40 protein-coding genes are annotated in these 45054 nt (G+C 63.1%); 23 read left to right on the top strand and 17 right to left on the bottom strand.

Annotated features, from left to right (window positions below):
• On the bottom strand, window positions 1–1121 hold a 1121-nt coding region (locus J4E58_RS02395; RefSeq protein ID WP_207255305.1), incomplete at its 3' end, for a diguanylate cyclase.
• A 264-nt stretch (window positions 1122–1385) separates the two neighbouring features.
• On the opposite strand from J4E58_RS02395, the gene J4E58_RS02390 reads away from it, so the two are divergent.
• The 3 genes from J4E58_RS02390 to J4E58_RS02380 all read left to right on the top strand — a co-directional run bounded on the left by J4E58_RS02390 (window position 1386) and on the right by J4E58_RS02380 (window position 3602).
• Entirely contained in the window at window positions 1386–2780 is a 1395-nt protein-coding gene (locus J4E58_RS02390) for a VOC family protein (protein WP_087088373.1), read from the top strand.
• A gap of 236 nt (window positions 2781–3016) precedes the next feature.
• Window positions 3017–3310: a type II toxin-antitoxin system RelE/ParE family toxin gene (locus tag J4E58_RS02385; protein WP_087088376.1), complete on the top strand. Its 294-nt coding sequence runs from the start codon at window positions 3017–3019 to the stop codon at window positions 3308–3310.
• Between the two features lies 1 nt (window position 3311).
• Complete coding sequence (locus tag J4E58_RS02380; protein WP_087088378.1) at window positions 3312–3602, top strand: addiction module antidote protein; 291 nt, start codon at window positions 3312–3314, stop codon at window positions 3600–3602.
• A gap of 396 nt (window positions 3603–3998) precedes the next feature.
• Here J4E58_RS02380 and J4E58_RS02375 read toward each other — a convergent pair whose 3' ends face one another.
• The 10 genes from J4E58_RS02375 to J4E58_RS02330 form a co-directional block, all read right to left on the bottom strand.
• Window positions 3999–4586: a hypothetical protein gene (locus J4E58_RS02375; RefSeq protein ID WP_007923530.1), complete on the bottom strand. Its 588-nt coding sequence runs from the start codon at window positions 4584–4586 to the stop codon at window positions 3999–4001.
• A gap of 118 nt (window positions 4587–4704) precedes the next feature.
• Window positions 4705–6087 (bottom strand): efflux transporter outer membrane subunit, encoded by a 1383-nt coding sequence (locus tag J4E58_RS02370; protein ID WP_087088380.1) that lies wholly within the window; start codon window positions 6085–6087, stop codon window positions 4705–4707.
• Entirely contained in the window at window positions 6080–9262 is a 3183-nt protein-coding gene (locus J4E58_RS02365) for an efflux RND transporter permease subunit (RefSeq protein ID WP_087088382.1), read from the bottom strand. The genes J4E58_RS02370 and J4E58_RS02365 overlap by 8 nt, the downstream gene beginning before the upstream one ends.
• The gene (locus tag J4E58_RS02360) at window positions 9259–10449 is read right to left on the bottom strand and encodes an efflux RND transporter periplasmic adaptor subunit (protein WP_087088384.1); all 1191 of its coding nucleotides are present in this window, start codon (window positions 10447–10449) and stop codon (window positions 9259–9261) included. The genes J4E58_RS02365 and J4E58_RS02360 overlap by 4 nt, the downstream gene beginning before the upstream one ends.
• Before the next feature lie 101 nt (window positions 10450–10550).
• Window positions 10551–10688, bottom strand: a complete 138-nt coding sequence (locus tag J4E58_RS02355) for a hypothetical protein (RefSeq protein WP_164485835.1) — start codon at window positions 10686–10688, stop codon at window positions 10551–10553.
• Window positions 10689–10891: 203 nt separating this feature from the next.
• Window positions 10892–11968 (bottom strand): lipocalin-like domain-containing protein, encoded by a 1077-nt coding sequence (locus tag J4E58_RS02350; RefSeq protein WP_087088386.1) that lies wholly within the window; start codon window positions 11966–11968, stop codon window positions 10892–10894.
• A complete protein-coding gene (locus J4E58_RS02345) occupies window positions 11958–14474 on the bottom strand; it encodes an FtsX-like permease family protein (RefSeq protein ID WP_219735334.1) in 2517 nt (838 codons plus the stop codon). Before J4E58_RS02345 ends, J4E58_RS02350 begins: the two co-directional genes overlap by 11 nt.
• Window positions 14440–15108, bottom strand: coding sequence for an ABC transporter ATP-binding protein (locus J4E58_RS02340; protein ID WP_087088388.1), 669 nt, complete (start codon window positions 15106–15108; stop codon window positions 14440–14442). Before J4E58_RS02340 ends, J4E58_RS02345 begins: the two co-directional genes overlap by 35 nt.
• Before the next feature lie 269 nt (window positions 15109–15377).
• Window positions 15378–16031: a peroxiredoxin gene (locus J4E58_RS02335; protein ID WP_007923518.1), complete on the bottom strand. Its 654-nt coding sequence runs from the start codon at window positions 16029–16031 to the stop codon at window positions 15378–15380.
• Between the two features lie 184 nt (window positions 16032–16215).
• Window positions 16216–16365: a hypothetical protein gene (locus J4E58_RS02330; RefSeq protein WP_307669563.1), complete on the bottom strand. Its 150-nt coding sequence runs from the start codon at window positions 16363–16365 to the stop codon at window positions 16216–16218.
• A gap of 147 nt (window positions 16366–16512) precedes the next feature.
• On the opposite strand from J4E58_RS02330, the gene J4E58_RS02325 reads away from it, so the two are divergent.
• The 5 genes from J4E58_RS02325 to J4E58_RS02305 all read left to right on the top strand — a co-directional run bounded on the left by J4E58_RS02325 (window position 16513) and on the right by J4E58_RS02305 (window position 20223).
• Complete coding sequence (locus tag J4E58_RS02325) at window positions 16513–17061, top strand: YniB family protein (protein WP_087088390.1); 549 nt, start codon at window positions 16513–16515, stop codon at window positions 17059–17061.
• Between the two features lie 155 nt (window positions 17062–17216).
• Window positions 17217–17573, top strand: a complete 357-nt coding sequence (locus J4E58_RS02320) for a hypothetical protein (protein WP_087088392.1) — start codon at window positions 17217–17219, stop codon at window positions 17571–17573.
• A gap of 394 nt (window positions 17574–17967) precedes the next feature.
• On the top strand, window positions 17968–18249 hold the full coding sequence (locus tag J4E58_RS02315) for a hypothetical protein (RefSeq protein ID WP_087088394.1): 282 nt from the start codon (window positions 17968–17970) through the stop codon (window positions 18247–18249).
• A gap of 234 nt (window positions 18250–18483) precedes the next feature.
• Entirely contained in the window at window positions 18484–18885 is a 402-nt protein-coding gene (locus J4E58_RS02310) for a type II toxin-antitoxin system HicB family antitoxin (RefSeq protein ID WP_087088396.1), read from the top strand.
• Between the two features lie 300 nt (window positions 18886–19185).
• Window positions 19186–20223 carry a DUF4062 domain-containing protein gene (locus J4E58_RS02305; RefSeq protein WP_053260454.1) on the top strand — a complete coding sequence of 346 codons (1038 nt, stop codon included), beginning with the start codon at window positions 19186–19188 and terminating at the stop codon, window positions 20221–20223.
• Window positions 20224–20445: 222 nt separating this feature from the next.
• Here the strand turns inward: J4E58_RS02305 and J4E58_RS02300 are convergent, their stop codons facing one another.
• From J4E58_RS02300 to J4E58_RS02290, 3 genes are all read right to left on the bottom strand, one after another.
• Entirely contained in the window at window positions 20446–21216 is a 771-nt protein-coding gene (locus J4E58_RS02300; RefSeq protein ID WP_087088398.1) for a hypothetical protein, read from the bottom strand.
• Between the two features lie 84 nt (window positions 21217–21300).
• Window positions 21301–21936 carry a response regulator transcription factor gene (locus J4E58_RS02295; protein WP_053260452.1) on the bottom strand — a complete coding sequence of 212 codons (636 nt, stop codon included), beginning with the start codon at window positions 21934–21936 and terminating at the stop codon, window positions 21301–21303.
• Window positions 21933–23822, bottom strand: a complete 1890-nt coding sequence (locus J4E58_RS02290) for a PAS domain S-box protein (RefSeq protein WP_087088400.1) — start codon at window positions 23820–23822, stop codon at window positions 21933–21935. The genes J4E58_RS02295 and J4E58_RS02290 overlap by 4 nt, the downstream gene beginning before the upstream one ends.
• A gap of 181 nt (window positions 23823–24003) precedes the next feature.
• Here J4E58_RS02290 and J4E58_RS02285 point away from each other — a divergent pair, with 181 nt between their 5' ends.
• From J4E58_RS02285 to J4E58_RS02260, 6 genes are all read left to right on the top strand, one after another.
• On the top strand, window positions 24004–25626 hold the full coding sequence (locus J4E58_RS02285; RefSeq protein WP_053260450.1) for an acyl-CoA synthetase: 1623 nt from the start codon (window positions 24004–24006) through the stop codon (window positions 25624–25626).
• Window positions 25627–25750: 124 nt separating this feature from the next.
• Entirely contained in the window at window positions 25751–27523 is a 1773-nt protein-coding gene (locus tag J4E58_RS02280) for an acyl-CoA dehydrogenase C-terminal domain-containing protein (protein ID WP_087088402.1), read from the top strand.
• A gap of 106 nt (window positions 27524–27629) precedes the next feature.
• Window positions 27630–28280 (top strand): hypothetical protein, encoded by a 651-nt coding sequence (locus J4E58_RS02275; protein ID WP_087088404.1) that lies wholly within the window; start codon window positions 27630–27632, stop codon window positions 28278–28280.
• A gap of 133 nt (window positions 28281–28413) precedes the next feature.
• The gene (locus tag J4E58_RS02270; RefSeq protein WP_087088406.1) at window positions 28414–32226 is read left to right on the top strand and encodes an SIR2 family protein; all 3813 of its coding nucleotides are present in this window, start codon (window positions 28414–28416) and stop codon (window positions 32224–32226) included.
• 734 nt (window positions 32227–32960) lie between these two features.
• Window positions 32961–33242, top strand: coding sequence for a hypothetical protein (locus J4E58_RS02265; RefSeq protein WP_087088408.1), 282 nt, complete (start codon window positions 32961–32963; stop codon window positions 33240–33242).
• A gap of 738 nt (window positions 33243–33980) precedes the next feature.
• Window positions 33981–34604 carry an HAD family phosphatase gene (locus tag J4E58_RS02260; protein WP_087088410.1) on the top strand — a complete coding sequence of 208 codons (624 nt, stop codon included), beginning with the start codon at window positions 33981–33983 and terminating at the stop codon, window positions 34602–34604.
• Between the two features lie 23 nt (window positions 34605–34627).
• On the opposite strand, the gene J4E58_RS02255 is transcribed toward J4E58_RS02260, so the two are convergent.
• Window positions 34628–35641 carry an AraC family transcriptional regulator gene (locus J4E58_RS02255; RefSeq protein ID WP_087088413.1) on the bottom strand — a complete coding sequence of 338 codons (1014 nt, stop codon included), beginning with the start codon at window positions 35639–35641 and terminating at the stop codon, window positions 34628–34630.
• A gap of 171 nt (window positions 35642–35812) precedes the next feature.
• Here J4E58_RS02255 and J4E58_RS02250 point away from each other — a divergent pair, with 171 nt between their 5' ends.
• The 7 genes from J4E58_RS02250 to J4E58_RS02220 all read left to right on the top strand — a co-directional run bounded on the left by J4E58_RS02250 (window position 35813) and on the right by J4E58_RS02220 (window position 41485).
• Window positions 35813–36664 (top strand): 3-hydroxybutyryl-CoA dehydrogenase, encoded by an 852-nt coding sequence (locus J4E58_RS02250; RefSeq protein WP_087088415.1) that lies wholly within the window; start codon window positions 35813–35815, stop codon window positions 36662–36664.
• On the top strand, window positions 36657–37253 hold the full coding sequence (locus J4E58_RS02245; RefSeq protein WP_062822931.1) for a TetR/AcrR family transcriptional regulator: 597 nt from the start codon (window positions 36657–36659) through the stop codon (window positions 37251–37253). Before J4E58_RS02250 ends, J4E58_RS02245 begins: the two co-directional genes overlap by 8 nt.
• Before the next feature lie 488 nt (window positions 37254–37741).
• A complete protein-coding gene (locus J4E58_RS02240) occupies window positions 37742–37930 on the top strand; it encodes a DUF1843 domain-containing protein (protein ID WP_007932306.1) in 189 nt (62 codons plus the stop codon).
• Window positions 37931–37964: 34 nt separating this feature from the next.
• A complete protein-coding gene (locus tag J4E58_RS02235) occupies window positions 37965–38609 on the top strand; it encodes a DUF1842 domain-containing protein (protein WP_053260436.1) in 645 nt (214 codons plus the stop codon).
• 53 nt (window positions 38610–38662) lie between these two features.
• Window positions 38663–39244: a DUF1842 domain-containing protein gene (locus tag J4E58_RS02230; protein ID WP_087088417.1), complete on the top strand. Its 582-nt coding sequence runs from the start codon at window positions 38663–38665 to the stop codon at window positions 39242–39244.
• A 148-nt stretch (window positions 39245–39392) separates the two neighbouring features.
• A complete protein-coding gene (locus J4E58_RS02225; RefSeq protein ID WP_007932309.1) occupies window positions 39393–40856 on the top strand; it encodes a GDL motif peptide-associated radical SAM/SPASM maturase in 1464 nt (487 codons plus the stop codon).
• Window positions 40857–41071: 215 nt separating this feature from the next.
• Window positions 41072–41485 (top strand): VOC family protein, encoded by a 414-nt coding sequence (locus tag J4E58_RS02220; RefSeq protein ID WP_087088419.1) that lies wholly within the window; start codon window positions 41072–41074, stop codon window positions 41483–41485.
• Between the two features lie 47 nt (window positions 41486–41532).
• Here J4E58_RS02220 and J4E58_RS02215 read toward each other — a convergent pair whose 3' ends face one another.
• A complete protein-coding gene (locus J4E58_RS02215; protein ID WP_087088421.1) occupies window positions 41533–42039 on the bottom strand; it encodes a helix-turn-helix domain-containing protein in 507 nt (168 codons plus the stop codon).
• A gap of 115 nt (window positions 42040–42154) precedes the next feature.
• Between J4E58_RS02215 and fabF the strand changes: the two genes are divergently transcribed.
• A complete protein-coding gene (gene fabF / locus J4E58_RS02210) occupies window positions 42155–43423 on the top strand; it encodes a beta-ketoacyl-ACP synthase II (RefSeq protein ID WP_087088423.1) in 1269 nt (422 codons plus the stop codon).
• A gap of 102 nt (window positions 43424–43525) precedes the next feature.
• Here the strand turns inward: fabF and J4E58_RS02205 are convergent, their stop codons facing one another.
• Window positions 43526–43981, bottom strand: coding sequence for a MarR family winged helix-turn-helix transcriptional regulator (locus J4E58_RS02205; protein WP_207255304.1), 456 nt, complete (start codon window positions 43979–43981; stop codon window positions 43526–43528).
• Window positions 43982–44290: 309 nt separating this feature from the next.
• Here J4E58_RS02205 and J4E58_RS02200 point away from each other — a divergent pair, with 309 nt between their 5' ends.
• Window positions 44291–44839: a cytochrome b gene (locus J4E58_RS02200; protein WP_087088425.1), complete on the top strand. Its 549-nt coding sequence runs from the start codon at window positions 44291–44293 to the stop codon at window positions 44837–44839.
• Window positions 44840–45054 lie beyond the last annotated feature (215 nt).

Genomic DNA, 45054 nt, shown 5'->3' with positions numbered 1-45054 from the left:
AAGGAGTTCAGCAGGACCTTCGACGAGCAGCCGCCGCGGCGGCAGCTGACCTTGTTGCGGCCGGTGGTCTTGGCCTCGTACAAGGCCTGGTCGGCATCGTTCAACCAGTCCAGGGCATCGCTATGGTCCGGGGAATAGGCGGCCAGGCCGATGCTCAGGCTGACCTCCAGGGCCGGGCTCTGCTCATAGCCCAATCCGCCGAAACGGCAACGCAAGGCCTCCATCAGTTCGGCGGCATGCTCCAGCGGCACGTCCGGCAGGATCACGCAAAACTCGTCGCCGCCATAACGCCCGGCCAGGTCGCTGATCCGCAGGTTCTGCTTGAGCAGCTTGCTCAGCTGGCGCAACACGATGTCGCCGGCGACATGGCCGTAGGTGTCGTTGATGGCCTTGAAATGGTCGATGTCGATCAGCGCGATGGCGCCGCCCTGGTTCGGGTTCGTCCCCTGGCGCCGGCAGCGCTGGAACTCGATTTCCAGCTGGTCCTTCCAGGCCCCGTGGTTGAGCAGGCCCGACAGGCTGTCGGTGCGGCTCAGGGCCAGCAATTCGCGCTTGTGCCGAGACAGGACATTGGCCTGCTGGTAGCAGATAAACCCCAGGGCCAGCGGATACAGGGTCAGCATCGGCAAGCAGGCATAGAGCTGCAGCGCACTGGTCTGGGCCTCGAACCCGATGCCGAACAGCAGCAGCCCGAGCGCGACTCCCAGCATCTGCGCCAGACAACCGGCCAGGAAAAAGGGCACGCCACCCAGGGCGATATTGTTCATCGCCATCAACGACAGGGTGGTGGTGGTCGGCAGCGGATTGAAATGCATGGCCGCCACCCAGAACCCGCCGAGGAAGGCATCCACCAGCAGGTTGCGATGCTCGCCACGAAACGGCACTGGCGAGCAGCGCGCCCACTGGTACGCCAGGTGCGGCCAGATGAACGCGTTGAACGACATGAACGCCCAGACCCAGGGCGATGGATGCAGCGGGTATATGCCCGCGGCCACGCAGAAGAACCCCAGGGCCAGCCCTAGAATTCGCGTTTTGTACAGCCTCCTGGCCAGTGAAAGTCCCTTTCCTCCATTGTGCGGCGTCAAGGCCAAGTCGCCTCCGTTGAACGGTACGCAAGCCATGGGATGCGGTGGTGTTCAGAAGTCTATCAGCGCAACGGCAAATCGCCATCACCGCTCGGCCGCCGAAAAGCGCTGCGGGTTGCCTGAGTGAAACCAGCGGATGCCATCGGTCCAGCTGCACGTAGCCACCCTGCCCGCCTGCATTCATTTGCAGAATGAAGTCCGGAAGAAACTTCGTTTGTCAGCACACCCCCGCGCCAACCAGAATCAGGCCCAGCCAACACCGCTACCCTCTTTGTCTCACTACGCCGGGAATCCTTGTTTATGAGCCTGCAGAGCTTCGTCAGCCCAGACCTGATCCGCCAACGTTTTTCACGGGCGATGTCGGACATGTACCGCGAGGAAGTGCCGCTGTACGGTGCCCTGATGGAGCTGGTGGCCCAGGTCAACGCCGGGGTCCTGGACAGCGACGAGAGGATCGCCCGGCAGCTGCGCAGCACCGGCGAAATCCAGCGCCTGGACCTGGAGCGCCACGGCGCCATTCGCGTCGGCACCGCCACCGAACTGGCGACCCTGGGCCGCCTGTTCGCGGTAATGGGCATGCAGCCGGTGGGTTACTACGACCTCACCCCGGCCGGGGTGCCGGTGCATTCCACGGCCTTTCGCGCGGTGCACGAAAGCGCCCTGCAGGTCAGCCCGTTCCGGGTCTTCACCTCGCTGTTGCGCCTGGAGCTGATCGACAACCCGCAATTGCGTAGCTTCGCCGAATCGGTGCTGGCGCGCCGGAGCATTTTCACCCCGCGCGCCCTGGCCCTGATCGAACAGGCCGAAACCCAGGGCGGCCTCGACGACAACGCCGCCGGGGAATTCGTCGAGCAGGCCCTGGAAACCTTCCGCTGGCACCACAGCGCCACGGTCACGGCCGGGCAGTACCAGCAACTGAGCGCCCAGCACCGGCTGATCGCCGACGTGGTGGCGTTCAAGGGGCCGCACATCAACCACCTGACGCCGCGCACCCTGGACATCGACCAAGTGCAAGCGCTAATGCCGGCCCACGGCATCACGCCCAAGGCGGTGATCGAAGGCCCGCCGCGCCGGGAATGCCCGATCCTCTTGCGCCAGACCAGCTTCAAGGCGCTGGAGGAAGCCGTGGCCTTCACCGACCAGCCCGACAGCCGCGGCAGCCACAGCGCGCGCTTCGGCGAGATCGAACAGCGCGGCGCCGCCCTCACCCCCAAGGGCCGGGCGCTGTACGACCAGCTGTTGAACGCCGCCCGCGACGCCCTGGGGGACTTTCCCAACGAAGCCAATGCCCAGCGCTACAACACCCTGATGGCCGAACACTTCCGCGCCTTTCCCGATGACCACGAGGCCATGCGCGAACAGGGCCTGGCGTACTTCCGCTACTTCGCCAGCGAACAAGGCCTGGCCGCGCGCCAACAGGCGGATCGACCGATGGACCTGGAGGCGCTGATCCATGCCGGGCATGTGCGGGCCGAGCCGCTGGTGTACGAGGACTTCCTGCCGGTCAGCGCCGCCGGGATCTTCCAGTCCAACCTGGGCGACGATGCGCAAAGCCATTACGCCGGCCACTCCAACCGGCAGGCTTTCGAGCGGGCCCTGGGGCGCCCGACCATCGATGAACTGCAGCTGTACGCCGACACCCAACAGCGCTCGCTCCAGGCATGCGCCACGGCGCTGGGCCTGCCCACTCTCTGATTTTGCGTCCCACAGCATCAGCCAGAACGGCTGATGCTGGCCCTTTCCCTCCCCCCGCCGCAGGGCAATGGCTACAGGGTGTTTCGGCAGCCCTGATCGACAACATGCCGATACGAAACAGCCCGCCTCGCCCACTCCCCTCCTGCTTACCTTTTCATGACCCCTTCAAGCGCACCGTCAGTCGCCTGAGGGTCATCACTCCTTTCAATCTTGTCTCCACATGGATACAGTCACTCATGGATTACGAGATCCTGCAGACGACCGCCTTTGCCCAATGGCACACCACGCTACGGGACCTGCGCGCCAGGATAGCCATCGCTCGGCGTATCGAGCGAGCTTCGGCGGGCAACCTTGGGGATGTGAAAAACCTTGGCGGCGGCCTCTCGGAAATACGCGTGAATATGGGCGCCGGCTACCGCCTCTATTTCACGCTTCGCGGCAATACGCTGATCGTCCTGCTGCTGGGCGGCGACAAGTCCACCCAGCCTGCCGATATCTGCCAGGCCCGTTCCCTGGCCAAGGAGTTCTGATATGTCCGACACACTGCTTACCTTCGACATCGCCACCCTGCTCGACAGCGACCAGGCGATCAGCGAATACCTGTCCCAGGTCCTGGCCGATGGCGATACCGATGAACTGATCCGCGCCCTGGGCCATGTCGCCAGGGCGCGGGGCATGACGCAGATTGCCAAGGCCACCGGCCAGGGCCGGGCCAGCCTCTACAAGGCTTTTGCCCCGGGCGCCAAGCCGCGCTTCGATACCGTAGTCAAGGTCATGCGCGCGCTGGGCCTGCAGCTGTGCACCACCGTGCCCCGAGGCTGAAGCCGACCCAGGCGGCAGGCAATGAAACAACAGGCTGTGTCGGTAAAGAGTCTTGCTGGAGAGAGCCAAGAGTGCTTGGCAACCGCTGGCAACAGGCGTCGAACCTGCGCGGGTCGCATGAACGCAATGGCGGAAATGGTGGGGCGGAAACCCCGAAGAGGGTGTTCGCCCAGTGCTCTGGCCTGGCAATCCATGCACCGGTAAAGAGCCCTTGCACCGGGCGAACGAGAACTATTTTAATCGAACGACAAAAGAAAGTCCGTGCACATATTCTGAAGAATTCTGAACACAAAGCTGGCGGAATTTTTTTTATTTCGCTCACCTTCGTTCAACTCCCCGCACGGACCTCCCGAGATCCGCGCGCCGGCCGCCACAACGACCAGCGCCCGGTCTCAATCAACCTTCGTGCTGGGTCGTAACTTGCAACACGTCGGTATAGGTCACCACCACGCTCTGGCCGACCTTGAGGTCTTTCAGCCGGGCCTGGACTTCCGGTTTTTCCACGGCCAGGACCTTCTTGTTACCCGCCGGCCCCTGGAAGGTCAGCTGGTTATTCTTCAGGTCGATGTCGGTGATCTTCAGTTGCACCTGCACCTGGCGATAGGCTTCGCCGCCCGGGTTGGGGTTGTCCTTGGTGGCGCGAATCACCCCGGTGCGCTCGGCGGAATCCGGCAGGCCTTTTTCCACATTGGTGTCCAGCACCGCCACCACCGCGTGAGTGACCCGCACATTGACCTGGTCGCCCACCTTCAAATGCCCCAGGTCCTTGGCCTGATCGCTGAGTTGCACATGCACCGGTTGGCCCTGCGCGCCTTCCAGCACCACGCGATGCTTGGCGGCATCCACGGAGAGCACCTTGGTCACCAGTTCATCGGCCTCCACGGTACCGGCCAACGGAATGTCGGCGGCGTAGGCATGCAGGCTGGCAGCAGACAACAGAGTGGCCAAGGCAACGGCTTTGGCCAGAGAGTGAAGCGGCTTCATAGACATTCATCCCTGTAATTGAAAACAAGACCCGCGCCGTTCTGGTGCGCGGTGCCGCTTGAGCATAGACGCTGTAAATGCCCACGCCGCCGCGAACCACAGATTCGTTGCTCCCCGTTCAACCACCGAGCGCCCGCACCAGCACAGCCTGGTTCTGCAATTGCGCGGTCTTGATCCGCGACAGCGCGTTCTGTGCCGTGAGTTCGACGCGCTGGGCCTGCAGCACATCGAGAAACGGCGCCTCACCGGCGGCCCAGGAACGCTGGATCTGCTGCGCCGCCGAACTGGCCTGCGCCGCGGCACTGGCCAGATGCTGCTGGCTCTCGGCATTGCGCCGGGCTGCGGCGAGGGCCGACTCGACTTCCGCCACCGCGCCGAGCACGGTACGGCGATAGCCGAGCAAGGCCTGGCGCCCCTCGGCATCGCGCAGCTCCACCACCGCGCGCCGGCGTCCGCCGTCCAGCAGCGGCATGCTGGCATTGATACCGGCCAGCCAGAAAGTCGAGCTGGCCAGGTTCGCGGCGCTGACACCGTCGACCAGCGAGCCCAGGGCCGCCGACAGGCTCAGGTGCGGCAGCAGGTCGGCCTTGGCCACCCCGACCCGCGCGTAGGCAGCGATCAGCCGGGCCTCGGCGGCGCGGATGTCGGGGCGCCGACGCAGCAAGTCGGCCGGGGTGCCGGCATCCACCAGATCCACTTCGCTCAGTTGCGCTGGGCTGGCGGCGAACTGTTGGTACAGCGCCTCGCTCGGCTGCGCCAGCAGCACTGCCAGGCGGTGCAACGAGCGCTGCCACTCCAGTTGCAGGGCCGGCACCTGGGCCGCGGTGGATTCCGACTGGGAACGCGCCCGCAGCAGATCGGCCTGCGGGCTGCTGCCTGCCGCATACAGCTGCTCGGTCAGTTGCAGGGTGCGGCTCTGGCTCTCGGCGTTCTGCCGCACGATGCCCAGGCGCTCTTCCAGCCCCCGCGCCTGGGCATAGGCCTGCACCACCTCGGTGACCAGCGCCACCTTGACCCCGCGCGCCTCTTCCGCGCTGGCCTGCAGGTCGGCATCGGCGGCCCGCACACCTTCGCGAATCCGCCCGAACAGGTCGATCTCCCAGGAGGCGTCGAGCCCCAGGCTCAGCGGCTCGGTAATCAAGGGTTCGCTGAACCCGGCCTGGTCCGCCGAGATCCGTTGCCGGGCGGCGCTGGCCCCCAGGTTCAGCTCGGGGCTCGCGCCGGCGGCCGCGACGCCGCGCAAGGCACGACTGGCATCGATCCGCGCCAAGGCAATCTGCAGGTCGAGGTTTTCCTCCAGCGCCCGCGCCACCAGGCGGTCGAGCAAGGGGTCGCGGTACAGCGTCCACCATTGCTCGGCAATGCCCGCCGCCGGTACTTGCGGCGCATTGACGAAACGCCCGGCGGGCGCCTCGACAGCCGGTGGCAAGGTCGGCGCGGCGCAGGCCGCAAGCAGCGCCGCGGTAAAGGCCAGGGCGGGAAAACGCAGCAGGTTATTCATGGACCACTCCCGAAGCAGAGACGCTGGATGAGGCCTGCAACCGCCGCTCGCCCCCGGCGAGACGGCGGATCAGGACATAGAAGATCGGGGTGAACAGCAGGCCGAACAGGGTCACGCCGAGCATGCCGAAGAACACCGCCGAACCGACCGCCTGGCGCATTTCCGAACCGGCGCCCTCGGACAACACCAGCGGCAGCACACCGAGGATGAAGGCCAGGGAGGTCATCAGGATCGGTCGCAGGCGCAGGCGACAAGCCTGCACCACAGCATCGACGATGCCCTGCCCGTCCTGTTCCTGCTGCCGCGCCACCTCGACGATCAGGATGGCGTTTTTCGCCGCCAGCCCCACCAGCACGATGAAACCGATCTGGGTCAGGATGTTGATGTCCAGGCCCATCAGGCGCACGCCACCGGCGGCGGCCAGCAGACACATGGGCACGATCAGCAGGATCGCCAGCGGCAGGCTCCAACTGCCGTACTGCGCCGCCAGCACCAGGTAGACGAAGATCACACAGAGCGGGAATACCAGCAGGCCCATGTTGCCAGCGGTGGTCTGCTGGTAGCTCAGGTCGGTCCACTGGTAGGTGATGCCCGCTGGCAGGGTCTGCTCGGCCAGGCGCTCCATGGTTTGCAGGGCGAAGTCGGAGCCCAGTCCGGGCAAGGTGTCGCCGTTGATTTCCGCGGTCGGGAACAGGTTGTAGCGTGGGAAACGCTCGACCCCCAGCGACTCGTGCAACCGCGTGACGCTGGCGATCGGCACCATGTCGCCGGCCTCGTTGCGCACCTTGACCCGCGCCAGGTCCTCTGGCGTGACCCGATACGGCAAGTCCGCCTGGGCCGTCACCCGATAGGTGCGCCCCACCAGGTTGAAGTCGTTGATGTAGGTCGAGCCGAAATAGGTCTCGATGGCCTGGTTGATCTGGCTGCTGGGCACCCCGAGCATCTCGGCGCGCTCACGGTCCAGCTCGACGAACACCTGCGGCGTACGGGCCGAGAACGGCGAGTAGACACCGGTCATGCCCTGGGTCGCATTGGCCGCGGCGATCAGTTGCTCGGTGGCCTTGGCCAGGGCCTGGCTGCCCAGGCCGGCACGGTCCTGCAGGCGCATGGAGAAGCCGCCGGTGCTGCCCAGGCCCTGGACCGGAGGCGGCGTGGCGACAATCACCGACGCGCCGCTGACCACTTTCAGGCGCTCACGCAGGTCGGCGGCGATCTTGTCCGAGGTCAGGCCGCGCAGCTTTCTCTTGGACCAGGGCTCAAACACCGGCGCCAGGCCGGACGAGTTGGAAGAACTGGTGCCGGTGACCATGGAGAACCCGGAGAACGTCGGCACCCGGTCGACACCCGGCACTTGCAGGGCGATGGCTTCGATCTGCCGGGAAATCTCATTGGTGCGCTCCAGCGCAGCGCCTTCCGGCAGTTGCACGATCACCACCAGATAACCGCGGTCCTGGGCCGGAATGAAGCCCTTGGGCGTGGACACCAGCAGATATGCCGTGGCCGCGATCAATACCGCGTAGATCGCCAGCATCAATGGAGTCCGCGCCACCAGGCCACGCACGCTGCCGGCATAGCCCACCGAAAGCTTGAGGAAACCGCGGTTGAAGCCCTCCGCCGCGCGCTTGAGCAAGCCAGACACGCCACGCCGTGGCGCCTGATGCGCCTTGAGGTCGTGGCGTCGCAGAATCATTGCCGCCAGCGCTGGCGACAGGGTCACCGAGTTGAACAGCGAGATCGCCGTGGCCACCGCGATGGTGATGCCGAACTGGCGGAAGAACTCACCGGAGATCCCCGGAATGAACGCCGTGGGAATGAACACCGCACAGAGCACCAGGGTGATCGCCACCAGCGCGCCGCCAATTTCCTGCATGGTGATCAGCGTGGCCTGCAACGGGCTCTTGCCTTCGGCCAGATGGCGCTCGACGTTTTCCACCACGACGATGGCGTTGTCGACCACGATGCCCACCGCCAGCACCAGGCCGAACAGGGTCAGGTTGTTGATCGAGTAACCGAGCATGGCCATGACCGCGAAGGTGCCCACCAGCGACACCGGAATCGCCAGAATCGGGATGATCGATGGACGCCAGCCTTGCAGGAATACCAGGATCACCAGCACCACCAGGATCACCGCCTCGTAGATGGTCTTGCCCAGCTCGCCGATGCTGTCGGCGATGAACGCGGTGGGGTTGTAGCCAATGCTGTACTCGATGCCTTCGGGGAATTCCTTGCTCAGGTCCTGCATGGTCTGCTCGACCACCTTCATGGTGGCCAGGGCATTGGCGCCGGGACGTTGCAACACCTGCAAGCCGATGGCCGGGTGGCGCAGGTAATAGGTGTTGTTGACGTAGGCCAGGCCGGCGATTTCGGTGCGCGCCACATCCTTCAGGCGCACCAGGCGCCCGGCGCTGCCGGACTTGATGACGATGTTGTCGAAATCCGCCGGCTCTTTCAGGCGGCCTTCGAAAATCAGGTTCGGCTGGAAGGCCTGGGACGCCACCGGCGGTTGCGCGATCACCCCGCCCGCCACCTGGGTGTTCTGCGCACGCACCGCGGCGATGATGTCCGCCGGTGTGAGGTTGAAGGACGCCACGCGCTCCGGGTCGAGCCAGATGCGCATGGAGTATTCACGGGCGCCCAGCGGATTGATGTCGCCCACACCGTCGATGCGCTTGAGGGTATCGGCGACGGTCCGGATGGCGAAGTTGGAAACGTAGAGCTGGTCGTAGGTGCCCTTGGGCGAGGAAATGAAGATGGTCGACAGCTGGGTCGGCGACGATTTGCGCACCGACACGCCGCTGCGCTGTACCGGCTCCGGCAGGCGTGGCGTGGCCAGGGCCACGCGGTTCTGCACCAGCACCTGGGCCTTGTCGACATCGGTGCCGCTCTTGAACGTCACGGTCAGGTTGAGGCTGCCATCGGAGGTCGCCTGGCTGTACATGTAGAGCATGTCCTCGACGCCGTTGACCTCCTGTTCAAGGGGGATCGCCAGGGTCTCGGCCACGGTCTGCGCCGACGCGCCCGGGTAGGTTGCCTGCACCACCACGGTGGGCGGCGCGATGTCCGGGTACTCGGATGTCGGCAGGATCAGGTAGGCCAGGCCGCCGACGATCATCAGCACGATGGACAGCACGATCGCCAGCACCGGCTGTTCGACGGAGATTTTCCCCAGGTTCATAGCGGCGCTCCTTCGCTGGCCGAGGCCTTAGGCGCCAGCGCCAGGGCCTGCTCGCTGGCGGTCGCGGTCTCGCCGACGCGCACCCGCTGGATGCCGTCGACTATTACCCGGTCCTCGGGCAGCAGGCCGCTGGCGACTTCGCGCAGGCCGTCATGCAGCTTGCCCAGTTGCACCGGACGCAGTTCCACCTGGTTCTGCGCATTGAGCACATAGACCACCTTGCGCGTGGCATCGACGCTGATCGCCGTGTCCGGCAGCAACAGCGCCTGATAGCTCGGGCGCCCGGAAAACTGCACACGCCCGAACTGCCCCGGGCTCAGGCGCAGGTCAGGGTTGGCCACCCGGGCGCGCTGGCGCAGGGTACCGGTGGACGGGTCGAGGCGGTTGTCGATGAAGTCCATGCGCCCGCTCAGGGTCGGCTCGCTCTGCCCCGGCAAGGCAATGCGCACCAGGTTCTGGCCCGCGGTGCCCTGCTCCTGGCGGCGGTACTTGAGGTAGCTCTGCTCATCGATATCGAAGTAGATGTCGATAGGGTCCAGGGACACGATGGTGGTCAGCAGGGTCGCATTATTGTTGCCGCCGTTGACCAGGTTGCCTTCGCTGATCAGCTTGCGGCTGATCCGACCGCTCATGGGCGCGGTGATGCGCGTGAACTCCAGGTCGAGCCGGGCATTGCTCAAGGCGCCTTCGGCGCTCAGGACTTCGGCCTGGGCCGCCTGCTGCGCCTGCAAACGCTGGTCATACAGGCTGCGGGCAATGGTCTTCGATTCGATCAGCACCTTGGCCCGGGCATACTCCTGCTCGGCCAGGGCCAGCTGCGAACGTACCTGGGCCAGCTTGCCCTGGGCCTGGACCACCGCGGCCTGGAAGGAGCGCGAATCGATGACGAACAGCAGGTCGCCCTTCTTGACGATGGCGCCGTCGGTGAAGGCGACCTTTTCCAGGTAGCCGCTGACCCGCGAACGCACTTCCACCGAATCGGTAGCCTCGAAACGTCCGGTGAAACTGTCCCAATCGATGATCTGCCGGTTCACCGGCTGGCTCACCGAAACCGTCGGCGGCACGGGCGGGGCCAGTACCTGATCCGGACCGCAGCCGGACAACACCGACAGCAGCGCCAGGCCGATGGCCGACAACGCGGCAAACTTCAAGGGTCTGGACTTTATCGCGGATAATCCTGGTTTCATAACTTTCTCCGGGGTTGGCGAACAACTTTGCAACCCAGTTTTCAGCCACACAAAAGAGTCGGCCGCCTACTTTCCAGCAGCGGCCACTTGAACTTTAAACTTCAGTTTTGTGCCGAGCCCGCGCTCAGTGCGCGGTTTCTTTCGACAAAGGCACCGGACTCCTCGGCCTGCACGCTGACCACGGAAGACAAGGCCAGCAAGGCAAGGAACAGGGCTGCTGATTTTTTCAGGCTGAACATGACGGAGAACCTCAGTGATATTTAAGTTGAGCGAATTCTCCGTCTTTGCGAAAAAAGATAAATGCTGTGCTGGGGAAAAGAATATTGAGTCGAAATCATGAATCGACACTTTATTAGTTCAACAGAAAACCACTCACAGTTTGACGCGACAGATAAATGAATATTGAGCAAATAACTAATGACCGGCACTCACGAATACCTCGTTAATAACCGGTCATCTCCAGATAACCGCTGCCCGCATGGCTACCGCTCAATTGCACCGGCCCTTCCCAATAAGGAATGCGCAGGTTCATCCAGGCCTTGGGGTTAAGCGCCTCGGCATTGATATCCAGGCCGCGGCCGAGAATGCGCAGACGCCAGCGGGTGGGCAGTGTGCGCCCCGCCACCTTGGAGTCCTCCAGCGGGGTGAGCTGGATATCGTCCTTGTGCAGGGTCTGGATGCGGCCGTCGGGCTCGATCCAGGTGCCAGTGATGTAGGGCGGTTTGTGGTTTTCCCGCACGCGGAACAGCATCAGCCGTTCGCCGCTGTCCAGGTGCAGGGAGAACCAGTCCCACCCGCTCTGCCCGGCCGCCAGGGGCTGGCTGCTCCATTCGCGGTCGAGCCAGGCCGGACCGCTGACCTGATAGGTCTGGCCGTCGATCTGCAGGCTGCCCTCGGCCTGGAAAAACGGCTGGCTGTAGTAATAGGACGCCTGGCCCTGCTCGGACTTGCGGCTGTAGCCCGCCTCGCCCTGGAGTACCAGGGGCCGGTCGCTGCGCAGCTGTAAGCGGTAGGCGAAACCCGCGCCGCTGGCTTGCAGTTGCATGTGCGCCAGCGGGTCGGCGTCGGCGGACTGGCTGCTGAAACTCCAGTCGTCGATCCAGGCCTTGAACGGCTGCGCGGTCACCCCGGCCTGCCCCACCCCGCCGCGGGCATAACGTTCGGCGGCGTGATGGGTGTTGGCCGAGGTCGCCGCGGCGTGGCCCAGCCAGACGTTGGGCGCCTGCCAGCCGGGCTGGTCGGGTTCGGCGCGCAAGGCGCTGCGAAACAGCGTCCACTGCACGCCGAAGCGCTGGCCGTCGCTGGCCCTGAGGTCGGCGGTGAGGTACCACCACTCGATGCGAAAACCGTCATGCACGCCATGGTCGGCAGGGAAACTGAACACCCGCCCCGGCACCACCTGGGTGAACGCCGCGGCGTCCTCGCCCAGGCCGGCGAAACCTTGCGCCGGCTCGTCGCCTTTATCGCAACCGCACAGGGCCAGCACCAGCAACAGGCCAGGCAGCTGTTCAATCTTCATGGGCAAAGGTCCTGAGCAGATCCGCCGGCTGGCTGCGATACAAGCGCAGCAACGGCCAGGCCGAGGCAAGCAAGGTGGCCAATACCGCCAGGGCCAGCAACTGCACCAGTTGCAACGGAAACACCCGCAACGGCAGGCGCCAGCCGAAGGCCTGGACATTGATCACCGTGTCCAGGCACCAGGCCAGGGCGATGCCCAGGGGCAGCGCCAGGAGCAAGGTCAGCAGCGCCAGCAACCAGGTCTGCCCGAGGTTGAGCAGCATCAGCTGGCGCCGGCTCACCCCCAGCGCCCACAGCGGCGCGAGCTGGCCCAGGCGGCTCTGGCTCTGGGTCAGCAGGCTGATAAACAGCGCCACGCCGGCCACCCCCAGGGTCAGGCTGTTGAGCGCGGCGGTGGCGGTGAAGGTGCGTTCGAATACCTGGCTTGACCAGCCCTTGAGCTGCGCCTGCTCGACCATGCGGCTGTCGTCGAGACCGAAGCGCTGCCGCAAGGCACTGACCAGCGGCGCTACGGCGGCTGGCTCGATGCGCAGATTAAAGCGGTTGGGCGTCAGCTGCGGCCAGTGCGCCAGCAGGTGCTCGGCATTCACCAGCAGATGGCCCCTGGGGTTGCCGTAGTCGGCATAGATCGCCACCACTTGCGGCGCCCACTGCCCCGCGGGCACAGGGATATCCAGCCGATCGCCCAGCCGCACCTTGAGCCGGCGCGCCGTCTGCTCGCTGAGCATCAAGGTGTCGGCGCTGGCCAGCTGGGTCCAGGGCTGCTCGCCCAGGGCTTCGAGCAAGGGCCAGTGCTGGCGGTAGCTGGCATGCTCGATCACCCCGTACAAGTCCGCCGGCCAGCCTTGCAGTTGCAGCGGCACCTGCCAGACCGGCAGCACCGCGGCAACGGCAGGTTGCTCGGGCAGCCAGCGTTGCAGCTCCCGCGCCTGCGCCGGGGTCTGCGGGTTGATGTACAGCTCGGCGCTCAGGCGTTGCTCGAGCCAGTCGGCGAAGGTCTGGCGAAAACCAGCGGTCATGCTGCCGGCGCCGATATTGGCGGCCAGGGCCAGCAGCAGCGCCATCAACGCCAGGCTCAGGGCCGGCAACTGCTGCCGGCAATCGGCGAGGAACCACTGCCCGAGCACCGAACGGCTGCGCCCGAGCAGCGCGCTGAGCAACCCATTGAGCAACACCGGCAGGCCCAGGGCCGCGCCCATCAGCAAGCCGGCCATCAGCACGAAACCGCTGCCCAGGCTGTCGCCCCAGGTCCAGGCCGCGCCCGCCAGTACGATCAGGGCCGTGGCGACCCAGGCCTGACGCCGCAGCCAGCGGGCGTGCGCCTGGTGCCAGGCCTGGGGATCGGCCAGCGCCAGCAGCGGCAGGCGCGCCGCCCGCAGCAAACTGCTGGCCCCCGCCAGCAAGGCGCCGAGCAGGCTCAGGCCTATCCCGCCCAACCACCACCCGGGGCTCAGGCTCAACTGCCCTGCCACCTCGGCGCCATACAGGCCGCGCAGGCTGGCGGCGACATCCGGCAGCAGCACGCTGGCCAGCAGGTACCCGCTAAGCACCCCGGCCAGCCCACCGAGCAAGGCCAGGCCTCCGAGTTCGACACACAGGCAGGCGATCAGCATCCGCGCGCTGACCCCGCAGGCGCGCAGGGTGCGCAGCAGGCCGCGCCGCTGCTCCAGGGCCAGGCCAATGGCCGCGTGGACGATAAACAGGCCCACCAGGAACGACAGGAAACCCAGGGCATCCAGGTTCAGGTGAAAGCTTTCGGTCAGGCGCGCCAGATCGTTTTCCTCACTGCCGCGCTTGAGCACCAGCAGGCCCTTGAACGCATCGGGCAAGGCCGGCGCGCTGGCGGCGAAATCCGCCGGCAACAGCAGGCGCGAGATCTGCTGCGGCAAGCCCAGCAGCGGCTGGGCAAAACCGATATCCACCAGCAGCAACCCCGGCGCCATGTCCGCCTGGCTGTGCAGCGGCGGCAGTGGCTGGCCGCTCGCGGTCACCGGCCGATCGCCTTCGCGATAGCCGAGGGCTTGCAGGGTTTGCGGGGCGATCCAGGTGCTGCCCGGTGGGCTGACGAATTCGACCATGCGCGCGGAGTCCAGCACCTGGCCGGCGACCGCCGCACCGGCCGGCAACGACAGCGGCTCGATCCCGAGCAATTGCAGGCGCTGCTGTGCATGGCCCTTGAGCGTCAGCCGGCCTTGCACCACCGGCGACACCGGCCAGCCGGCCCGGCGCAGACCGACGAACAGGTCCTGGGAAAACGGCGCACCATTGGCCGTGGCCAGGCTGGCCTGGGGCGCGCCGCCGATCAACTGGCTGGCCTTGGCGTAACTGTCCCGCGCCTGGCTGTTGAGCGCCTGCACCCCGGTCAACAGGCTAGTGGCCAGCCACAGCCCGGTCAGCACACTGAAGAACTGCACCGGGTGCCGCCGCCAATGGCTGAGCAGCGCCCGCAGGCTGTGCCAGAACACCCGCACCTCAGCACTCGCCCGCGCCGGCCAGACGCCCGCCATGCAGCAGCGCGATCCGCCCCAGGCGACTGGCGACGCGCTGGCTGTGGGTGACCATCAACAGGCTGGTGGGGGTCTCGGCCAATAGCTCCAGCAACAGCTGCAGCACGTCGTCGCTGGTGGCTTCGTCGAGGCTGCCGGTGGGTTCGTCGGCCAGCAACAGCCGCGGTTTGCCGGCCAGGGCCCGGCCCAGGGCCACCCGCTGTTGCTGGCCGCCGGACAGTTGTTCCGGGTAACGCCGCAGCAGATCGCCCAGGCCCAGGCGCTCCACCAACTGCGCCTGCCAACGCCCATCGAAACGCCCGGCCAGCCGCGCCTGGAACCCCAGGTTGTCCTCCACCCGCAGGCTGCCGATCAGGTTGAACTGCTGGAACACCAGCCCGACTTCGGTGCGCCGCCAGTTGGCCAACTGGTGTTCGTTCATCCGCTCCAACTGCTGCCCGCCGATGCGGATGCTGCCGCCATCGACCTTGTCCAGGCCGGCGATCAGATGCAGCAAGGTGCTCTTGCCACTGCCCGACTCGCCCATCAGCGCCAGGCTGCCGCCCTGCTCCAGATGCAGGTCGACCCCCTGCAACACCGGCAACGGGCCCTGGGGCGTGGCGTAGCTTTTGCGGACGGCGTGTACATCGAGCATGGGTGGGCTCTGGCAACGGAAGGAAGGCTCAAGGATAGCGCTTGTCAGAGCACGAGGGTTTGCGCGCGCAACTCCGCCCAGGGGTCGACCTGCGCTCAGCGGTATTAAAACGGACCGTTCGAACCGCGGATGGGCAGTGGCTGCCCATCCTGGCTAAAAGCGCCCCATGGAAGTGACTGCGACGCCGCGGCGGCCTGCTGGGTGAACCCTGTCCGGCGCAGCGTCGTTCCCGCAGGCCTGCTCCGCGAGCAAGCCTTAGTCGGTGGTCGTTACTTGGGTTGCTCCACGGTGCGCAGATAGGGCTTCAACGTCTTGAAGCCTTGCGGGTATTTCTTCCGGGCGTCCTCGTCGGATACCGAGGTAGGAATGATCACATCCTCGCCCGGGCGCCAGTTCACCGGGGTGGCGACGGTGTGCTTGGCATTCAGTTGCAGGGCATCGAGCAGGCGCAGCACTTCATCGAAATTGCGCCCGGCGCTCATCGGGTACACCAGCATGGCCTTGACCTTCTTGTCCGGGCCGATGATGAACACCGAACGCACGGTGGCGTTGTCCACGGCGGTGCGCGCGCCGCCACTGGCATTGGGGTGGATCATGTCGTAGAGCTTGGCCACCACCAGGTTTTCGTCACCGATCATCGGGTAGTTGACCGCATGCCCCTGGGTCTCCTGGATGTCGCCGACCCAGGCTTTATGGTCGCTGACCGGGTCGATGCTGAGCCCGACAATCCTAGTGTTGCGTTTGTCGAACTCCGGCTTGAGCCTGGCCATATAACCGAGCTCGGTGGTGCACACCGGGGTGAAGTCCTTGGGGTGGGAGAACAGGATCGCCCACTTATCGCCGATCCACTCGTGGAAATGCAGCGGACCTTCGGTCGTGTCGGCAGTGAAATCGGGTGCTTCGTCGCCAATGCGGATTGCCATGTTTGGTCTCCTTGCAGTGACTGGGAGGGGTAGTTGTCAGGGAACTGACGGCTGTTGCGGCGGCGTTCGGGTACGGCTGAACCTGTCGGCGCGAATGAGTATAGGAGACCCATCAGGCAAGGCGAGCGCAGACAAAAAAGCCCGGCAGTGTCGCACTGCCGGGCTTTGGTCTCAGGGTAGGCCTTCAAAACCGGTAGTTGGCGCTCAGTTCCAGGGTGCGTGGCGCGCCCGGCGTGATCAGGTCCACCGAGCCATGCGCCGAGGCGTAATAGTCCTTGTCGAAGACGTTACGCAGGCGCAGGGCCATGTCCCATTTCGGCAGGTTGTACAGCAAGGCCGAGCCGCCGATAGCGTTCGTCGCAGCCCTGCCGGCTGAAACCCTCGAGGCCCAAAGGCAACCCATAAGCCAGCGCCGCCCCTATCGGCCAGGGGCGACGAACTATTAGTATTGCGGCCCTTTTCTTCATCGCAGGACGCACAGATGAATTACACCCAGGCCCAACTGAAATACCGGCTGGCCATCGCCGCAGGCGCATTGCTGTTTACCGGCGCCTTGATCTCCACCGTGTTTTCCACCCTGAAAATGCTCCACTGGCGCCTGGACAGCTACACCACCGCCGCGGCGACCATCAACCGCCCGATCAAGAACTTCATGTTCACCGTCTACGAAAACACCCGCCCCCTGGACTGGTTCTGGGACAACAGCCCAACCCCCGACTTCATCCGCCTGAGCAACCCGCCCCACTGGAAATTCCTGGTGATCTACCTGCTGATCTTCATCAGCGCAGCCCTGTTCACCTGGGGCCGAACCCTGATGCGCAAAGTCGAGGAAGTCGAACCGCTGATCCAGGCCCGGCTCAATGCCCCATCGGAGGAAGGTGTCGCGGTCATGACGTTGCAGCAACTGGAAGACTCGACTCCGGTGGAAGCTGTGCCTTCGTTTTTTTCGCAGGTTCGACTGCTTTGTGTGCTGCCGGTGGGGATAGGGGTGGTTTATTTGGGAGTGTTGTGGATGTTGGGCATTCTGTGATGCCCGATGGTGGGGGGTTGAGTTCTCTGGGCTCGGTGATAGATGTCCGTGGGTTTCGCCAAATCACGGAAATCTTTCAGAGCACTTCTAATGTATGAAGTCGCAGGCGGCGTGGTCGAGGACTCGCTTGATGAGGAACTGGAGGAGTTTTTGCATTGGGACATTTTCTGACCGAGCCACAACTGACAGAAGTCAGAACTGCACTGTCTGAGCCATTCAACTATTTTCCGACCGATTACGACTACATCGCGCGACAGGTCAAAGGTGTCGATCCTGACGTACTCTACGAAATCTTTTATTCAGAAGTGGCGCCCGTGTGCTTCTCCAACCTTGCAGCAGTCTTGCCCTCTGTCTGGACAGGCTTTGACCCCGACTGGCTCAGAGCCAAGATCGAGGAAAGGCTGGCGGCGCGGAAGCGTAATTGGTTACGCAGGCAGTTTGATAAGGTGCTGGCTCTATGGCTGAAGTACAACTACGACTACATGTGGAAGGAAATTGCTTGCAGGCTTTGAGGTCGGTAATGAACTGACATGCATGATCGACAACAGAAATAAAAAAAGTCGACACCAACAGGGGGGCGTCAAGTCCATATAATTACGCCCGCCACCGTCGCCACCAACACCCCCGACACACCCCCTCAAACATCCCCTCCAATACGCGGTTGCGCCGCTCAAGCGCGGTCCCTATAGTTCGCGCTCGCGGCAAAATCCGCGAACGACCTTGGCCGGTCGAGCATAGGAATGCTTCAGCGTCCACAACACTTTTGCAGTCGCCTATCTGGTGCCTGCGACAGGATGGTATGACGACTATGTGCGGTGGATCTCCGGTCGTCACGTACGCGTACAACAGTCATTCTCCTCGTCGTCGGCAACACAGGTGATTGCTCCCTGCACAGGAGCTGCCCCTATGATTGACCAGCCACTCTCGCGCTTCACCGCCGTCGATACCCATGACACCGACTCTGCCGTGTTCTACCTCGATACCCAGGCCTCCTTGAGCGATCTGGCCAGCAGCGCAGCCCATCGTTTCACCGTGGTGCGCGATCTGATGGACACGCTGTCCACGCTTAACCTGAAAGGTATTTCCGACTGCGACTTGGCGCGGGTGACCCGAGGGGTGCATTTGCTGACCCGGGAAGGGTGTGCGGTGTTGGAGGTGATTCAGTGGCGCACGGCGCAGGAGCCCTGAGCGCTATTGAGCCAGGGAGGCTGTTTGTAGCCGCTGCCGAAGGCTGCGATCGGTTGCGTAGCAGACGCACATTCTGCCTCCCGGATTTATCTGTTGCACCGCGTCGCCCGGTTTGGCGGGCGCTTCGTCGGAATGCCGCCCAACCCGATCGCAGCCTCATTCTTCGGCAGCGGCTACAGGGAGCGTCAACCCCAAGCCGCCGACTCTGCCTTCGCACCTTATGAGGAGATCCCCGTGCACTATCCCATCTGCATCGAGTGGGGTGACGAGCACACGGCTACCGGCATCCAGATTCCCGACATTCCTGGCGCGGTCACCGCCGGCGACACCTTCGAGGCCGCGTACAGCGCCGCCATCGAAATCGCCCACGTCATGCTCGAAGAACTGGCCCGTGAGGGGCAAGCCATTCCCCTGCCCTCGCCCACCGGCACACACCGCGCCAACCCCGACTTCGAAGGGATGGGCTGGGGCATGCTGGATATCGATATCACGCCTTACCTGGGCAAAACCGAAAAGGTCAATGTGACCCTGCCGGGTTACGTGATTCAACGCATCGACCGCTTTGTGCGGGAGCACAACATCAAGAGCCGGTCGTCTTTCCTGGCGGATGCTGCGATGGAGAAACTGGGGTGGTAAAGACCTCCGAGCTCCCTGCGCACAGCCCCAGAGTCCAGACCGGCCGCCTCGCTTCGGTTCTTGATCTCCTGGCCCTATTAGCCACGATGGCCAAATACAGGCATTGATTGGAGGGGTATGACTATCTAAAGGAAGCGATGGCTGGTTGAGCGCTCATGAGCACGCAGTAGCGTGAAGGCATGACCATTGCAAAAATAACGCTACGAAAGGGGGTTAGACGTGCGTTAGATTGGCTCGAATAGGGTTCAGCGCATCAAGGTCTACAAACCAGTCGGTAAAGTCGAAGGAGTTTTTTGGAAAATGGAAAAGCGTTATCAGGTATTTGTCAGCTCGACGTTCATAGATTTACAAGAAGCGAGAAAGGAGGTAATGCAAGCTTTACTGGAGTTGGACTGCATTCCATCAGGCATGGAGCTTTTCCCTGCGGCAGATGAAGACCAATGGAGTCTAATTAAAAAAGTGATAGACGATAGTGACTACTACATTGTTATTCTCGCAGGCAGGTATGGTTCTATCGGCCCTGAGGGCTATAGCTATACGGAAATGGAATACCGTTATGCAACAGAAATCGGAAAACCAGTAATCGGCTTTGTATACAAAGACCCCGGCCAGCTACCCGCAAATGTTTGTGAAGAAACGCCCGAGGGCAAGGCGAAATTAAATAACTTTCGAATATTAGCACAACAAAAAATGTGCCGTTTTTGGGAAAGCCCATCCGACCTCGGCAGCCAAGTTAGTAGAAGCTTAGTCCAGCTTATTAAAAGCAAACCAGCTATAGGTTGGGTCAGAGCGAATCTGGTTCCCAACGAAAGCGCTGCCAAAGAAATATTAAAGTTACACCACCGCATTGAGGAGCTTGAGCAAGAAATTAAATTAGCAAAAACTCAAGAACCTGAAGGGGCTGCCGAGCTAGAAAAGGGAAGTGACGAATTTGAAATAAACTACACGTTCAGAGGCATCAATACTTACAACTTAATAAATAACGAATACAAAAGCTCAGTACTATTTACGTGGGATGATATTTTTTTCACCCTTTCCCCACTAATGATTAATGAAGCGGGTGATTACACACTAGTCCCGCCCCTGAACTCAATGATAGAAGTATTCAGCCAAGACCACTTTAAAGGGGACAAACGATTTGAAGATTTAAGATTAGCTCAGTTCAACATTAATACTGACGACTATCACACGATAATAATTCAGCTTCGCGCACTGGGACTGATTGCACAAAGCGATAGAGCCAGAAGCGTCAAGGACAGTGGGACCTACTGGAAGCTAACTCCATACGGAGACACTGTAATGACAAGATTGCGGGCCAAGAAAAAACAACGTAATTAGGGGTTATCACAAAATCTTAAGCCCCACTGATACTCACTCATTCCGCCAGACCGCACAGACTGGCGGCATGAAACTCAACGAGCACTCAACACCGAACTTTTTCTCCACTGTTTCAGACGATCAGGCCGGGATGTGTTGAACTTACACCCCTAGGCCCAAGCACCAGTAAAGGTCCGCTCCGTATCTGCATCGAGTGACTGGTGAGCGCGGGCTTGCAGGCTCCTACTGCACCGGCAAAAAATTCATCAGCAACAAGCTCTGCGCGTAATTCAGACCAATACGCCGGTAGCGCTCGTCAAGCATCTGGGTCAGCAGGTCGAGGCGCGCCACAATCTTCCCAAACTCCACCGCAAAACTCAGATTGCTGCCCTCCTCCGAAATCTCGTTGGAAAACAGCAACAGCTCCCCATTGGCCCCCTGCCGCTGGCTGAGCATCCAAGTGGCTTTTTCAATATTGCGCGCCGCATTGCTGACAAACTGCGGATCGATAGTGTCGGTCATGAAAAACTCGGTACGCCCGCCATGGGCGGTCACCAGCATGCTGCCAATGGCATAGATGAAAGCGCCGACCCGGTCGCCACGAAACTCCGGGCTCAGGGCATAACTCAACGCAGCCAGGTCACGACGGTTGCCCAGGGCCGGCAAGGCCTTCTGCTGTTCGATGGCCTGGCGGATATCCCGCGCGGCGCTGGTGGCATCGGTATACCCCCACTCGCGCCACTGGTTGGGGTTGCGCAGATAGAGCTTGTTCATCAGCAGGTAAAGGCTTTGCAGGTTGTCGCGCATGCTCAGGGTGGCCATACGGTCGACGCTGGTCTGGAAGAACTCCTGGGGCTTGCCATTGCTGAACTGGTGGACCATGTCGCGCCCCTGCTGCTGGCTGCAACCCGTGGCGCAGAGCATCAAGGCACCCACCAGCCACAGCGGCTGGCGCAACACAGGCGGGAACAACACACGCAGGTAAAGAGAAAGCGGATAAACCATCGGCACCATTCTGGACTCTGGCCGCGCAGGGAATCGGCGCGGCCTGGCCCTGAATAGAACCACAAAAACGCAAAAAGTGCGGTGGCCTAAGCCTCAGCGCAGTTGCAGCGGGTCCACCAGCCCGACGGCGATGGCCATGCCCACCAGTTCCGGCAGGTGCTCGGCCTGCATGCGTTTCATCACCCGTGACCGGTACAGGTCGATGGTCTTGACGCTGACCCCCAGTTGCTCGGCGATCTCGCGATTGCTGTAACCCTGCACCAACGGCAGCAGCACGTCCTTCTCCCGCGGCGTGAGGCTCTCCAGGCGCGCTTCGACCCGGGCCTGCCCGGCGTTGCGGCTGTGGCGGTCGTCGGCGCGGCTCAGGGCCTGCTGCACACTGTCCAGCAGCAGCTGTTCGTTGTAGGGCTTCTCGATAAAGTCCACGGCGCCGGCCTTGAACGCCCGCACCACGATGGGCACATCGGCGTGGCCGCTGACAAAGATCAGCGGCAGGTGGATATCCCGCTGGCGTAGCTCTTCCTGGACATTCAGCCCGCCCATGCCGGGCATGCGCACATCCAGCAGCACGCAGGCGTCGAGGCTGGGGTCGCAGTGTTCGAGGAACTCCCGGCCGCTGGTGAAGGGCACAGCCTTGAGGCCCACCGACTCCAGCAGCCAGACGGTGGAGTCGAGCATGCCCGGGTCGTCGTCGACCACATACACCAGCTGCTGCGCCGCACTCGTCATTGCCTTGCTCCTGTTATCGGTTGGGTGGGTGAATCGGCTTGCGCCGGGGCCGTCGCCGGCAAGTGGCAGCACATCTTCAAGCCGCGGCTCTGGGGCTGGGCCTGCAAGTCGCCGCCGAAGCCTTCGACGATGCTGCGGCTCATGGACAGCCCGAGCCCCAGGCCGTTGGCCTTGCTGGTGTAGAACGGGGTGAACAGCTGCGCCAGCTGCTCGGTGGAGACGCCCGGGCCCTGGTCGCTGACGCTGACCTCGACCCCGCCTTCGCTACTGGCCCGGGCACCGAGGACGATCTGCGAGCCCTGCTGCGGATGCACCTCGCGATTGGCCTCGATGGCGTTGCGCAACAGGTTCAACAGCACCTGTTCGAGCAAGATCCGGTCGGCGTACACCGGCGGCAGATTATCCGCCAGGCGCAGCTCGATCGTCACCTGGCAGGCCTGCGCCTCCCAGGCGCACAGACGCACCGTTTCCCGGGCCACCTCGGCCAGGTCCAGGGCCTGGACCCGGCGCCCGCCCTTGCGCAGGAAGGCCCGCAGACGCTTGATCACTTCGGCGGCGTGGGTGGCCTGTTCGGCGATCCGCTCCAGGCCCTGGGCGACCTTGCGGGCGGCCTCGGGCTGAGTGTCGAGGGCTTGCAGATAACGTTGGCTGGCGTTGGCGTAATTGACCACCGCCGCCAGGGGCTGATTGATCTCATGGGCAATGCCCGAGGCCAGTTCGCCCAGGGTCACCAGGCGCGCGGTGTGGGCCAGTTCGTCCTGGTGATGACGCTGCTGGGCCTCGCGCAATTCCCGTTCGCTCTGGTCGTGGGCCACCAGGGAATAGAAGCGCTCGCCACTGGCCGCGCGATGGGCCAGCAACATCAGCGACACCGGCACCGAAGCGCCGCCGGCCGGCGGTTGCAGGCGCGCCTCGATGCTCCAGCGGCCGCTGTGTTCGGCGCGGTGCCAGCCTTCGCGTTGCAGGCTGTCCAGCACTTCCTGGGTGAGGATGCTTGCCAGGTCCGGCATCGGCTGCCCGGCCTCCAGGCCCAGGGTGCGCCGGGCCGCCGGGTTGAGGTAGGTCACCGCGCCGCCGGGCTGGATGAACAGCACCGGGTCGGGGTTGGCCTCCACCACTTCCGCCAGGCGCCGCTTGTTCTCTTCGGCCTGGACCCGGGAGGTGATGTCCCGGGACACCGCCACCACTTCCACCACCGCCCCGGTGTAGGTTTCGCGGATCGCCCGGCAGGCGGTCTCGAACCACAGGTAATGGCCGTCGCGATGGCGGATGCGGTAGGTCATGGTGTGGTAGCCGTCCTGCTCCAGGGCGTCCCGGGTGCGCTGCGTCAGCCCGGCCAGGTCCTGGCTGTGGAACAGGCTGCGGGCCAGGCGCCCGCGCAGTGCTTCGGGCCAGTAGCCGAGCAGGGTCCAGGACGCCGGCGAGGCGTCGAGAAAGGTGCCGTCCGGGGTATGCCGGGAAATCAGGTCGGTGGTGTTCTCGGTGATCAGCCGGTACAGGCGCCGGGCCGTGGCCGACTCGCGCTCGGCGAGGATCTGCGCCGTGGCTTCGCGGCACCGGGCCAGGACCCGTTGCCTGTGCGGGTCGGGGATAAAGCTCCAGAGCAGCACCCGCTCGCCCCACTGGGCCTCGACCTCTTCGATGGCCCGCTGTTGCTCCAGGCAGGCCCGGACCAGGGCCGGGTGATTGACCGGCAGCAGCGCCGCGACCTCGCTCGACGCCTCAGTATCCAGCCATTGCAAGAGCGCCGGGTTCAGGTCCACGGGCCGCGCCTCGGCGTCCAGCAGCAGGCTGGGTTGCGGGTCATGGCCCAGCCAGGGCGAGTCCGGCAGCCGGCCTTCGCGCTGCAGGCGCAGCCAACGGTTCAAGTGGTTGGAGGTGGGCATCGTCGATAAACCTGCGGGCTGGATCAGCGAATTATTAATATAGTATAAACACTATACAACTCAGGTAGTACTTCCATATCCATTGCCAAGCAGTATATAAAAGCCTCCGGATAAGTCATCGAGTGCCGCAAAAATGGCCTCGGCCAATAGAGCTAACAATCAGCCACCGGGTACCCGAACCATGTCCATCTACGAGCAAGGCCTCGCGCCGACGGCCGTCAACCATATCGCCCTGTCCCCCTTGAGCTTCATCGAGCGCACCGCCGCCGTTTACCCCGATTACCCAGCGGTGATCCACGGTTCGATCCGCCGCACCTGGGCCCAGACCTACAGCCGCTGCCGGCGCCTGGCCTCGGCCCTGGCCGGGCGCGGGATCGGCAAGAACGACACGGTGGCGGTGATGCTGCCGAACATCCCGGCCATGCTCGAAGCCCACTTTGGCGTGCCGATGATCGGCGCCGTGCTCAATGCCCTCAACGTGCGCCTGGACGCCGAGGCCATCGCCTTCATGCTGGCTCACGGCGAGGCCAAGGTATTGATCGCCGACCGCGAGTTCCATGAGGTGATCCACGCCGCCGTCGCCATGCTCGACCAGCCGCCTTTGGTGATCGACCTCGACGACCCCGAGTACGGCGAGGGCCAGCCGGTCAGTGAGCTGGACTACGAGGCCTTCCTCGCCGAGGGCGACCCGGAATTCGCCTGGCAGTGGCCGGATGACGAATGGCAGGCCATCGCCCTGAACTACACCTCGGGCACCACCGGCAACCCCAAGGGCGTGGTCTATCACCACCGCGGCGCCTACCTCAATGCCCTGGGCAACCAGATGACCTGGGCCATGGGCAACCACCCGGTGTACCTGTGGACCCTGCCGATGTTCCACTGCAACGGCTGGTGCTACCCCTGGACCGTCACCGCCCTGGCCGGGGTCCATGTGTTCCTGCGCCGGGTCGACCCGCAGAAGATCCTCAACCTGATCCGCGAGCACCAGGTCACGCACCTGTGCGGCGCGCCCATCGTGCTCAATGCCCTGGTGAACATGCCGGACTCGGCCAAGGCCGCCATCGATCACCCGGTCGACGCCATGGTCGCCGGGGCCGCGCCACCAGCCAAGGTGATTGGCGCGGTGGAAGAAATGGGCATCAAGGTGACCCACGTCTACGGCCTGACCGAGGTCTACGGGCCGGTGACCCTGTGCGCCTGGCACGCGGCCTGGGACGAGTTGCCCCTGGAACAGCGGGCGCAGATCAAGTCGCGCCAGGGGGTGCGTTACCCGACCCTGGAAGGGGTGATGGTGGCCGACCCGAAAACCCTCGAACCCACGCCCCGCGACGGCCAGACCATCGGCGAGATCTTCATGCGCGGCAACACGGTGATGAAGGGCTACCTGAAGAACCCCAGCGCCACCGCCGAGGCCTTCGAGGGCGGCTGGTTCCACACCGGCGACCTGGGGGTGACCCACCCGGACGGTTACGTGGAGATCCGCGACCGGCTCAAGGACATCATCATTTCCGGCGGCGAGAATATTTCCACCATCGAGCTGGAAGGCGTGCTCTATCGTCACCCGGCAGTGCTGGAAGCCGCGGTGGTGGCCCGCCCCGACGAGAAATGGGGCGAGACGCCCTGCGCCTTCATCACCCTCAAGGCCGACCACCAGCAGGTCAGCGAGGCCCAGATCATCGCCTTCTGTCGGGAACACCTGGCGGGCTTCAAGGTGCCGCGCACCGTGGTGTTCAGCCAGTTGCCCAAGACCTCCACCGGCAAGATCCAGAAATTCGTCCTGCGCGACATGGCGAAAAACCTCTAGCTTGAATAGACAGAAACCCCGCGCATGTCGTTGCCCTGCAGGGCGTCGGCATGGCGGGGCCTAGCCTTTTTGAATCACCCGGCCCCGGCCGTTCAACCGCCACTCTTGCCCGAGGTTTGTTGCGATGCCTGAATTCAACGCCCCCCTGCGCGACATGCGCTTTGTCCTGCATGAAGTGTTCAACGCGCCCAGGCTCTGGGCCCGGCTGCCGGCCCTGGCGGAGACGGTGGATGCCGATACCGCCGATGCGATTCTCGAAGAAGCGGCCAAGGTCACCGGCCAGCTGATCGCCCCGCTCAACCGCAGCGGCGACGAGGAAGGCGCCACCTGGGACAACGGCCAGGTGCGGACCCCGGCCGGTTTCAAGGAGGCCTACGGCACCTATATTCAGGGCGGCTGGGTCGGCCTCGGCGGCAACCCGGCCTACGGCGGCATGGGCATGCCGAAGATGCTTGCGGTGCAGTTCGAAGAGATGCTTTACGCCGCCAATTCCAGCTTTGCCCTGTATTCGGCCCTGAGTTCCGGCGCCTGCCTGGCCATCGACGCCCACGCCAGCGAGGCGCTCAAGACGCTGTACCTGCCGCCCATGTACGAAGGCCGCTGGGCCGGCTCCATGTGCCTTACCGAGGCCCATGCCGGCACCGACCTGGGGATCATCCGCACCCGCGCCGAACCCCAGGCCGACGGCAGCTACCGGATCAGCGGCAGCAAGATCTTCATCACCGGCGGCGAGCAGGACCTGACCGAAAACATCATCCACCTGGTCCTGGCCAAGCTGCCGGACGCCCCGGCCGGGCCCAAGGGCATCTCGCTGTTCCTGGTGCCGAAGATCCAGGTCGACGCCCAGGGCAACCTCGGCCAGGCCAACGCGGTGAGCTGCGGCTCCATCGAGCACAAGATGGGGATCAAGGCCTCGGCCACCTGCGTGCTGAACTTCGACGGCGCCAGCGGCTGGCTGATCGGCGAGGCCAACAAGGGCCTGGCAGCGATGTTCACCATGATGAACTACGAGCGCCTGTCCATCGGCATCCAGGGCATCGGCTGCGCCGAGAACGCCTACCAGAACGCCCGCACCTACGCCCGCGAGCGCATCCAGAGCCGCTCGCCCGCAGGCCCGGTGGCCAAGGACAAGATCGCCGATCCGATCATCGTCCACCCCGATGTGCGGCGCATGCTGCTGTCCATGAAAGCCATGACCGAGGGCGGCCGGGCCTTCGCCAGTTACGTCGGCCAGCAGTTGGACCTGGCCAAGTTCGCCGACCAGCCCCATGAGCGGCACAACGCCGAGGCCCTGGTGGCGCTGCTGACCCCAGTGGCCAAGGCGTTCTTCACCGACACCGGGCTGGACAGTTGCATCCTCGGCCAGCAGGTCTTCGGCGGCCACGGCTATATCCGCGAATGGGGCCAGGAACAACTGGTGCGGGATGTGCGCATCGCGCAGATCTATGAAGGCACCAACGGCATCCAGGCCCTCGACCTGCTGGGCCGCAAGGTAGTGGGCAACGGCGGCGTGGCCCTGCGCCTGTTCACTGGCGAGATCCGCGACTACGCCTACCTGCCCGGCGCCGCCTACGCCGCCGAGCTGCTGGACGCGGTGCAGCGCCTGGAAGACCTCAGCGACTGGCTGCGCGAACAGGCGGTGCAGAACCCCAACGCGGTGGGCAGCGCCTGCGTCGAGTACCTGCATCTGTTCGGCTATGTGGCCTACGCCTACCTGTGGGCGCGCATGGCCCAGGTGGCCGAGCACAAGCACGCCGAGGACGAGCGTTTCTACGGCGCCAAGCTGGCCACGGCGCGCTTCTACTTCAGCCGCCTGCTGCCGCGCATCCTCAGCCTGGAGCAAAGCATCCGCGCCGGCAGTTCCTCGCTGTTCGGCCTGGAAGCGGAGCAGTTCTAACCCCTCGGGCGGGGCCTCCGTGCCCCGCCCTGCTGCACGGCGGCTGATGCAAAACCGGCGGCGGCCTTGCATACTGCGCGCCCCGAACACCGCCCAAGGAAGAAACGTGTTGGCGCCTGCCCCCTCTTTGCCGAACCCTCTTGTACGTCGCCTGTTCACCCTGTGGACCTGGCTCTACCACCTGTTGAGCTGGATCGCCGTAGCGGCCCCGCTGTCCCTGATGCTGTTCGCCGACCTGCAACTGATCGTCCCCCGGGACGTCAGCGGCACACTGTTCGGCGGCGCCATGGGTTTCCAGCTGTTCCTCGGCCTATGGATCGTCTGCGCCCTCGGCCTGACCCTCGCCCTGCTCACCCGCATGCCCGGCGCCCGCCTGGCCTGGCTCGTCGCCGGCCTGGTGCCGCTGCTGCTCGGCGCCTGGTGGCGCATCAACTACCCGGACGACGCCGACGGCAACCTGATCTTCAGCCCGCAAGCCTGGGAACTGGATTACGCCATGGCCATCGGCGCCGGCTTTGTCGCCAGCGGGCTGTACTGGTATCGCCACGGCCGCCTCAAACCCCGGCCTGCCGCCAGCAGTGTGGATGTGCTGTTTCTGCGGACCGTGGGGGCGCTGATTTTGGCTGGCGTGTTTATCCTGCCGGCGTTGAGTTTTATCAAGGAGCGGGCTTTGCCTCATTGTGCGTTCAACAAGGCTGGGCAACAGCTGAGCGTGTGCTTGGGGGATGACCCGGATGAGCGGGTGATTGTTGATTGATGGGTGGGGATTGAGACCACAGTCACTGTCGATGCGCACCTATACTGTGCGACTCGGTATCTGTAGTCCTACCGTCGAAGCGTATTCGCCGCTCCGGTATGACAACCTTTAACAGCATTGATGAATTGAACGTATGAGATTCCATCCCGATGGCCCTTCGATACCAGATATCCTCCTGGAGCGCTGTGATGCTGGCCGCGTCGTATTTCTGTGCGGTGCCGGAGTTTCGTTACCATCTGGAATGCCTACTTTCGTCGGTCTTACTCGGCACGTCATTGAGTTTTTTGACCCGCCAGCCGATTCAGAAATTATGGCCGCGTTTCGGCCATGGCTGGATGATCAATCTGCTGCGAATGTCCCACTCGACCAAATCTTCAACCTCCTCCACCTTGAATACGGTAAGGATGAAGTTAACGCTCTGGTCACGGAGCGGCTAAGTGCTCCTCTACAAATCAAAGATGTTGGACGTGAACACGATCTAATTAAGCGGATTTCTTCGAGTCAGAGCGGCGTGCCACAGATTGTCACGACGAACTTCGACCGATTGTTCGAGGTCGGGCATGTGGGAGGGCATCTGGTCTGGCATGTGCCGCCTGCGTTTCCCGATCTAAACTTCGGATCGAAGATAGAGGGAATCACGTATCTTCACGGGCGACTGGTGGAGGCAGCCTCTGAAAAGCATCCCTACGTGCTTAGCAGCGCAGACTTTGGACGTGCATACCTCTCAGAAGGATGGGCTACCAACTTCATCAGACACCTCCTCGAACGACATACCGTCGTTTTAGTCGGCTATCAGGCAGAAGACCCTCCCGTCAAATATCTTCTTCAGGGCCTTAACCATGACGGCGAGTATGATCGATCTCGACTCTATGCCTTTGACCGTGGGCTTCCCGAGGACATCGAAGCCAAATGGCGTGACCGAGGGGTTACAGCGATAGCCTATTCTGATCACTCGGACTTGTGGACGAGCATGGAAGCTTGGGCAGAGCGAGCCGATGATCCTCGTAGATGGCGTGCATCCGTAATCGCTCAATCCCAACAGGATCCGAAAGTCCTTGCCCCTCATGTGCGCGGCCAAGTTGCTCATGTCCTTCGCACGGTACAGGGCGCTAGATTATTCTCGGAAGCTGATCCAACTCCGCATCCTGAATGGGTATGTGTGATGGATGCTTATGTGCGATCAGCTGAACCAGTTCGTGACTATGGCGTTGACGCAGAGACCTTTGACCCGTTGGTCGCTTACGGACTTGATGACGATCTGAGCGATATCTCTGATGAAGATCGCAAGCAGGGTGTAAGCAACGACAATCTATTAGTTTGGCGGGACGAAGACGACAATCCACACGAGCTTCATCGGCTCGGTGGGCTCCAAGCAGAAGGTTTTGAGGCAACGCCAATAAGGCTTGCTCACCTTATCACCTGGGTCAGCAAGGCCATCGAAAGCCCTGTGCTGGCCTGGTGGACCATTCGTCAGAACGGTCTGCATCCGCGACTTCTGCAACAGCTCGAGTGGCAAGTGGAGCATTCAAAGGCTCTCAACGAACGAGCTCGCCATATCTGGAACCTCATCCTCGAACACCATCGAGACCCTCGTAATCATCAGTGGAATGGCGAATGGTTTGACTTGAAGAAACGGATCAATGCAGAGGGATGGACGGCTAGTGTCCTAAGAGAGTTCCGAAAGGTTACAACTCCGCGATTGGAGATCAAGCGACCGTTTGGCTTGGGGAAGTGCAGGCCTCCGCTGGCATCCTGGGAGGATATTCATCTCGGCGATCTCGGTCAGTGCGAAGTCATGTTCCTTGATAAGCACAACGAAAATTTAGACATCCCCGACGGCCTACTACCACAGGTATTTGGCATCCTGCAGGAGCAGCTTACTGTCGCCTCAGGGCTATTGGGGGATATCGAGACCATCTACTTCCGTACACCAACCTGCTATCCGGAACGCGAGGTCGACGGGGAAAATTACATCACGAAAGCCGCGGAGGCCATGGTTTGGTTTGTTCAACTTTTCGACCAAATGACTGCCAAATGGCCAGATCTGGCGAAGGCACATGCAACGACTTGGCCCACAAACGAGCAGTTCTTCTTCCGAAAGCTCAAACTCTATGCGTACAGCAAAGTAGACATCTTTGAGGCCGACTCGGTTGCCGAGCAAGTCTTGTTCTTAGATCAGGAGGCATTCTGGGACATTGATGTGGCCCGAGAGCTTCTTTTCCTACTGGTTGACCGATGGAAAGAGTTCTCTCAGGCGAGCCGGAATCAACTTATTGACCGTATCTTGACGGGCCCTGACCAGCGTACTCACTGGTCTGACGAAGAGTTCCATGACCTGCGGGATGAGTTCGCCGCAAGATATGCTCGATATCTCGAACTACAGGGTTGTGAACTTACAACCGCTCACAGTGAACGGCTTGCCGAGATGATCGGAGGTATTCTTGATTGGAGCGACGCTTGGGCGACTTCGACGGTCATCAAGCACGGCTCTCATACTGGCTGGGTCGGTACGGACGAGAAACCAGATGCAGTCTTGGATCTTCCCGTAAACGAGGTGGTTTCCAGGGCAAAGGAAGAGCTGAAGCGTGACTTTGGCAGCTTCACCGAGAAGCGACCCTTTACTGGTTTGGTGAAAGTCAATCCGCGAAAGGCATTGTCTGCTCTGACGATTGCAGGTAAGGCTGGCGACTACCCAGAGGCGTTCTGGTCGTCCATGATCAATGAGTTTCCTGCAGACACCACAGCCAGGCTGAGACGGGTATTCCTGAACCGAGTAGCACGGCTCCCGCATGCAGTTATCGCCCAACTGAACCATACCTTGGGCCGATGGCTCCAACAGCATCTGGTGGCAATCCTTGAGTTTGATGCTGATCTCGGTTGGGCGGTCTACGACCATATCGTCGAGGGCATCTTGAGCGGTGGAACAGAGGCAGTGAAGAGTGGTCTTGGTAAAACCCACCAAGGCGGAAAAGTGATTGAACAGTCCTTGCGCACGTATGGCCATGCAATCAATGGCCCGGTCGGCATGTGTGCTGAGGGCCTTTTAGGCGCAGTGCCCAGAGAGAGGCAGGAGGTCGCCGGCTCACTAATTCCAGACCACATCAAGTCTCGAATCGAACGCCTCTTAGCTGCACGCGGTGAAGGCTTAGATCATGTCGTATCAATAGCAAGCAGGATGCTGAACTGGCTCATGTTTATAGATCCAGTCTGGGCTGAGGAGCGATTTGTTCCAATGTTGGCGTTCGAACATCCAGCGTCGGAACCCGCATGGAACGGATTTCTTTATAGTAATCAAGTGCCTCGACGATCGTTGCGAGAGATCATCAAACCGCTCCTACTCAACCTATTCCCGTGGGTCGAAGGATTTTCATGGAATCGAGATCTTTCAATCAGAGCTGCCGAATGGCTAGGCTACATGCGCATATTTCACACAAATGAGCCTAGCGGACTCTCCCAAGGAGAACTGCGTTCGGTCTTTCGAGCTATGTCCGATGACACTCGAAACCGGTTCATCTGGTGGCTGGGTCAAGTTGGACAGAAAAACAAGAACGGCTGGATCGAGCACGTCATTCCTTTAATCAACAAAGACTGGCCGAGAGAACGCCGATACAGAACTTCAAAATCGATGAGAGCTTGGATAGGCATGCTCGATGACACCGGCGATAGCTTTCCCGCTGTTTACGAAGCGGTAAAGAAATTCTTGGTGGCGGTGGAGACAAATGATCATCCGTTCTACCGGTTCACTCGAGATTTAAACGATGAAAAGCCAATCACCGTTTTGTTTCCTGAAACAACGCTGGACTTAATCAACAGAGTTACACCCCAGACTCTCACACGCCCTCCATACGAGTTGCCGAAGGTGCTAGCTCTGATCGCTGAAACCCAGCCTGACCTGAAATCAGACTCGCGTTATTTACGCCTTGTCGATCTTGTTGAGCGAAGCTAAATCTTGGTCTTCCAAGTCGAAAACTCAGCGACTCTCCTCGGACTTTCTGGATACCCGATGACTGTTTTTGACCGCAGTAACTCTGGAGGAACGTCCGCTTTTGGCGTAATCCGCCCTTCATGAGCGGTCGCTGGCGGCCAAAAGCGGTATGTCATGTGAACCTATAAAGGCAAGGTCAATTCAGTTTCTTAGTTAGATAGTCATATACATCATTCGAAGCAGAGCGCCTTGACTGGTAGTAGCCACGACATGAACTCTGCTCCGGAAGTAATCAGCTGGCCTCCAAAGGGGCTTGCCGTCAACACAACGATAGAATTCCATTGAGCATGTCCCAAAGCCTTATTTCGGTCACTTCGCGCAGAAGTCCCTCAAGCTCAGGTTGGATATGTCCCATGCAAACGGATAGCCAGCTCAGAGCAGTTACACATCTGCCGCAGTTTCCGTCGGCCCCATGACACAACCACTCAAACATCTCCACCCATGCACCGTTGCGGCGTTCAAGCGTCACTCCTATAGCTCGCCCTCGCAGCAAAATTCGCGAACGACCTTGGCCGGTCGAATTACAACGCAGCATCAGCGCCCACAACACCTTTGCAGTCACCTATCGGGTGCCCGCGACAGGATGTTATGACGGCTGTGCGCGGTGATTCTCCGGTCGTCATATACGCGCACAGCGGTCATTTTCTTCGTCGTCGGTAACACAGGTGATTGCTCCATGCACAGGAGCTGTACCTATGATTGCCCAGTCACTCTCGCGCTTTACCGCCGTCGACACCCACGACGCCGATCAAGCGGTTTTCTACCTCGATACCCAAGCCTCCCTGAGCGATCTGGCCAGCAGTGCTGCCCATCGTTTCACCGTGGTACGCGACCTGATGGACACGCTGTCCACGCTTAACCTGAAAGATATTTCCGACTGCGACCTGACGCGGGTGACCCGAGGGGTGCATCTGCTGACCCGGGAAGGGTGCGCGGTGCTGGAGGTGATTCAATGGCGCACGGCGCGGGAGTCCTGAGCGCTATTGGGGCTGGGGGGCTTTGTAGCTGCTGCCGAAGACAGTGATCGGGTGCGTCGCAGACGCAAATCCTGATTCGCGGATTTATCTGTTGCACCGTGTTGTCAGGTTTGGCGGGTGCCTCGCAAGCTCGGCAGCGGCTACAGGAATTGCGTTCAGCCTCAGGTCGGCCGGTAGGCCGCCGTCTGGCTTTTGCTTTGGCTTTTGATCTGAAGGCCCCGTTAACCACGATGGCCGAACGCAGGCATTGAGCCGTGGGCAACCCGGCAGGACGCCGGGTTAGCCGCCATCACGCCATGGATGGCGTGTGGCGGCGGCCCACGGATCAATGCCGGAGTGAGGGCATGCCGAGCCTAGGCGAGGCACCGAGTGGTGGGGCAAGGCCCTTTGGTTACTTTGGGGCCTTTCCAAAGTGACCCGCCGTAAGGGCGGAACCCTAAGTGGCCGTTACCGCAGGAATGGATATGTACACCGTTCAAAAAAGCGGTGCCAGGGCCGACGCTATCGCGAGCAAGCTTCGCTCCTACAGATGTCCACCACCCGCCAGCGGTAGTGAGCGCAGCGATGGATAGGTACACCGTCCAAAAAGTGCGGTGCCAGGGCCGACGCTATCGCGAGCAAGCTTCGCTCCTACAAAAGCCCACAACGTACGGCTGTCGGTGCGCCAGCAAATTGCATTGCATCGCCTGCCGTCGCAGGATGTCGCCCTGACCCACAACCGCTCAAAAGGACGTGCCGATGACAATTCGTGCTGTGGTTTTCGATTTTGGTGGCGTGCTGTTCGACTGGAGCCCGCACCACCTGTACCGCCAACTGATCCCCGACGATGCCCGTCGCCAATGGTTCCTCGAGACCATTTGCACCCAGGCCTGGAATACCCAGCAGGACGCCGGGCGGCCACTGGCCGAAGCGACCCGCAGCCTGCTGGCCGAACACCCGGAGCATGCGCCGCTGATCGAGGCCTATTACGGGCGCTGGCCGGAAATGCTCCGCGGCCAGCTGGATGACGGCGTGGCCTTGCTGGAAGAACTGCACCAGGCGCAGATGCCGCTGTTCGGGCTGACCAACTGGTCCCAGGAGACCTTCCCCTACGCCTGGGACAACTATCCGTTCCTCCAGCGTTTTCGCGACATCGTGGTGTCAGGGCAGGAGCGGCAGATCAAGCCTGACGCCGAGATCTACCACACCGCCCTGCAGCGCATTCGCGCGCACCTGCCGGAGGTGGCGCCGCAGGAGTTAGTGTTCATCGACGACCACGCGCCGAATATCGTCGCCGCCAAGGCCCTGGGCTGGAATGCGATTGAGCACCGGTCGGCGGCAGAGACGCGACGGCAGTTGCAGGTCTTGGGGTTGGCGGTTTGAACTGACGCAGGCGCGCCAGCCCGTCAGGTCGCCGGCTGATAGCGCGCGCGGTAGCGTCCGGGGCTTTCGCCGGTCCATTTCTTGAACGCGCGGTGGAAGGCGCTGGGCTCCTGGAAGCCGGTGCGCTCGGCGATTTCGCCGATGCTCGCGCGGCTCTGGCGCAGCAGTTCGACGGCCATGCCGCGGCGCACTTCGTCCTTGATCTCCTGGTACGACACGCCCTCGCGCTCCAGGCGCCGCCGCAGGGTGCTGGGGCTGACCTGCACCTCGCTGGCAAAGGCTTCCAGGGTCGGCCACTGGCTGTAGTGACTGCGACGCAGGCGTTGATAGACCTGAGTCGCCAGGCCGTGCTGGTTGCGAAAACGGATCACCAGCCACTGCGGCGCGCTGCGCAGAAAGACCTTGAGCGAGGCCAGGTCCTGGACCACCGGCAGGCGCAGGAAACGGCTGGCGAATTCGATTTCGGTGCGCTCGGCGCCGAAGGTCAGGTTCGGCCCCCAGAGCAAGGCATCGTCGCTCAGGGACAGGCGCGGATAACGAAAGTCGGCGCGGTCGATGGGAATGCGCCGCCCGCCGAGCCAGCACAACAGGCTGATCATCAGCACCAGGAAGGTCTCTTCGCCAAAACGCCCGGCGGCGTCATCGCAAGGCTGGCTGTCGAGGCTCAGCACCGCGCGCTTGCCGCGCACGCTGAGGCTGCCACGGAAGTCGCGCAGGAACAGGCCGAAATTGGCCAGGCATTGGCGCAGGGCCTTTTCCAGGGTCGGCTCCTGGATCAGCCCGCGGCAGATCAGGGCGAACGCCCCCGGCGGCAGGCCGTGGGAATCGAGCTGGAAAAACTCGTCGCGCAGCTCGCGGATCTGGATCAGCCACAGGGCCGCGAACGCGCTGGCCGGCACCCGCGCCTCGGGCTGGCCGAGCAAGGCCGGATCGATGCCCGCTTCGGCCAGCACCGCGGCCAGGCGCTCGGGCCGCTCACGCAAGGCGTGGACCATGACCTGCACGAAGTAGACCGCGACCGAATCCTTTTCCCGCATGGAATGACTGCTCTCTGTGGCTGTGGACATGGCAAAAAACGCCAGCGCGGCTGAGCGCTTTTGGCATAGGCCGGGGTCGGCGCGAGCACTAGACTCGCGCCTCGAAGGTTGCATTGCAAGACGCGCTCGCGCTGCGCTGCGACACGTCCGGACGAAGAAAGAGAAGCCAAGATGAATCTGCAGAATATCGGTGTGATCGGCGCCGGCACCATGGGTAACGGTATCGCTCAGGTCTGTGCCCAGGCCGGGTTCGAAGTGACCTTGCTGGACATCAGCGACAGCGCCCTGCAAAAGGCCCTGGCCACGGTGAGCAAGAACCTCGACCGGCTGATCGCCAAGGGCAGCCTGGACGAAGCGCAGAAACAGGCGGCCCTGGGGCGCATCCGCACCAGCACCGACTACGCCAGCCTGGTCGACGCACAACTGGTGATCGAAGCGGCCACGGAAAACCTCGAGCTGAAACGGCGGGTGCTGCAACAGATCGCCGCCCAGGTTGCCAGCACCTGTGTCATCGCTTCCAACACCTCGTCGCTGTCGATCACCCAGCTCGCCGCCAGCGTCAGCGCGCCCGAGCGCTTCATCGGCCTGCACTTCTTCAACCCGGTGCCGGTGATGGGCCTGATCGAAGTGATCCGCGGCCTGCAAACCAGCGACGCGACCCACACCCTGGCCCTGGACATGGCCACCCGCCTGGGCAAGGTCGCAATCACCGCCGGCAACCGCCCGGGCTTCGTGGTCAACCGGATCTTGGTGCCGATGATCAACGAGGCGATCCTGGTGTTGCAGGAAGGCCTGGCCAGCGCCGAGGACATCGACGCCGGCATGCGCCTGGGCTGCAACCAGCCGATCGGCCCGCTGGCCCTGGCCGACCTGATCGGCCTGGACACCCTGCTGGCGATCCTTGAGGCCCTCTACGATGGCTTCAACGACAGCAAATACCGGCCCGCGCCGCTGCTCAAGGAAATGGTCGCCGCCGGTTACCTGGGGCGCAAGACCGAACGCGGCTTCCACCGCTATGGCTGAGCGTTGCTCGCGTTTTGCCGAAAGCCGCGACAAGGCCCTGGAGCTGTTCGCCAGCAAGGGGTTCGGCCAGGTCGGCATGCGCGAGCTGGCGAGCCACCTGGGGCTGACCCCGGGCTCGCTGTATCACCATTACCCGAGCAAACAGCACCTGCTGCTGGACCTGATCGAAGAGTTCTACGACGAACTGCTCGGCACCCTGGGGCGCATCGAACGGCGGCGCAAGGCGCCAGACGATCGCCTGCGCACCCTGATCCGCGCCCACCTGAAACTGCACCGGGAACTGCCTCGGCACTTCCGCCTGGTGGAGCGCGACAGCGGCTGCCTGAACCAGGACCAGCAGCAACGGGTGCGCCAGCTGCGCGAGCAATATGAACGCCGCCTGCTGATGCTCCTCGGCCCGCTGCCACGGCTCGGCGACGCAGCGCTGCTGGCCACCGGGCATGCCATCGCCAGCCTGCTCAACAGCGCGCCCGGCTGGCTGGACGAGCAGCCACTGACCGAGCACGAGCGCGAAACCCTGCTGGAACACCTGCTCAGCGGCGCCCTGGAACGGCTGTTGAACAGCGCGCCGCAGAGCGCCGTGGCCTGAACCGCGGTGCAACGGCAATCGCCGCCCACCCCGCCAAATCACCGCCCCTGCGACCATCGATTGCCGACCGCACTCCCACAGACAACAACCGCCCCTGTAGCCGCTGCGCATTCCTTCTGGCGAAAAACGGCCTCCTGTAGCCGCTGCCGCAGGCTGCGATAAGGCCCGCAGGGGCTTCGGCGCTCTTGCGTTCGCCGCGAGCCTGCGGCTCGATCGCAGCCTTCGGCAGCGGCTACAGCTAAGGCGGATGGCTGGGCATGTAAGTGGTAGCGCCGGCTTGTATTCATTCCTTGTAAGCGGTGGGTCGCTGATTGCCAAACGCGCTATAGGGCCGCGCCAGTTCCTTGTCCTGCCTGGATATATTTTTTCCCGATAACGGCTATTCAAAGTTATTTGTTCACCCTCGCGTTTGCCCCGTGCCCGGCCTGCTTAACTGCAAAAGCTGCCGGATAGCGCAGTCTCTACAACCTCCCACGGAAGGCAACGCCATGAGTTCATCCTCGCTCCACCCCGTCACGCCTTATGGCGTGGCAATTCAAGAAGCAATCTCCCTCGGCAACCTGCCGCAGATGAAGTCCCTGCTCAAACAACGCGATACATCCCAGAAAGAATCCAAGGATCTGAGCAGCGCTTACGAGCAGTTGGCACAGGAAGTCGCCCGTCTGGAACGGCGCTAAGGCCGTTCCATTTTCTAATGCACTGGAGGCAATCATGTCCGGTTCCACTTCGTCCAATCTTGGCTTGTTTCCCCTCAGCTACCGGATCGGCACTTCGATCCCCGGCGCGCCGAGCCTCACCCTCGACCTTCTGGTCTACACCCCCGAGCAGACCGTGCGCGGCACCTCGCTGGTGACCCAGGCCACCAACCCGCCGCTGGAGCTGCAGTCCGATGTGTGGGGGCAATACACCTACCTGACCGTCATGCCACCCAGCACCAGCAAGATCCTGGTCACCGCCCAGGGTAATCAGGGCGGGCCGGGCTCGAACTCGATCATCACTTTCAAGATTCAACTGGTGGTGGATCACGACTGGAAGAACGGCATCGCCAACTACCAGTACTACAACGGCCAGCGCTGGGTATCGGTGGAGAACGTTCCCGCCCACCTCGTCGAGTCGGTGCCCTCCTACGCCTTCTCGGCCTTGCCGATACCGCTGGAGCCCGGCCCGGTCCTGCTGCCCTATCCACCGATCACCCCGCTGTATGCCGCGCCGATCCATGGCGCCATCGCCAGTGGCGACCTGGCCCAGATGAAGAGCCTGGCCAGCCTGGCCCAGCAGCAACTGGAGCAATTGCCCCAGCTGCGCAGCGCGCTGGACGCGGCCAAGGACGAGATCGGCAGGCTCGAGCGGCGCTGACCATGGCGCGCCAACCCATCCGGCTTCCCTGAACAAGAACAAGGAGTTGCACCATGCAAACTGGACTGTTCCATACCCGCATCCAAGCCACCACGGGGCTGTTGGGTGCCCCGGTTCTGACCCTCGACCTGTTGGTCAACACCGTGCAGAAAAAAGTCAGCGGCGTGGCCCGAGTGTTCAAGAGCACCTACCCGCCGGTGAACTTCTTCGCCGACGTGTGGGGCGACTACTCCCAGTTACAGCTGCACCCGTCGACCGAAGGCCACATCATCCTGAGCCTGACCGGCAACCCCAGCGGTCCGACCAGCCAGATCGCCGCGACCTTCCAACTGCACGGGATTCTCGGGCTCGACTGGGCCAGCGGTTTCGCCAGCTACAAATACTGCTACCAGGGCAACTGGCAGGACGTGCAGCACGCCACGGTCAGCCAGGCGTCGATCCCGCACCCCGAGCCCGTGCCTCATCACCCCGTGCCGCTGTATGCGGTGGCGGTGCAGCAGGCGCAAAGCAGCGGTGACCTGGCGCAGCTCAAGGCGGTCGTCCGCCAGGGCGAACAGCAACTGGCCAGCGGCGATGCGCTGCGCAGCGCCTTGCAGCAGCTGAACGCCGAGATCGCCCGCCTCGAAGCTCGCTGAAAGGTGGCGTCCGGGCCTGGCCTTCCCCAGGGCCAGGCCCGGGTCCCCACTGGCAAACCCTTTGTCCGCCCGGGCCGGCATCGCCAGGGACGGCGCGGACATCCGCCAGGTTCGTGCCGCGCGCCTGTGTGCGCGCAAAGGACTGTCCATGTCAGCTAATCGCCCCGCCCGCTACCTCAGCGAAACCGACCTCAAGCGTTACGTACCGGTGCATGTGGTCTGGGAAATCACCCTCGCCTGCGACCTCAAATGCTTGCATTGCGGCTCGCGCGCCGGCCACCGACGCCCCAATGAATTGAACACCCAGGAATGCCTCGACGTGATCGACGCCCTCGCCGCCCTCGGCACGCGGGAGGTCACCCTGATCGGCGGCGAAGCCTATTTGCGCAAGGACTGGACCCGCCTGATCCAGGCCATCCACGACCATGGCATCTACTGCGCGATCCAGACCGGCGGGCGCAACCTGACCCCGGCGAAAATGCAGGCTGCGGTGGAGGCCGGGCTCAACGGCGTGGGGGTTTCGCTGGACGGCCTGGCGCCCTTGCACGACGCCGTGCGCAATGTCCCAGGCTCCTTCGACAAGGCCGTGGACACCCTGCGCCGGGCCAAGCAGGCCGGGCTCGCGGTCAGCGTCAACACGCAGATCGGCGCGGCCACCCTGCCCGACTTGCCGGAGCTGATGAACCAGATCATCGAACTGGGCGCCACCCATTGGCAGATCCAACTGACGGTGGCCATGGGCAACGCGGTGGACCACCCGGAACTGCTGCTGCAACCCTATCAACTGCTGGAAGTGATGCCGCTGCTCGCGCGTCTCTACCGCGAAGGCCAGGAACGCGGCCTGCTGATGAACGTGGGCAACAACATCGGTTACTACGGCCCTTACGAGCATATGTGGCGCGGCTTCGGCGACGAGCGCGTGCACTGGAGCGGCTGCGCCGCCGGGCAAACGGTGCTGGCCCTGGAAGCCGACGGCACGGTCAAGGGCTGCCCTTCGCTGGCGACGGTGGGGTTCTCCGGCGGCAATGTGCGCGACATGAACCTGCACGACATCTGGCACTACAGCGAGGGCATGCATTTTGGCCGCCTGCGTTCGGTCGACGACCTCTGGGGTTATTGCCGCACCTGCTACTACAACGACGTGTGCCGCGGCGGCTGCACCTGGACCTCGCACTCGCTGCTGGGCAAGCCCGGCAACAATCCGTACTGCCACTACCGCGCCCTGGACCTGCAGAAGAAGGGCCTGCGCGAACGCATCGTCAAACTCGAGGACGCCGCCCAGGCGTCGTTCGCGGTCGGTCGCTTCGACCTGATCACCGAACGCATCGACACCGGCGAAACGGTCAGCAGCGTCAGCGACAGCGGCCAGGTGATCAAGCTGGCGTGGATCAACCAGGGGCAGAAATCCCCCGAGGAAGGACGCCTGCCCACCCAGCTGGCGCTGTGCCGCGGCTGCTGGCAGTACATCCATGCCCACGAAACCACCTGCCCGCACTGCTCGGCCGATGTGGCCAGCGCCGAGGCCGACTACCTGGCCGACCGCGCCCGGCAACAGGCAATCATGGACCGCCTGACCGGCCTGCTGGGCATGCCCCAGACCCGGCTGGTGTAGCCACCAGCCTAGGCCCGCCGCCAACCGGGCGGCGGGCCTGACAGGGGTGCCCCAAGGGTGATAACCCGCCACGGGGCCATGAGAAATCCGTCTAAAAACAAGCCCACTGCCACACAGGTTTAGGCTTTGCTAGTGAAGGCCTCACCCCATCAGCTTTTGCCAGCGGGCCGGCTCACCCGGCGCGCCCGCGGCCCCTGCCATCCGGGAGTCCCAGCATGAAAATCAATCCCTATCTGATCTTCAACGGCGATTGCGCCGCCGCCTTCAAGTTCTACGCCCAGTGCCTGCAAGGCACCTTCGAAGTGATGATGACCTTCGGCGAGAGCCCCGCTCGCGACCATGTTCCCGCCGAGTGTCACGACCGGGTCATCCACACCCGCCTGCTGGTGGGCGACCAGGCCATCATGGGTTCGGACAGCACGCCCGACCGGCCTTATTCGGGTATCCACGGCTGCTCGATATCGCTGAATGTCGACAGCATCGCCGAGGCCGAGCGGGTGTTCGCCGCGCTGGCGGAACAGGGCACTGTGCAGATGCCGCTGGAGGCCACCTTCTGGGCGGCGCGCTTCGGCATGCTGGTCGACCGCTTCGGCGCCTCGTGGATGGTCAACTGCGAAAAAGACCAGTGACAAGCGCCTGTCGTTAAGCCAAGGGGGCCGCGGCGATTCGCGGCCTCTCAGGCCTCGCCCTCAGCCTCCATCGCCCACAGCGCTCCCAGGCGCTGACGTATGCCTTCGCTGGCCATCGGCCCGGCCTGGACCGTGCACGCCTCCAGCGGCACCGGGCGGCCATCGGCCAGGTCGGCCATCATCGGCCGCACCGGCCGGCCGGTGGCGCGCTCGACGATCTGCACGCTTTCTCCTTCCGGCGCGTAATGACGATTGCCCCAGGCGACGAACGCCATCAGCACCACACGAAAATCCTCGCCCCGAGCCGTCGGCACATATTGGTAGCGCAACGGCCGCTGACTGTAGGCCTGGCGCTCCAGCAAGCCGTCCTCGACCAGCGAATTCAAACGCCGGGTGAGCATATTGGGGGCGATCTGCAGGCTGCGGGAAAACTCCTCGAAACGCCGCAGGCCATGCAGGGCGTCGCGCATGATCAGGATGCTCCACCACTCGCCCACCCGTTCCAGACTGCGGGCAATCGGGCACTCGTCGTGAAGGAGGGTCTTGCGTTGCATGGCGGTTCCTCGGATTTCGCAGTTGCGTATTTGTGGTCCGGGCATGTTACTTTCATGATGATAGTGACGTCCATAGAGCGACACACCCCACACGAGATGAAGGAGCTGAAAGGTCATGAACAAACGCATTGTCGTCACCGGCATGGGCGCATTGACCCCGCTGGGCTGCGGCGTCGAACAGGTCTGGCAACGCCTGCTGGCCGGGCAATCGGGTATCCGCCGGCTACCGGAAGAACTGATCGGCGACCTGCCGATCAGCATCGGCGGCCAGGTTCCCGACCGCACCGAGGACCCGCAGGCCGGCTTCGATCCGGACGCGCTGCTGGCGCCCAAGGAACAGCGCAAGATGGACCGCTTCATCCTGTTCGCCCTCGCCGCCGCCCAGGAGGCGCTGGCCCAGGCCGGCTGGGCGCCGCAGACGGCAGAGGCGCAGGAACGTACCGCCACCATCATCGCGTCGGGCGTGGGCGGTTTCCCGGCCATCGCCGACGCCGTGCGCACCACCGACAGCAAGGGGCCGCGCCGTCTTTCGCCGTTCACCATTCCGTCCTTCCTCAGCAATATGGCCGCCGGTCATGTGTCGATCCAGCATGGCCTGAAGGGGCCGCTGGGCACGCCGGTGACGGCCTGCGCCGCGGGCGTCCAGGCCATCGGCGACGCCGCGCGGATGATTCGCGCCGGGGAGATCGACGTCGCGGTCTGCGGTGGCACGGAAGCCACGATTCACCGGGTCAGCCTGGCCGGTTTCGCGGCTGCGCGCGCCCTGTCGAGCGACTTCAACGACACGCCGGAACGCGCATCGCGGCCCTTCGACCAGGCGCGCGACGGCTTCGTGATGGGCGAAGGCGCCGGGCTGCTGGTGATCGAGGAGCTGGAACACGCCCTGGCCCGGGGTGCCACGCCGATCGCCGAACTGGTGGGCTACGGCACCAGCGCCGACGCCTATCACATGACCGCCGGGCCGGAGGACGGCGACGGTGCCCGCCGCGCCATGCAGCAGGCGTTGCGTCAGGCCGGCGTCGAGCCGTCGCAGGTCCAGCACCTGAACGCCCACGCGACCTCGACCCCGGTGGGCGACAAAGGCGAGCTGGCGGCGATCAAGAGCGTGTTTGGCAACCACAGCGACCTGGCCATCACCTCGACCAAGTCGGCCACCGGCCACCTGCTGGGCGCCGCCGGCGGGATCGAAGCGATCTTTACCATCCTGGCGCTGCGCGACCAGATCGCCCCCGCCACCCTCAACCTGGAAAACCCGGATGCCGGAGCCGAAGGCCTCAACCTGATTCGTGGCCAGGCCCAGCCGCTGGCGATGGAATACGCCATGTCCAACGGCTTCGGCTTTGGCGGGGTGAATGCCAGCGTGCTGTTCCGGCGCTGGGGGTAAGGCGGGGATTGTTCGCCGGGCACAGGGCGGTTTCAGGGCGGTTTCAGTGCGGCTTCGCTGAAACCTCGATGTGCCCGGCCAGCCTTGTGCAACGGGGTATTTTCAGTTGGTTGTCGACACGTCCGGCACCTTCGCCAGGTTGGCGTGCATGCGCATCAGCATGGCTTTGAGCTGCTCCACTTCCGCCTCGCTGAAACCCTGGATGGCCACCTCCTCCCAATACATCGCCCGTGGTACCAGCGACTCCACCAGGGCCAACCCCGCGGGCGTCAGGCTGATGCAGACCTGACGGCCATTGGCGTCCTGCCGCTCGCGCAGGATCAGCCCCAGCTTCTGCATGTTGGTCACTTGCCGCGACAAGGTGGAGATCTCCGCCGAAACCCGTCCGCCCAGCTCGCCAAGGCTGAGCCCGCCCTGTTCCCGAAGCACCGCAAGCACTCGGTACATGACCAGCGTCAGGCCATGCTCGCCAAGCTCCTGGGAAAAGCACTCGCCCATGCGCACCCCGACACGAGTGACCAGGTAAGGGACGGCGGTGGAAAAACAGTAACTGTTCAAAGGTTCAGACCTCGGTATCCATTGCTGAGACGGCTCTGCGCGGGGGCATGTTACGTCGTTGAGCTGATCCGGTGAAATGCGCCTGTCCCTTTCATTCGACACTGCCCGAATGGAGATGGTGGAAAACATGCACTTACAACTATTGCAAATGCAACACTTGTAAATACAAATATCTGTTGAAATACTCCTTCCGCGATCGCCCTCGACCCAAGGCCGCCATCGCGTTCCGAGCCAAGGAGGCGACACCCGGTTGACTCAACCGACGGCAACCCGGAGTCCTTCCACCTTTCACAACGGCAGATTGTCCCTATGAATGCTTCCTACAGTCTGGCAGCACGGCTTTTCCACTGGAGCATGGCGCTGATCATCATCGGCGCCTGGCTGATCGGTTTTTACTCCGCCAACCTGCGTGGCGATGTGCCCAGGGGCGGCCCGGCGGTCTTCGTGCACAAGGCGATTGCCAGCACCGTGCTGTTCCTGCTGCTTGCCCGGCTCTGCTATCGCTTGACCCACCGCTACCCGGCCATGCCCAGCAGCGTCTCCAGGGCGATGTCCGGTATCGCCCATATCGCCCACGCCCTGCTCTACCTGATCGCCATGTTGGCCGTGCCGCTTTCGGGCTGGTACTGGAGTTCGGTCGCCGGTCACCCTATACCGCTGCTGGGTCTGTTCAACCTGCCGCCCATAGCGCCGGTGGATCAGTCCCGCTACGACCTGGCCATGTGGATACATCGCCTGCTGTCCTGGGGCGCCGGCGCCTTGATCCTGGTCCACGTGCTGGCGGCGTTCAAGCATCACTTCTTCGACAAGGACGACATTCTTGCGCGCATGTTGCTCAGGGTTCGCCGCCGCGGCTGACGCCCGGGTTGGAAGGTAGAGAGGATGGGCGGCTGCGAGCCACCCTCGAGCTAATCAAACTGTAATGACGCCGGATTTATAGCGGCTGGATCGGGCTTTCACTAGGACGATCGTGCCAACACCCCCCTTGCCTGGCCCACGCCCTCCACATGAATGAGTAGCTTGGGCGCAGATTCCGGAGCGCGCAGTCACCAGGCTCCGAAATCCGAGCGAAG

The sequence above is a fragment of the Pseudomonas sp. FW305-25 genome (assembly GCF_017351415.1).
Classification (GTDB): Bacteria; Pseudomonadota; Gammaproteobacteria; order Pseudomonadales; family Pseudomonadaceae; genus Aquipseudomonas; species Aquipseudomonas chlororaphis.
This window is presented reverse-complemented; position numbering and strand designations above follow the sequence as displayed.

Coding starts and splice junctions, on each gene's coding strand:
- J4E58_RS02235 (WP_053260436.1), top strand. CDS start 37,965: ATGTCCGGTTCCACTTCGTCCAATCTTGGCTTGTTTCCCCTCAGCTAC.
- J4E58_RS02340 (WP_087088388.1), bottom strand. CDS start 15,108: ATGCTCGATGTACACGCCGTCCGCAAAAGCTACGCCACGCCCCAGGGC.
- J4E58_RS02375 (WP_007923530.1), bottom strand. CDS start 4,586: ATGAAGCCGCTTCACTCTCTGGCCAAAGCCGTTGCCTTGGCCACTCTG.
- J4E58_RS02360 (WP_087088384.1), bottom strand. CDS start 10,449: ATGAAACCAGGATTATCCGCGATAAAGTCCAGACCCTTGAAGTTTGCC.
- J4E58_RS02265 (WP_087088408.1), top strand. CDS start 32,961: ATGATTGCCCAGTCACTCTCGCGCTTTACCGCCGTCGACACCCACGAC.
- J4E58_RS02370 (WP_087088380.1), bottom strand. CDS start 6,087: ATGAATAACCTGCTGCGTTTTCCCGCCCTGGCCTTTACCGCGGCGCTG.
- J4E58_RS02280 (WP_087088402.1), top strand. CDS start 25,751: ATGCCTGAATTCAACGCCCCCCTGCGCGACATGCGCTTTGTCCTGCAT.
- J4E58_RS02285 (WP_053260450.1), top strand. CDS start 24,004: ATGTCCATCTACGAGCAAGGCCTCGCGCCGACGGCCGTCAACCATATC.
- fabF (WP_087088423.1), top strand. CDS start 42,155: ATGAACAAACGCATTGTCGTCACCGGCATGGGCGCATTGACCCCGCTG.
- J4E58_RS02345 (WP_219735334.1), bottom strand. CDS start 14,474: ATGGCGGGCGTCTGGCCGGCGCGGGCGAGTGCTGAGGTGCGGGTGTTC.
- J4E58_RS02365 (WP_087088382.1), bottom strand. CDS start 9,262: ATGAACCTGGGGAAAATCTCCGTCGAACAGCCGGTGCTGGCGATCGTG.
- J4E58_RS02350 (WP_087088386.1), bottom strand. CDS start 11,968: ATGAAGATTGAACAGCTGCCTGGCCTGTTGCTGGTGCTGGCCCTGTGC.
- J4E58_RS02240 (WP_007932306.1), top strand. CDS start 37,742: ATGAGTTCATCCTCGCTCCACCCCGTCACGCCTTATGGCGTGGCAATT.
- J4E58_RS02290 (WP_087088400.1), bottom strand. CDS start 23,822: ATGCCCACCTCCAACCACTTGAACCGTTGGCTGCGCCTGCAGCGCGAA.
- J4E58_RS02390 (WP_087088373.1), top strand. CDS start 1,386: ATGAGCCTGCAGAGCTTCGTCAGCCCAGACCTGATCCGCCAACGTTTT.
- J4E58_RS02215 (WP_087088421.1), bottom strand. CDS start 42,039: ATGCAACGCAAGACCCTCCTTCACGACGAGTGCCCGATTGCCCGCAGT.
- J4E58_RS02200 (WP_087088425.1), top strand. CDS start 44,291: ATGAATGCTTCCTACAGTCTGGCAGCACGGCTTTTCCACTGGAGCATG.
- J4E58_RS02335 (WP_007923518.1), bottom strand. CDS start 16,031: ATGGCAATCCGCATTGGCGACGAAGCACCCGATTTCACTGCCGACACG.
- J4E58_RS02355 (WP_164485835.1), bottom strand. CDS start 10,688: ATGTTCAGCCTGAAAAAATCAGCAGCCCTGTTCCTTGCCTTGCTGGCC.
- J4E58_RS02230 (WP_087088417.1), top strand. CDS start 38,663: ATGCAAACTGGACTGTTCCATACCCGCATCCAAGCCACCACGGGGCTG.
- J4E58_RS02255 (WP_087088413.1), bottom strand. CDS start 35,641: ATGCGGGAAAAGGATTCGGTCGCGGTCTACTTCGTGCAGGTCATGGTC.
- J4E58_RS02260 (WP_087088410.1), top strand. CDS start 33,981: ATGACAATTCGTGCTGTGGTTTTCGATTTTGGTGGCGTGCTGTTCGAC.
- J4E58_RS02270 (WP_087088406.1), top strand. CDS start 28,414: ATGAGATTCCATCCCGATGGCCCTTCGATACCAGATATCCTCCTGGAG.
- J4E58_RS02380 (WP_087088378.1), top strand. CDS start 3,312: ATGTCCGACACACTGCTTACCTTCGACATCGCCACCCTGCTCGACAGC.
- J4E58_RS02295 (WP_053260452.1), bottom strand. CDS start 21,936: ATGACGAGTGCGGCGCAGCAGCTGGTGTATGTGGTCGACGACGACCCG.
- J4E58_RS02325 (WP_087088390.1), top strand. CDS start 16,513: ATGAATTACACCCAGGCCCAACTGAAATACCGGCTGGCCATCGCCGCA.
- J4E58_RS02220 (WP_087088419.1), top strand. CDS start 41,072: ATGAAAATCAATCCCTATCTGATCTTCAACGGCGATTGCGCCGCCGCC.
- J4E58_RS02385 (WP_087088376.1), top strand. CDS start 3,017: ATGGATTACGAGATCCTGCAGACGACCGCCTTTGCCCAATGGCACACC.
- J4E58_RS02300 (WP_087088398.1), bottom strand. CDS start 21,216: ATGGTGCCGATGGTTTATCCGCTTTCTCTTTACCTGCGTGTGTTGTTC.
- J4E58_RS02245 (WP_062822931.1), top strand. CDS start 36,657: ATGGCTGAGCGTTGCTCGCGTTTTGCCGAAAGCCGCGACAAGGCCCTG.
- J4E58_RS02315 (WP_087088394.1), top strand. CDS start 17,968: ATGATTGACCAGCCACTCTCGCGCTTCACCGCCGTCGATACCCATGAC.
- J4E58_RS02250 (WP_087088415.1), top strand. CDS start 35,813: ATGAATCTGCAGAATATCGGTGTGATCGGCGCCGGCACCATGGGTAAC.
- J4E58_RS02225 (WP_007932309.1), top strand. CDS start 39,393: ATGTCAGCTAATCGCCCCGCCCGCTACCTCAGCGAAACCGACCTCAAG.
- J4E58_RS02305 (WP_053260454.1), top strand. CDS start 19,186: ATGGAAAAGCGTTATCAGGTATTTGTCAGCTCGACGTTCATAGATTTA.